Genomic DNA, 57,671 nt, shown 5'->3' on the forward strand with positions numbered 1-57,671 from the left:
GGGCTTGCCGCCTTCATCTGGACTCACGACATCAGCAGGGCCCTTCGGCCGGCCCATCGGATCGGGTCGGGGTGGGTTCAGGTCAACCAAGGGGTGGGCATCGTCCCTGGGCAGTCTTACGGTGGGTTCAAGCAGAGCGGTTTCGGGAGGGAGTACTCCCTTGAGGGGATGCTCGAAAGCTTCACCCAACGAAAGAGCATCACCGTCAATCTTCAGTTCTGAGGGGTTCTAACTTGCCCCTGATCCCCCTTTTAGGCCCAAAAACCTTTTGATCAAATCGAATTTCAAAAATTCAAAGAGGTCCCAAACACCCTTTAGCTAACCTCTGCTGGCAAAAAGCAGGCGTCTCAAAAGCCCACCGACATGCCTCCTTTGCCACCTCGGAACTTGACTGATTCTTCAAACAAGGCTTTCTCCGAAGAAGCTCCTGTCGGTACGATTCGATTCCGAAAAGGGCAAACTCTCACTTTGCTCGTAAACTCCTTGAAACGATAACAACTTTCCCTGAGTAACCAATAATCCTACAAGCCTTGAAGACGTTCCAAAACTCCTAGGCCAGTTTCAATAACCCAACCTTCCTCTTATTCACCTCTTCCTGAACCTTGATTTCCTTCTTTCTAAACCTAAGGCCCCTTTTAAAACACCTCAAGGAGGTATGTAAGATTAAGTTTTACCGCTTTCAAATAAATCGCCAATGGAATATTTAAAAGAGAAAGGTTAAATCCTCCTAAATGATGTTAGCGAAAATTGACCCTCAAACTGGAACTAAAAATGAAGGAATTTCCAACTCCTTGGCAAACCTCAATAACCCAACTTTAAGGAGGAATGTCAGATCAAGTCTTGACTTTTACAATAGATTCAATAGCTATCTCCTTAGCCATTTTAAGTTTCCGCTTTTTTTTAAATGGTTCCTGATCGGTTTTAAGATAACTTCTTACCTAGCAATCTATCCACGGGACAAAAGATTACCTTTGATTTTGGGAGCGTCGTGGTCATCTCTCATTCGGTAAGATTTGGAGAAGGCGGGAGCGGCAGGGGTGGCAGAAGTTGGGGCCTTTGCGGTCGGTGTCGGGGAGGCTGTTCGAGAAGGCCATCACGCATTTTGGGTGCGGGCAGTGCCCCAAACCGTAGGTGTGGCCAAGTTCGTGGACGGCCTCTGTCAATGCCCGTCTTTCGAAGAGGTGCTGGTCACCGGGAAGGCCGTAGAATTCCTGTCTCAAGCGGGTAAGGGAGAAGAGGGCCCCCTTCCTTCCGGCCAGACCGAAGACGAAATTTAATTCCGGGACGAAGAGGTCCCGATCCACCACCCCCAGCACCCTTTCGTAAGTCGAGCATTCTTCGAGATTTTCTAATTCCTTCAGGATAGAGGTGGAGAGATACTGTTTCCTCTTTTTATCGTAGGCATAAAAGGGTTCGGGAAGGCCCTTTCCTGAGTCTATCTTACGATAGAATCTCGCTTCCAGCCCTGGTTTCAGGTTATCGAGGACCTCTTGCGCAACCCCGCCGATCCTTACGAGGAGGATTCGCCTCATCGGGTCTTTGGGCCTCCGAATGCCTGGAGGATCTCCCCCAGGGCAGAATTTCTGTTTTTGGGGGTGATTTCGAAGATCCTCACGTCCTTTCTCGCCTTGATCCCTGCGATGAATCCTCCTCCCTTCATCGCGATTGTGGCGATGAGCCTCTTTTCGGAGTCGAGGAGTCTGCTCACGATCCTTTTGAACTTCTCGGAGAGGCACTCCATCTTTCCGATCTCGTCAATGAGGATCACTTGGAAGGAAGGGTCGTCCCAGGGGATCGAATCGAGGAAGTCTTCAAACCCCCTTAGGTCGACGCCGTATCTTCCCACCCTGAAGGGACCTTCTATGTCTATATGGGCCAAAAGCCTCCTTTTTCCATCGAGGCTTACGAGTTCGAAGCCCTTTCTCTCGCCCTCCTCCCGGATCTCCTCCGTGTAGAATCCGACCGGTTTTTCATCTCTCAAGGCTCTTCCCACTTCTCTGATCAAGGTGGTCTTTCCCACACCGGGGCGTCCTGTGATCAGGAGCTTTTCCATTCTGACCATCCTTCGGGGGCTTTTAGATTCTCTTCCCTCCCATTATAAACGAAGGGAACCCCGCCTACCATTTTAAATTACGAGGAGGGGTGGATGTGTTATAATGTTTCTATCTGGAGTGGACGGTGAGGTCAGGAGAGGATCTTGAACGCGATTACGAGCTCCTGGTCGGTTTCCTCAGGAGGGTTTCGAGAAGGCTTCGCCTTCGGTTCGTCCTCGAATCCGCTCTCCTTCTTGCCTCCGGAGCGATCCTGGTCCTCCTCGGATCCCTCTTCATCGTGAAGGCGGAGGGGATCTTTCCCTATCTTCCATTTGTCTTCATCCTGCTCTCCCACCTCTTGCTCCTCTTTCTCCTCTTTTTGGGCCTTTGGCGGATCTTCCACGGGCCAACCATGGTCCAGATCGCCAGGCGGCTGGAGGAACGGGCACCGGAGTTGAAGGACGATGTCATCAATTCCCTCCTCCTCTACGAAGAAAGGAAAGAAGGGCCCTCTCCCAGGATGATCTCGGAAGGGCTGATTCGGGCTCAATTGCGGAGGACGAAAGAGAGGGTCTACAGGATGTCGCCCTCGCAGTTTGTGGACTTAAAGGGGCTGCTCGATCACCTCAGGATCTTTCTCCCGCTCTTAATCACCCTTTCGATAGTGCTCCTTCTGGATCGAGGGTTCCTGAACCGCTCCCTCCTCCTTTTCGCTCATCCCTTTTCGACCCTTCCCCCGAAGGAGATCTTCCTTTCTGTTGAACCCAGGGGAGCGGTCGTATTGCGGGGGACCCCCATCGAAATCAAGGCCAAAGTGACTGGGGATGTCCCAGAGAAACTCATGCTTTTAATCTCCCAAGAGGGCCAGCCGGCCGCTTCTAAACCCATGGAGGCCGTGGGGAAGGGGACCTTCTCTTTTCGGATGGCATCGGTCCGTACCTCCTTCCTTTATCAGGCCTATGTCGATGGGACCTCCTCCCCGAAGTACAGGATCGAGGTCGTCGATCCTCCTGAGGTGGGCCGGGTGAGGCTCACTCTCACTCCGCCCGATTACACCGGTCTTCCAAAAGAGAGGGTGGAGGGGGGCCACATCGAAGCCCTCAAGGGAACGGTCGTCCACCTGGAGGCCCAGACGACGAAGAAGGTCTCTGAAGGGAGGCTGATCCTGAACAGGGAGAGCGAGGTCTCCTTACAGGTCAGGGGCGATCGGCTCACGGGGACCCTCGTCATCCTCTCTCCGGGGACCTATTCCATCAAAGTGAAGGATCCGTTCGGATTTGAGAACCCAAGCCCTATCCCTTATCGGGTGCGCCTCATCCCGGACCGTTACCCGGAGGCCGAGATCCTGAGCCCAGGACAGGACCTGGAGGTCACAGGGGAAGAGATCTTGCCGCTCCTCTTCTCTGCCAGGGACGATTTCGGGATCACGGCCATCCGCTTGAGCTATCAATTAGGCGGGATCGAGCGGTTCGTCCAGCTCGCCCTCCCTCAGAACCCTCGATTCATCGGTCCCGAAACTTACCGCTGGGATCTCTCCAGCCTCTCCCTGATGCCTGGAGACAGGGTGATTTACCGCCTCGAGGTCTCTGACAACGACTCCATCTCCGGTCCAAAATGGGGATATTCCAAAACCTTCACCTTGAAGGTCAGGGACGAGCGGGCCCGGATAGAGAGAGAGGGATGGGAGATGGAGGAGATCGCCAGCCGCCTTTTAGATCTCCTTGCGGATCAACTGGAGGAGGCGAGGGACAGGGAGGGGCTTAAGAGAGGGGTTGAGGAGATCCTCGACCGGGTGGAGAGGCAGCTCGAAGGGGTGCGAGAGAACCCCCAATCCTACGACCTCGAGGCCCTGAAAAGGAACCTCTCCTCTTTAAGGGAGAGGATCCTCGAGGAGTCGAAGGAGAAGGTGACGCAGGAGATGGAGCGGCTCGCCCTTCTCTCCGAAGAGATGGCGAGGAGGTCGAGGATGAGGGACCTCGAAGCCCTTGCCAAGGAGGTCCGCAATCGGCAGAGTCGCCTCCTCGACCTGCTTCAGAGCCTGAAAGAACGCTCTTCCAAGGAGGGGTTCGAAGCGGCCATGAGGGAGCTAAAGAGGATCGAGGAGCTTCTCCGCTCGGTGATGGAGACCCTGGGCAAGCTCGCCTCGGGCCTTCCTGACGAGTTCTTCAACCTCCGGGACCTCCAGGGGATCGACCTCCCCAATCTCTTTTCGGAGCTTGAGGAGTTGCGGAGAAGACTGGCCGGGGGAGATATCGAAGGGGCCCTGGAGGCGGCCCAGAGGCTCCTTCAGGGCCTCTCCGAGATGATGGCCTCGTTGGGAAGGATGAGGGCCCAGGCCGGGATGAACGCCTTCGATCGGTTCCAGGGAGAGATGGACCGTCAGAGCGGGGAGCTCGATCGGATCCTCACGGAGCAGATGGAGATCCTCAGCGAGACCGAGAAGCTGGACAGGGAGCTGAGAAGCAGGTCGGAATCGGAGATGGAGGAGAGGATCGCTCGAACCCGAACGAGGTTGAGGGAGATCCTTAATCGGCTCAAATCCATTTTACCGGAGGCACAGGGGGAACCGATCGAGGAGCTGGATCGTCTCCTCAAGGAGGGGAACCTCGAAGGATTTTTTCATCTGATGAGGGCCCTGGAGAAGGAGCTTTCAGAGAACGAAGAGGCAAGAAGACTTGGCCGGGAATCGTTGGAGCAGGCTAAGGAATGGAATGCCGGTCCGAAGCCCGGGCCTTCCTCTGAGATGCGGTCGAAGTTTTCCGGACTCTTTCCGAGACAGAGGGGGCTACGGGAGAGGACGGCCAGCGTCCTCGAAAAGTTGGAGGCCCTTTCCCAGCTCTTCCCGTCCTTCGATACGGATATTTTAAGGGACCTCAAGGCCGCAGAGGGTTCCATGGGAGAGGCAGCGGAGAGGCTCTTCCAAGAGGATGCCTCTGGCGCCCTGCCGCCGGAACAGGAGGCGATCCGGAGGCTCTCCAGATCTCAGCAGGCGATGAGGCAGATGGCTCAGCAGATGGCCCTCCGGATGCAGGCGCTCCGATGGGGATATCCCCTTCTTTACGATCCGAGGCCGGGCTGGTATTACGGTCCATGGATCCCTCAACCCACCCTCCCCCAGCCGGAGGTGAGGCGGCCAAAGGAGAGGGGGTTTACCGGGATCGACCGGGAGGAGTTCGAACCGCCCTCCAAAGAGGCGTATCGGGCTCCTCAGCTCTTCAGGGAGAAGGTGATGGAGTCGTTGAAGGAGGATGTCCCTTCCTCGTACCGGAGAGAGGTGGAGAGATATTTCAGGGGATTGACAGAATGAGACGGGTTGCCCTTCTCCTGATCGTCTTCTTTCTTCCTTCCCTCTCCCAGGCCGTCTCCAACGAGGCCCTACAGTCATTGGCTGCGAAGCTCGAACGGTGGGAGATCGAGGAGGCCTGGGAAGAGGTGAGGGTCCTTCTCGGCACCGAGCCCCGGGAGGCCAGGCTCCTCGAGCTTGCCTCCCAGATCGCCTTCCACAGGGGGGATTACGAGGAGGCCCGGAGGTTGGCGAGATCGGCCCTCGAAGCAGGGGGAGGAGAGGAGAGGCTTAAAGGCTTTTTAAGCCTTATCGAGGAGACCCTCGGCGCCGTATCGCCTTTGAAGAGGTACGAGACCAGCCACTTCGTCATCCACCTCGACGAGGCGAGGGACGGGATCTTGATCGGCTATCTCACCGAGACCCTCGAGAGGACGTGCGAGGCCATGGCGGCCATCTACGGCTTTCGGCCGAAAGAGAAGGTGAGGGTGGAGATCTTCCCCGATGCGAGGTCCTTCTTTTTCGCCTCCTCCTTGATGGCGGCGGATATCGAAAAAGGAGCGGTGGGCTTGACCCGGTTCAACAAGCTGATGCTCCTCTCCCCAGGCGCCCTGGTCCACGGTTATCGCTGGCTCGATGCCATTAGCCACGAGTACCTCCACTACCTCATCGTGAGGATGACGGCCAATAACGCGCCCGTCTGGTTCCATGAGGGCCTGGCCAAGTTCGAGGAGTCCCGATGGCGGGAAGGTCCTTCCTACCTCTCCCCCCTCCATCAGGGCCTCCTCCTCAGGGCCATCGCCGAAGGGAAGCTCATCCCCTTCGACAGGATGGAGCCCTCCGTCATCCGGCTCGAGACCCCCGAAGAGGTCCAGCTCGCCTATGCCCAGGCCGCATCGGCGATCGAATTCCTCCTCTCAAAGGCGGGATACCAGGGGCTTCGGGAGGCGATGAAGCGGATGGCTGGCCAGAGCCGGAGGGGCGCAAAGGAGGCGATCGAGGGGGTCCTCGGGATGGCCTTCGAGGAGTTCGTGAGGGAATGGAGGAGGTTTTTGGCCGCCAAGGACCTTAAGGGGCCAAAGGAAGGCGGTGTGCGGCGCCATAGGCTCAAGGAAGGGAAGTCGGAGGAGGAGCGCCTCGACCTCGAGGAGATCCGATCCATCGTCGCGAGGAACCGGGCCCATCTGGGAGATCTGCTTCGCTCCAGGGGACGGATGGAGGCGGCCGTTCTCCAGTACCGCCGGGGCCTCGAAGAGGCGCCCGATTCCACTCCGATCCTGAACCGTCTCTCCTCTGTGCTCATCCAGCTCAAGAGGGAGGAAGAGGCCCTTCCACTGCTCCAAAGGGCGAGGGAGCTCTCTCCGGACCATCCCGCACCCTACGCCAACTTGGGCAAGGCCTATCTAAGGCTTAGGGAGTTCGGGAGGGCGAGAGAGTCCTTCCTCGAATCGATCCATCTCAACCCCTTCGATCCCGAAGTCCATCTCGGCCTCGCGGAGGCCTATGAGAGATTGGGAGAGGAGGCCCCAGCCCTCAAAGAGAGGGAGATCGCAAGAAGGCTCGGTCAAAGGTGAGACGAGACATGGAAATGAACTCCGACAGATCGTTTTCCGATAGGGAGCTCTCCCTTGTCGAGGAGATGGGAAAGAAGAAGGAGGAGATCCTCCGGGAGGTCAAGAAGGTGATCGTGGGGCAGGAGAAGGTGATCGAGGAGATTCTGATCGCCCTCTTCTGCCGCGGCCATTGCCTCCTTGTGGGCGTTCCGGGGCTTGCCAAGACGCTCCTCGTCTCTACCCTGGCGGGGATCATGGAACTCCAGTTCAACCGGATCCAGTTCACCCCCGACCTGATGCCCTCAGACATCACCGGGACGGACGTCCTCGAAGAGGAGGCGGGAAGCAAGCGCCGCTCCTTCCGGTTCCTCAAGGGGCCCATCTTCACCAACATCCTCCTCGCCGACGAGATCAACCGGACCCCGCCCAAGACCCAGGCGGCCCTCCTCCAGGCGATGCAGGAATATAAGGTGACCGCGGGCGGGGTGACCTATCCCCTCGGCCTCCCTTTCTTCGTCCTGGCCACACAGAATCCGATCGAGCAGGAGGGGACCTATCCCTTGCCAGAGGCACAGCTGGATCGTTTCATGTTCAATATCGGGATCGACTATCCGCCCTTCGAGCAGGAGCGGGAGATCGTGGCCACCACCACGACCTCTTATCGCCCCGTCCTGAACAAGGTGATCAACGGAGAGAAGATCCTGGAGATGCAGGAGCTCGTCCGAAGGGTGCCCGCCTCTTCCTATGTGATCGATTATGCGGTGAGGCTGGTCCGATCCTCCAGGCCCCAGGGACCGGAGGGCCTCCCCTTCGTGAAGGAGTGGGTGGAATGGGGGGCCGGTCCGAGGGCCTCCCAATACCTGGTCCTTTCGGCCAAGGCGAGGGCCGTATTGAATGGTCGGTATACGGCCTCGATCGAGGACGTCAAGGCCCTGGCCACTCCGATCCTACGGCACAGGATCATCGTCAACTTCAAGGCCCAGGCCGAGGGGGTCACCTCCCTCGACATCATCGACCGGCTCCTCAGGGAGGTTCGACCTTGAACCCTTTCGACCCGAAGGTCCTGGCAAAGCTCAAGCCCCTCCACTTGAGGGCCCGCCTGGTGGTCGATGGCGTCATGACCGGGATCCATCCCTCCAGGGCCAGAGGCCTGAGCGCGGAGTTCGAGGAGCATCGGGAATATTCCCCTGGAGACGACCCCCGTCGCCTCGATTGGAAGGCCTATGGAAAGTTCGACCGCTACTTGATCAAAGAGTATCGCGAGACGACCAACCTGAGGGCCCACCTCCTTCTCGATGCCAGCGCCTCCATGGGGTACGCCTCAGATGGGTGGAGCAAGTTCGACTATGGAGCCACCCTCGCCGCCTCTCTGGCCTATCTGATGCTGAAACAGCAGGATGCGGTAGGCCTCACCCTCTTCTCCGATCGGATCGAAAGGTGGCTTCCTCCCAGGGCGAACCCGGGGTACCTCGTCGCTCTCCTGAAGGAGCTGGAGGAGAGGAGGCCGGAAGGTAGGACGCGGGCCGGCTCGATCCTCCAGGACATGGCAGGTTCGTTACAGAGGCGCGGGCTCGTCATCCTCATCTCCGACCTCATGGACGACGAGGCCGAGGTGCTCAAAGGTCTAAAACAGATTCGATCCAGGGGAAGCGAGGTGATCGTCTTTCACCTCCTCGACCGGGAGGAGCTCCAATTTCCCTTCGAGACGCCTGCCCTCTTCGAGGATATGGAAGAAGGCCTGAGGCTCCTCACCGATCCCCGTTCCATCCGCTCCGCATACCTGGAGACGATCCAGGGATGGATCGAAGGCTACAGGACCGCCTGTGCCTCGAACCTCATCGACTATCTCCAATTCGACACCTCCGCTGCTCTGGACCGGGGGCTGGTCCACTACCTGAGATGGAGGGAGAGGTTCGGGCCCCGCTCCTGAGCCAAAGGGATTGATCCATGGAGATCGCCTTCCTCAACCCGTGGTTCCTTCTCGGAGGCGGGGCTGTGGCCGTGCCCATCCTGATCCATCGCCTCACCCGGAGGAGGGCCATCGTGAGGAGGTTTTCGGCCGTGCGGCTCCTCATCCGCTCCCAGCAGGTGATGTCCAGACCCCAGCGGATCAAACACCTCCTCCTCCTCGGCCTGAGGGTTGCGGCCGTTTTGGCCCTCGCCCTGTTGATGGCGCGGCCCATGCTGGTCGGCCCAGGGTTGCTCGACCTGAGCGATCGGTCCGCTACGGTTTTGATCCTCGACAACTCCATGAGCATGGGATACGAGGAGACGAAGGGAAGCCGCTTCGGCCTCGCCAAGGAGGCCGCCCGGCAGATCATCGAGAGGGTTCGGGGCAAGGTCCTCCTTCTTTCCACGGCCTCGCCGGATCGGGAGGCCCGCTGGGCCACCCGATCGGAGGCCCTCCAGGAGCTTGAGAGGATCCCTCTCGTCCAAGGCAGAGGGGATCCGCTCGCCTCCTTAGGTTCGGGGTTTTCCCGGTTAAAAGAGGTGAGGAAAGAAGGGCAGGTCCTCATGTTGACCGACTTGGTCCGAGGGGACTGGGAGGGGTTCGATCTCGGAAAACTCGGGACGCCGCTCGGCGGGGAAAGGGTGAAGTTCCTCCGGATCGGTGGAAGGGACCGCGATCCCAATGTGGCCGTCCAAGGGTTGAGACTCAGCGGAGGAGATGCGGTTGCGGGATCCATGGCCCGGCTCGAGGTGATCCTTTCCAACTACTCGGACGGAGGCCTTAAGGTGCTCGCCGGCCTCTATCTCTCCGGAGAGAAGAGGGAGCAGAAGGCCCTGAGCCTCGATGCCAGGAGGGAGGGGAGGATCTCTTTCGATCTCCACCTCGAGCGACCAGGCCAGGTGGAGGGTGAGGTGAGGATCTCAAATGATCGGCTTCCCCTCGACGATCGCCTGAGGTTTTCAATGACCGTGAGGGAGAAGGTGAAGGTCCTCGTCGTGGACGGCGATCCTCGGACCTCCCTCAAGGGGGCAGAAAGTTATTTCGTGGCCCATGCCCTCCAACCGGGGGGCTCTGAGACTTCTCCATTCCAGGCGAGGGTGGTCACGGAGGAGGAGTTTTCCCGGATCGATCCAAGGCCCTACGAAGCCCTCTTCCTCTTGAATGTGGCCGAGCCGGCCTTTTCCAAGCTCTTGCCCTTCTTGGAGAAGGGCAGGCCCGTCTTCATCTTCCTCGGAGACCGCGTCCTTCCCGAGGCCTACCATGCCTTCCCCGTCTCCGGCTGGAAAATAAGGGAGGTCAGGGAGAAGAGAGGGCTCCGGATCAGAGGGATAAGCACGGAGCGGCCCATTTTAAGGTCGCTCTCCGCCTCCGGAGCCGAAAGCCTTAGGGCGGCCTCTTTCCAACGCTACTTCAAAATCGAGGGGGGTGGAAGGGAGCTCCTCACGTTCGAGAACGGCGATCCCTTTTTGGTCGAGGCAGATTTTGGCCAAGGGAAGGTCTTTCTCTTCGCCTCCACCGCCGATCTCGAATGGAACGACCTCCCCCTGAAGGCCGCCTTTCTTCCCTTGATCCAGGGGCTTCTCCGGGAGACCACAGGGCTTACGGAGGACCGGTTGAGCGTCAAACTCGATCGCGCCCTTGAGGAGTCGGATCTGAGCAAGTTGGGGGTGGAGGAGATGGCTCAGAGGTTCGGAGGGATGGAGCTCAACGTGTTGGAATATAACGAAGAGGTCCTGAAGGGACTCGATTTTAGCCGAAAGGAGCTCTGGCCCTATCTCCTCTCCTTCCTTCTTCTCGTTTTGGGCATCGAAACGATCGTGGCGGGAAGGATATGATTACGAGAAGGGCCTTTTTATCCTTCGGATTGGGCCTCGTTTCTGGCCTGATCATTCCAGGCCGAAAAGGCGCTTTTTCCGCTCCCCATCCCCAGTTCTTCCTTGCCCAGCTCAAATATCGGGGAGGCGATTGGGACCCCAACCCCGGATACGTGGAGCCCATCGTTCGAGAACTGGAGTTGAGGACGAGCGTGGACGGCCTCAAAGAGAGGAGGGTCCTCACCCTCTCAGACCCCGATCTCTTCTTCGTCCCATTTCTCTACATGGCCGGGAGATACGAGTTCGAGCCCTTCACCCCTCAGGAGAGGCAGATCCTCCGGAGGTTCCTCTCTTACGGAGGGTTTCTCTTCGCCGAGGATACGATGGGCGTCAAGGGATACGGGTTCGATCGGTCCTTCCGGTCGGAGATGAGAGAGGTCTTTCCCAGAGCGGAGTTGAAGAGGCTTCCCACCGATCACCCCGTCTACAGGAGCTTCTATCTGATCGATGCCCCCGGTGGCCGGCAGAGGATCCATCCCTATTTCGAGGGGATCACCCTCGATCAATGGACGCCAGTGATCTACAGCCAGAACGACCTCTCGGGCGCATGGGCCAAGGACCGCTTCGGGAGATGGGTCAACGAATGCGTGCCAGGGGGAGAGGCCCAGCGATCCCAGGCCTTCAAGGCGGGGATCAACCTGATCATCTACTGCCTCACCTCCGATTATAAGAGGGACGTGGTCCATCACCCCTTTATCAAGAGGCGACTCAATCTATGAGCCCTCGAGCGATCTTCGCAGACCCCCTGCTTCCGGTCTGGATCATACCTCTTCTCCTCCTGCTGGGAGGGGGCTGCGTCCTCCTCCATTACCGGTTCGTCCGAAAAAGGCTCTCCCCTTTCAGGGCGACGCTCCTAAGCCTTCTCCGATTCTTCACCTTCGCTTCGCTTATCGCCTTCTTCCTCAACCCTCTCTCGGTCGAAAAGAGGGAGAGGAAGGTCCTCCCCTCTTTGGCCATCCTCCTCGATACATCACCGACGATGGGCCTTCCAGAAGGCGAAGGAAAGGGAAGCAGGCTCGAGGAGGCGAAGGCGCTCTTGATGGAAGGATCTCATCCCCTCCTCCGATCCCTCTCCGAGAGTTACGTGGTAAACCTATATCGCCTCGGCCCGTCTTTGATGCCCCTGAAGGGGGAGGAGTTGGGTCCTTTGAAGCCGGGAGAAAAGAAGGGAGACCTCGGGGAGGCCTTGGGAAAGCTTGCGGGTAAGGTCTCCCTCGTCCTCCTTTTGAGCGATGGAAACCTAAGCTGGAAGGAGGGGGTCTCGGCGGACCTTCCCGTTCTCTGTCTGCCCTCAGGCGACCCCCGCACCTATAAAGACATCCTGGTAAAGGGGGTCAAGTCGCCCCATCTGGCCTTTCGGGGGAGGGAGATCGGGATCGATGTGACGATCGGCGTTTACGGATATCGGTGGCTTACGCTTCCCGTGGTCTTAAAAGAGGGGACAAAGGTGATCGCCGCAAAGGAGGTCCGGATCGAGGAGGGTCCTTCGGAGGTGAACCTCACCCTCTCCTTCACTCCAGAAAGGGTGGGGCCCCATCACCTCACCCTTTCGGTTCCGGTCCAATCCGACGAGGCCATCTCCTTCAACAACAGGATCGACTTCTCCCTCAAGGTTGCGAGGGATAAGATCCGGGTCCTCATGGTCTCGGGTTCCCCAAGCCTCAACTACCGGTTCATGAGGATGGCCCTTAAGAGCGATCCCTCCATCGACCTGCTCTCCTTCGTCATTCTGAGGACGCCTTCGGACATCCTCAACGTCCCGCTCCACGAACAGAGCCTGATCCCTTTTCCCGTGGAGACCCTCTTCTCGAAGGAACTGGATCATTTCGATCTCCTCGTCTTCGACAACCTTCCCGCCCACCTCTACATCACCCCCAATTATTACGGAAGGATCCGGGATTTTGTGAGAAATGGGGGCGGGTTTGCCCTGATCGGTGGGCCCCACCTCCTTGACGGTGGGCGGTATGCGGGAACCCCTCTCGAGGAGGTCCTCCCCCTCCGGCTCACCGGAAGGGAAGATTATCGAAGGACGGGGACGAAGAAAGTTCAGCTGACCCGTGCCGGAAGGTCCCATCCCGTCACCCAGCTCTCGACCGATGGGAAAGAGAACGAATCCCTCTGGAGGGAGATGCCCGGCCTCGACGGGTTCAACCTGCTCGAACCGAAAGCCTTTAAGGATGTCCTGCTCGAGGGTGGGGATGGAGAACCAAGGCCCATCCTCATCGCGGGCCAGTATGGAAGAGGAAGGACCCTCGTCCTGGGCACCGACTTCTCCTGGAAATGGTATATGGGAATGGTGGCTAAGGGGGATGGCCATTGGGCCTATGTTAAGTTCGTCGAAAGGATGGTGCGGTGGCTGACGAAGGAGGAGAGCCTTGGTCCCGGCCGGATCCATCTCCCCGAGAGGCCTGCGGAGGTTGGCCAGGAACTCGAATTGAGGATCAGGATGGGGGAGGGGAATCTCTCCCTCCCGAAAGAAGGCCCCATCCTCTCCATCTTCGGCCCCGATGGGGCGAAGGTGACGCCTCGTCTGAAGGCGGGCGAATCCACCGCTGAATCCATTGCCACCTTCGTCCCTTCGAAGGAGGGGGTCTATCGCATCAAACTGGAGTCAGGCGATGGAGTCAGGGAGGAGTTTCTGACCGTGGGAAGGGCCAAAGAAGATTGGGAAGGCAGGCCAGACCATGAAAGGCTTAAGGCCATCTCCCGGGCGACGGGTGGTATCCTGTTGAGAGATGTGGACCATCTCTTGAAGGAGTTGGAGGCTATGGGCAGGAGAGAGGAGCGGCGTCTTATAGAGGAGAGAAGGGTCCATCTTTGGAACTCGGCCTTTGTACTCGCAATCCTCCTCGGCCTCCTGAGCTTGGAGTGGTTTCTCCGCAGGAGATGGGGGTTGATCTGAAGCCGGTTCTCCTGGCCAGGCCGATCCTTTTGGAGAAGGAGAGAGAAGTCTCTTTTAAGCAATGGAGGTGGAAGATGAAAGGATGGTTTCGGATGGTCCTTTTGGGATCCCTTCTTACGATCCTCGTTTGGGGAAGGGGTGAAGGGGCCTGTCGCAATCCGAACCTGGCTGGGTGGGGATACCTCCTGACGCCGGCCTCGGTCTCGGGTTGGGTCGAGATCAAGTGGTTCGGCCACTCCTTCTTTCAGATCACCTCGAGCGAGGGGACGAGGATCATCACCGATCCTTTCGGCCCCATGGGATTCCCCATGCCCGAGGTCTGGCCCCACATCGTCACCGTCGGGAGGGAGCATGGCAATCACAACAATGTGAGCCTCGCCAAGGGGAACCCGATCGTCCTGAGGGGTTTGAAGGGAGGCGGGGAGGACTGGAACGAGATCCACTTCACCTTCCGGGACGTCCTCATCTACAACGTCCCCATCCATCAGAGGACGCCCCCTGGCTACGGCGCCAGCTTCAAGGGGTCGGCCTTCGTCTTCGAGGTGGACGGCCTCTGCATCCTCCATTCGGGCGATGTGAGCGAACCCTTCAACGAGGATCAGCTGGAGCTGATCGGACACGTGGACATCCTCCTCCAGGTCATCGGAGGGGTCTTCACCATCGGGCCGGAGGGGGCGAAGAAGATCGTCGAGAGGCTGAAGCCGAAGGTGGTGATCCCCATGCACTACTGGCATCAGTCGAACGTCCTCGAGAGATTCCTCGATGGGCCTTACCGCGTTCGGTTCCTCAACACGAACCAGGTGAGGTACAGCAAGGAGACGCTTCCGAAGGAGACCGAGATCATCGTCCTGAAGGTCTTGAGGGAGGGCGATCTGTAGGGTTCCCCTGCCGATTCGATCTCCGGAGGCGAAAGAAAGGGAGATTTCCATGGCCATGATCCACACTCTCTCGGTTTGGGCCCTTCTCCTGATGGCGGTCGGCTGGTCGTCTGCGCAGCCGATGGAGAGGACCCCTCTGGATCAGAGGGTCGATAGATTCTTGAAGGAAAACCGGAACCGGTGGCGCGACTGGAACGTGCCCTACGAGGACGGGAAGGTCTTGTACTCCCTGATCCTAAAACACGGCTACAGACGGGCCCTGGAGATCGGGACATCGACCGGCCATTCGGCCATCTGGATGGCCTGGGCCTTGAGCAAGACAGGAGGCAGGCTCTGGACCATCGAGATCAACGAGAGCCGCTACCGGATGGCCCTTCAAAACTTCAAGAAGGCAGGGGTGGAGGCCTTCATCAAGGCCCATTTGGCCGATGCCCACCAGCTCGTGAGGGAGCTGGAAGGGCCTTTCGATTCCATCTTTTCAGATGCGGACAAGGATTGGTATCTTCAATATTTCAAGGAGTTGGATCCAAAACTGGCCGTGGGCGGCTGTTTTACCGCCCATAACGTCCTTCAAGGCCACAAGGGGATCAAAGATTTCCTCGACTATGTCCGGAGCCTCCCGTATTATGAGACCACGATCGATCGTTCAAGCCGGGCGGGTCTCTCCATCAGCTACAAGGTCTCGAAATGATTCTTCATCCGATGGCCAAAAGGGTGGGACGCGGGTAGGGGTCAGGGCCTCGTTTCGACCATAAGGAGGACCTGGTCGGTGAGGGTGAGGCGTTCCGCTCCCGATGGGGTGATCAAATAATCGTCCTCCAATCCGACGATCCCCCTGTCCGGGAAGACGAACATCGGCTCGAGGGCGATGACCATGCCGGGCTCGAGGGTCTGGTTAAAGCGGGGGGAGAGGATGGGGTATTCATCGATCTCAAGGCCAAGCCCGTGTCCGATGAATCTCACCTTTCCCTCACCGTAGCCGTTGAAGTATCCTTCGAAGGCCGAACGTTTTACCCTCTCCAGGAGGAAGCGGTAGAGCTCCGAGCAGGGAATCCCGGGCCTTGCCTTTTCGACGAAGAGAGCGTGGATCTCGAGGGAGAGATCGTGAGCCATCCTCAAATCGTCCGGAAGCTCGCCTATGACAAATGTCCTGAATTGATCCGCGATGTAGCCGTTTACCCCGACCCCGTAATCGATCCCGATGGGTTCGTTCCGGCCGATCCTTCGAAAACTGGCCCCCTGGGCCATGGCTGGGGTATTGCCCATCCCGCCGTGAGGGCTATCGAGGAAGGAGACGGCCGCGCCGGTCTCTCCGGCGAGGACATGGGCATGGGTCATCTCCTGGTTCCAACCCCGCATCCTCATCACGCCCATGTGGCCTTCCCGTCGGGCGATCAGGGCCAGGTGTCCATCGACTTCGAGCTCGGTCATCCCTTCGCGGAGGATCCCTCCGATTTCCAGGTATCCCTTGTGCAGGATCGCAGCGGCCCTCCGGAGCTGTTCCACTTCGTAAGGGGACTTGATCATCCGGAGCCTTAAAATCGCCTCTGAGACATCGACCCATTCATATTCGGGATAGGTCTGCTGGTACCGGAAAAAGAGGTTGATCGGGAGGACATCCATCTCGAGACCGATCCTTTTCAGTCGGAGCCATCCCCTTTCTTTCAATCTCTTTTTGATCTGGCCCCTTCCCACGACGGGGAGGACGTCTTTCAGCGGGGATTCCCGGCGGGCCCTTTCGAACCCCTTTTGGACCATCAGGGCCGGTTCCCCTTCTCGAGGGATGAAGAGGACGGAGGTCTGGATGGTCCCCGAGAAGTAGTATCGATCCACGTTCTGGAGGACGAAGGCGCCGTCAAGTCCCTTCTCCGCAAGGGCCTTCTGAAACCTCAGGATGCGGGATTCGATTTCGCTTGGAGGGACGGTCTCCATGATTTTCTCCCCAGAGGCTTTCAGGCGGTTATTTTGCCCCTGCCTCCTCCCTCATCAGGAGGATCGTCAAGAAAGCGGCGATCAAGGCCAAGGAGGCGCCGAAGGTGAAGGCCCATTGGACTCCGAGGGCTTTCCAGATCAGGCCCATGAGGAGGCTTGCGGGAAGGGCGGCGATCCCGATGCAGAAGTGATAGGCGCCGTAAGCCGTCCCCCTTCGAGACTCCTCGACGAGGTCGGCTACCCACGCCTTCTCCGTCCCCTCGGAGAGGCCGTAGAAGAGGCCATAGGCGATGAAAAGGATCCAGATGTGGAAGGGTTTTGAGGAGAAGGCGAATCCGAGGTAGACCAATCCGTAGAGGGTCCAGGAGAGGATCATCACCCTTTTTCGTCCGATCCGATCCGAAAGGGAACCGCCGGGGATGGAGAAGACCGACTTCGAGAGGTGGAAGATGAACCAGAGGATCGGGATGGTGACGACGTTTAGCCCAAGCTCCTGGGCGCGGAGCAGAAGGAAGGCATCGCTCGAGTTGCCCAGGGTGAAAAGGGTGATGATGAGGAGGAAGTATTTATACCTTCTGTTCCAGCCGCTCCAGTGGAGTCTGGGAGGGGAGGAGGGGGAAGATCCTTTCTTCTGGACATCGGTGACCCCTCGCCAGAGGATCCAGAGGCAGAAGAGGGAAGGGACGAAGGCGAGGAGAAAGATGGTCCGGAGATCCTCGGTGAGGGTCGCCATCAGAAGGGAGGCGACGAGGGGGCCTGTCATGGCGCCGGCATGATCCATGGCCCTTTGAAAGCCGAAGGCCTTGCCCCTCTCTTCTTCTCCGCAAGATTGGGAGAGGAGGGCGTCCCTGGGCGAGGATCGGACCCCCTTTCCGATCCGGTCGAAGAAGCGGAGGAGGAGGACGTGGTAGGCCGAGGTGGCCAGCCCGATGAAGGGCCGGGTGAGGGAGGCCAGGGCATAGCCGAAGAAGATGAGCCCCTTCCTCTTTCGGAACCGATCGGAGATCCAGCCGGAGAAGAGCTTGAGAAAGCTCGAGACGCTTTCCGCGATCCCCTCGATCAGGCCGATGAAGACGACCCCGGCTCCGAGGACCGTGTTGAGGAAGAGCGGGAGCAGAGGATAGATCATCTCGCTGGCGATGTCGTTGAAGAGGCTGACCCAGCCAAGGCTTCTCACGTTCTTCGATAGGCCGAGAAAGGATTTTGCCATTCCTTCTTCCTTTCCTCAGAAGATCTTCAAAATCTCATCCCGGGAGACGGCCTCGAGTTCCCTTTTCTTCCCTCCTCCAAGGGCCAAGGCCCGGCCGGGGCCTCGCCTCACCTTCCCGATCACACGGATGGGGATGGAGGCCTTCTCGAAGGCCCGTTGAACTCCGGCGTAATCTTCCGGCGAAACCGTAAGGAGCAACGACCCGGAGGCGATCGTCCTTAAAGGGTCGATGCCGAAGGCCTGGCAAAGCGCCTGGGATTCGGGATAGACGAAGACCTCCTGGAGGTCGACCTCGAAGGTCTTTTCCGAAGCCATGGCCATCTCTACGATCCCGTTGATCAGCCCGCCCTCGGTGGGGTCGTGCATCGAATGGATCTCGGCAGAACGGCAGGCGATCTGGGCCGCCCGAAGGACGTCGATCCCGGGATCGAAGATGAAGTTTTTCGCCTTCCGGATCAGGGAGGAGCGGAACCCCTTGGCCATCAACTCCGCCCCCTTCTCCCTTGCGATGATCGATGTCCCTTCGATGCAGACGCCTTTGGCCATGAGGAGGAGGTCTCCGTGTTTTGCCCCGCTGGTTTGAACCAGTCTCTTCTTTGGGACCTCGCCGATCATGTGGCCGGAGAGAATGATCCGATCCAACCCCGGGGTGATCTCGGTGTGGCCTCCGATGAAGGAGAGACCAAAACGGCGGCAGGCCTGGGAGATTTGGCGGAAGACCTCCTGGACGACTTTAGGGTCCGTCCCCTTTTCCGGAAAGAGGAGGGTCGCCAGAAAGTATTTCGGAGTGGCCCCGCGGGTGGCGATGTCGTTGAGGTTGACGACGACGCCGTAGTAGCCGATCTCTTCCGTGGTGAAGGTGATGGGATCGGAGGTGAAGACCCAGTCATATTTCGATCCCGGTCCCGGATCGATCACCGCGGCATCTTCACCGATTTTGGGTCCTAAGACGACCGTGGGATCGAGGCGACAGTATCGCTTCAGAACCTTGTTGAGAAGAGTCAATGGAAGTTTGCCGGGCTCCAACATGGAGGCGGATTCCCACCTTAAGTTTGGGTAAAACATTAAAACAGATCGAGCGGGAACCGCAAGGGAGGGTTGGGCGGGAAGAAGTCAACAGGAGAGGGCCTGGCCGGTGGATAAGGCCCTCTCCTCGATTTTCAGCAGAAGACGTCAAAGGTTTATTTTTATAGTGGACAATGCCTTCTCCATCAGGAGCTCGTAGGCGCTCTTCTTTCCGAGCACCGGTTCTTTCTTCTTCTGGCTCCAGATCGTCTCCGGCCGGCTCTGAACCATATAAATGTTGAAAGGGAAGGGATTCTGGCGGTCGATGGCCCACTCGATGTCCTGGGCGCCTCCATAATAGTCTTCGATTCTCTTCGCATATCGTGCCAGCTCGAGGACCTCCTCGTCCGCGAGGCAGGGGATCTCTCTCCGATCGGGAGGGATGTCTCGGTGCATGACCCCTCCGCTTCGAGGGTCGAAGACGCATTCGGTCTCTTTTAAAGAGATCTCCTTCACCAGGTCCAGGGTCACCTTATCGACGACGAATTTGTCAGGATTGCAGAGACCTGCGACGACCGTCTCTCCCAATCCCCAGTTGCCTTCGATGACCACCTTGGAGGGATCTCCGTTGAGGGGATTAAGGGTGAACATCACCCCAGCACACCGGGCATCGACCATCTTCTGGACGCCCACGCTGATCAAAACCTTTTCGTGCGGAAAGCCCATCTTCACCCGGTAGGAGATGGCCCTTGGAGTGAAGAGGCTCGCCATGCATTGCTTGATCTTTTTGAGCACCTCGTCGATCCCACGGACCCAGAGAAAGGTGTCCTGCTGACCGGCGAAGCTCGCCCCGGGTAGGTCTTCTGCCGTGGCGCTCGAGCGAACGGCGACCGGAAGGTCGGGCGTGTTGAACACATTGGCCAGGGCCTCGTAATTGGAGGCGATCTCTTCGGTCATCCTTTGGGAGAAGGGGGTGTTGGCGATCAGCCCCTGGATGGCCTGGCTTGCCTCTTCCAAGGAGGCCACGTCTTGTAAATTGACGCGGGCAAGGATCTTTTCAATCTCTTCCTTGAGACTGCCGGTGATAAAATCGAGGTAGGCCTCTGTGGTCACCGAGAATCCAGGGGGGACCGGGATGTCGGCCCGGATCAGCTCGCCCAGGCTGGCATTTTTCCCTCCGACGAGGGCGATGGCCTCCTTCCCCGCCTTATCGAACCAAAGTGTGTAGGGCATGGCAAACTCCTGAATGATAGGGGTTTGGCCGGAGGTTGGGAGATGCCCAACCTCCGACCTCAACCCTCAAACCGAGGTTCGTTACGCTCGCTTCAGGATCTTTACGATCCCTGTGTTTCCATCCACCCTTACAGTGTCGCCTGTCTTGAGGACGGAAGTGGCGATTCCCGTGCCCGTCACCGATGGGACGCCATACTCCCTGCAAACGATCGCTGCGTGGCTGGTGATCCCTCCGATGTCCGTGATGGAGGCCTTGATCTTGGTGAAGACCGGGGCCCAGGCTGGGTTCGTCGTCGGGCAGACCAGGATCTCTCCCTGTTCCACCAGGGTGATCTCTTCGAGACGCTTGACGACCCGAACGGTCCCTTCGACCACCCCTGCCGAGGAGGCGAATCCTTTGAGTTCGGTCACCTCGGCCGGGACGACGGCCACCCCCTTCAGCCACTCCTGGACCTTTTCGGTCGTGATCCCCCAGAGCATGATGGTGAAAGGTTCGGCCACCTCCTCCGGTGGCTTTCCCAGGGCCGGAATCGGCGTCCATTTTTTGGCTGCCTCCAAGATCTTCTTCCTTTTTTCCACCTTGGCCTGCCAGTAGGCGCCTCCCGAGGGGACCCCTTCTCCCAGGGCCCACGTGGTGGCCAGATCTTCCATGAGATAAGGGACTTCGAACCGGTTGAACAGATAGATGTCATCGGGTTCTTTCAGGATCCCGTATTTGACGAGGACATTTCCGAATTCCCTCACCTTTTCGAACCAGATCGTATGGAGCCAGTGCTCCACCCAGAAGAGATGGTCTTCAGCGTATTTATAGATCGTCCGGACTGCCTTGTAGGTGTCGTCAAAGGATTTTCTGTCCTCATCCGTTTTGATCAATTTGCGGTACTGTTCGGCAAGCTCCGCCCTTTCTTTGTCGATCCCTGGAAGGTCTCGTTCGATCCTCTCTCCCCTCTCGATTCTCTCGATGTAACTTTTCAGGTATCCGAAGGGGATTTCGGGTTTGGAGATCCAACTCCCCTCATAGTGGAACCAACCGCTTCCACAGGAGACATAGAACCAGGGATCCTTCGCTTTTTCATATTCAACCAACCAGTCCCTGCCTTCGGCAGACTGGCGGAGGGCGGCGATCTTTTCTTCGACCGACAGATCGCTCTTTAGGATCTTGGACAGCTCGGGGATGGCCGCGGCGATGCGGGCCAGTCTGCCCAACTCTTCTTCGGGACGGAACATCTGGACGTAGGCTCCGGCGACCAGTTTCCCGATGGTGCTTTCGGCGATCCCGGGGAAGAGCTTCCGGCAGGTGTCTGCGAAGAGGAGATAGGCGAGATAGGCGAGGTTGAGATACTGGAAGTGGAACTGCCAGCCTTTAATCATCAGGTTGACCAGCCTGTCCCAGGCATCGATGAGTTCGTAGGAGGTATAGAAGCCCTTGGGTTCAGGAAAGACCGTATCATCGTCCTCGAACTTGGGGAACTCTTTGGGGACCTTGATGTTGGCCATCTCCTCACCCAAGGCCCTGAATTTTTTTAGCCATAACCCCCAGAGGGCATCATAATGGTCGAATACATAAAAGACCCTTTTCTGAAAGAGGGCTGCTTTTTCAGCAATGATCTCCTGTGGCGGGGGGGCGACAGGGGTGATGTACATATAGCAACCGACCATCCTCTGAGCGATGCCCTGAGCTGGCGGGATGCAGAAGACCCTTGTGGTGTATTGGGACAAGGCGATCTGCCAGGCTTCGTGGAAGATGAGATCAAGGGGATACATTGCCTCAGGGGCATGGATCTTGTCTTGGAACCAGAAATGGCTTTCCTCCCACTCTTTTCTCTCTTTGCTGAACAGATAGTAAGGGGGATACATCTCCTCCCAACCTTCCAGTTCCTTCGGCAGTTCCAGCTCCAATGGCATTGGGAAACTTTTGGTGTTTGCCATAATTGCCCCTCCTTATCGAATGGATTTGCAGACCATGAGTAGGGTGGTCTTGGGACTTGGGAACCTCTCTCTCCTCACCTCCTTTCTAAAAAGAGATTTCCCCCCTCAAAGGATGTTATCGTGAAAGGCCTATCCCCCTATTTACTGCCACCATCGCTCATCGAAGGGAACCTTGGGCAAAGGAAGGGAATAAGGGTTCTTGAGAGCGCTGTCATAGCATTATCTTCCTACTGACAAGATTTGTCAACAAAATTTTTGTTATAAGTGGATTACCTATGGTTTTGTAGAAGGCTCGATCGGGAGGGGCTTAAGGTTTCAAGACCAGCTCGATCTGGGGGGCGTTCTTATCGATCTTGGTCCCGACGGAGGAAGAACAGTAGGCACAGAGGTATTCGAATTCGTCGCCCTCGGGCAAGACCAGAAGGAGTCTCTTTCGCACCGGAACCGCCCTTTTGCACCTCGGGCAGTATAGAGAGGTCGCCTCGAACTCTTCGAAATTGGATGGTCTCATAGCAAAATTATAAAAAATTTGGGTTTGGTTGGCAATCTGTTCAAAATACGTTAAAGATGATTCAGAGGGGATTCTCCCCGATCGTTGGACGGGAGGAGACGAAGATGGAAAAGAGGGGTGGCTCGATGCGGAGGTCCGGTGAGAACGGGTGATCCGGAGGGCAAGCTTGAGCGGGTGGATCTTCCCATCGCAGGCATGAGCTGTGCCAGTTGTGCGGCGAGGATTGAAAAGGGACTGGCCAGCCTCGAAGGGGTATCCCAGGCCACGGTCAATTTTGCCTCAGAGAGGGCAACGGTCTTCTTCGATCCAGGCAAAATAGAGATCCCTGCCTTGATTCAGAAGGTGGCAGACCTTGGTTACAGCGCAAAGGTGGAGAAGATCACCCTACCCATCCAGGGCATGACCTGTGCCTCCTGTGTCAGCCGGGTGGAAAAGGGACTCCGTGCGGTCAAAGGGGTCCTCTCGGTCAACGTCAACCTCGCCACTCAGAGGGCGACCCTCGAATTCCTCCCCGGGACCGTTTCGATCCGGGATCTGAGAGATACCGTGGCTGCGCTCGGTTATCGGGTGGTGGAGACCGACCGGGAGGCCTCAGGTTTGGGAGAAGAAGACCTCCTCGAACGGGAGAGGCTTGAAAGGGAAGCCGAACTGGTCAGGCTGAAAAGGAAGTTTTGGGCGGGGGCCGCCCTCTTCGTTCCCATCCTGGCCCTCATGTATGGAGCGGGGATCCTTGAGAGAAGGCTGGGCCTCGAGAGGGAGATGAACTTCTTCCTCCAGTTCCTGTTTGCCACGCCTGTTCAGTTCTGGGCAGGGGCGCAGTTTTATGTCGGTTTCTTGAAGGCGATCCGGAACAAGACGAGCGATATGAACACCTTGATCGCGGTGGGAACCTCGGCCGCCTATCTCTACAGCCTTGTCGTCACCTTTGCCTCCCATTGGATCATGGTCGAAGGCCTGAGGCTTGAAGTCTACTTCGATACCTCGTCGGCCATCATCGTCCTCATCCTCCTCGGAAGATTCTTCGAGGCGAGGGCCAGGGGAAGGACCTCAGAGGCGATCAAAAGATTGATCGGCCTTCAGCCGAAGACCGCCCGTGTGGTCCGAAACGGGATGGAAAGAGACATTCCGGTCGGCGAGGTGATTGTGGGTGACAGGATCGTGGTCCGCCCCGGGGAGAAGATCCCGGTGGATGGGGTCGTCATCGAAGGCCACTCCTCCGTGGACGAGTCGATGGTGACAGGAGAGTCTCTGCCCGTCGAAAAGAAGATCGGGGACCGGGTGATCGGTGCGACGATCAACAAAACAGGGACCTTCGTCTTTGAAGCGACCCGGGTGGGGAAGGAGACGGTTTTGGCTCAGATCATCCGTCTGGTCCAGGAGGCCCAGGGGTCCAAGCCTCCGATCGCCCGGCTGGTCGACGTGATCGCCAGTTATTTCGTCCCGATCGTCATCGCCATCGCCCTCCTCACCTTCATCCTCTGGTCCCTTTTCGGCCCTCCTCCGGCCCTCACCTATGCCTTTCTCAACTCCATCGCCGTCTTGATCATCGCCTGCCCCTGCGCCCTCGGTCTGGCCACTCCCACCTCGATCATGGTCGGGACGGGAAAGGGGGCAGAATTTGGGATATTGATCCGTGGGGCAGAGGCCCTCGAATCAGCCCAGCGGCTCGACACCATCGTCCTGGACAAGACAGGGACGTTGACGCGAGGGGTTCCGACCGTCACCGACATCGTGGCCTCTCCACCCTTTTCGGAGAAAGAGATACTGACCCTGGCGGCCTCTGCCGAAAGGAGGTCAGAACATCCCCTTGGAGGGGCAATCCTGCAGAAGGCGAACGAGGCGGGATTGACCCTCCTCGATCCGGTGGACTTTCAGGCCATCGCAGGTCATGGCATCGAGGCGATGATCGACTCCAAGAAGGTGATCCTCGGCAATATGCGGTTGATGGAAGAGAGGGGGATCGGGCTCAACGGATGGAAGGAGCATTGGGAAACCCTCTCCGGACAGGGGAAGACGGTGATGTTTCTGGCCGTGGACGGTAAGGCGGCGGGCCTGATAGCGGTAGCCGACACCCTGAAAGAAGGCTCGAAGGAGGCTGTCTCTTCGTTACAGCGGATGGGTCTGGAGGTCGTGATGCTGACGGGCGATCATGAACGGACAGCCCTGGCCATCGCCCGTCAGGCGGGTATCGAACGGGTCCTTGCCGGAGTTCTTCCGGAGAAGAAGGCCGAAGAGGTGAGAAGGCTCCAGGCCGAGGGAAGGAAGGTCGGCATGGTGGGCGATGGAATCAACGATGCCCCTGCCCTGGCCCAAGCCGATGTGGGCATGGCCATCGGTACCGGAACGGATGTGGCGATCGAGGCCTCGGACATCACCCTCATCGGAGGGGATTTAAGGGGTGTGGCCACGGCCATTGCCCTCAGCAAGGCCACTGTCCGAAACATCAAGCAGAACCTCTTCTGGGCCTTTGCCTACAACACGGTCCTCATCCCAGTGGCTGCCGGTGCGCTCTTTCCCTTCTTCGGGATCCTCCTCGACCCCATCCTGGCCGCCGGGGCCATGGCCTTCTCCTCGGTGACGGTCGTCTCGAATGCCTTGAGATTGAGGAGGTTTAAGCCGCCCCTTCGTTGAAGAAGGAAAGGGATCGATCCTTAGGACAACCAATCGCTCTCATAGGAATCGAAAGGAGGATCTCAAATGGGTCTTGACAGGTCGAAGAAAACAATTCTCACCCTTTCCATCCTACTCCTCGCATTGCTCGCCCTCGGAAGGCCAGCCCTCTCCATCACCGAAGATGAGAAGAACAATATCGCGGTCTATGAGAAGGCGGCCGATGGCGTGGTCAATATCACCAGCATCGCCGTCCAGTTCGATTTCTTCTTCAACCCCTTTCCGGCACAGGGGTCGGGCTCCGGTACGATCATCGATACAAAGGGCCACATCTTGACGAATCATCATGTGGTGGCCAACGCCCAGAAACTGGAGGTCACCCTCGCCGATGGATCGAAGTGGCCTGCCAAATTGATCGGCTCCGACCCGGATAACGACCTCGCCGTGATCAAGATCGAGGCTCCCCGGGAGAGGTTGAAGGTGGTTCCCATGGGCGATTCGAAGAACTTGAGGATCGGGCAGAAGGTACTGGCCATCGGGAATCCCTTCGGATTCGAAAGGACCCTGACCACAGGGGTCATCAGCTCCCTGGGCCGGACGATCCGATCCGAGGTCGGGACGATGATCGAAGATGTGATCCAGACCGATGCGGCCATCAACCCTGGCAATTCCGGCGGTCCCCTGCTCAACTCCGATGGAGAGGTCATCGGGATCAACACGGCCATCATCAGCCCCTCCGGCGGAAGCGTGGGCATCGGATTTGCCATCCCGGTCAACACGGCCAAGAAGGTGATCCCGGAGTTGATCGCCAAAGGGTATGTCTCCTATCCCTGGATCGGGGCTACCATCCAGCCGCTCCTCCCCGAGGTGGCCAAATATTTGAAGTTAAACGTCGAACGGGGGGCGATGATCGCAGAGGTGGTCAAGGGGGGTCCTGCGGATAAAGCTGGATTAAAGGGAGGCACCCAGAGGGTCCAGGTGGGGAACATGATCGTCGTGATCGGGGGCGACGTGGTCGTCAAGGCCGATCAACAGGAAATCCGATCCCATGACGAACTGATCCGCTTCATCCGCGAGAAGAAACCGAACGAGACGGTCACCCTCAGGGTGCTACGGAAAGGAAGATTTGAAGATGTGAAGGTCACCCTCGGCGAGCGGCCGAGGAGGAGGTAAAGGAGCACGCCTCTCTCTTATTTGGGACATTTTCCGACCCATTTGCCTTTGAGGTTCTGGGTCATCTCCATGCCCCCCTGCTTCATCTTGATCAGGCCGTCGAAGGTCTCTCCTTTGTAAGTGACCTTGCCGTCAAAAGTGGCCGCTCCTTCCCTCGTTTTGCACTCCATCAGCCAGGTGACCGTGTCTCCTTTCACCTCATGTTTGATCAATTTACACTCCTGCCCGGGCTCAGCCTTCTGGGGGACCATGTCCTTTTTGGTCAGACAATGGGAAGAAGTCTGGGGAGGCATCTTCACGGGCATCCCCGGCATCTCCATCGTCATCGTGATCTCCCAGAGACCCTCCTTCATGTTCTGGGCGGAGGTCATACCCCCTAAGAACAGGACCGCTAACCCCATCACCAGCGCCAGACCGACCTTCTTCATCCCCTTTCCTCCTTTCGGAATGGATATGGAATCCGCCTTCTTCCTCAAGCGGAAAGACTCCCCTCTAAAAAGGAGGGTCTTTTCCTGCCCCGTGAACCCTCATCTCGTTTGGAGCGGGAATATCTCTTTTGGGACGGAGGGAAACAACCGGATCAGTTTTTTATGGTAGATCCGTTTCGCACAATAAGGATCCTCTTCACAATCGCCACAACAGGGTCTAATATCCTTTACCTGCCATTTCCCCCCTACCTTTTGGAGGAGGGCGTCGAGGGGTTCCAAAATCTTTTCTGAAACCCTCGGATCTGTCTCCACCCATGCCCATCCCTCTTTCACCTTGAGATACCGGACGATGAAATGCATCGATCCGGGGTGGTGGGCCTTTAGGCCCTCCCTCAAAGCGATAAGGATGGCTCTGCATTCCGGATGTTCCTCCGGAAAGATTTCGACCGGGGCGGAGGGGAATCTCTCCTTAAATTTTTTGTAGATGAACTGGCCAATATGATGACATTCCCCTAAATCGGGGCAGGGATAGATTCTGGGATCCACCATCCCCTGGATCGTCCATTTTTTCTCTTTTTTTAAAAGGAGGGCAAATAGGTCCGCATCGTAATCCTTCCCCCTCGCCTCGACCCATGCCCAATCCTCCTTGATCTTGATGTAATCCACAAGGAAGTTTACGGAGGCCTCTTGGGGAATTTTCCCATAAAGGAATAAAGACCCTTCTTTCTTGACCGGATCCCGCTTCAACCCTTCTCTCAAGGCCTCGAGGATCGCTTTTCGCTCGGGGTTTCCGGGAGGGGGGGCGTAGGATTTTTGGGCCAAGGCGGGATATTCCCAGATCCAAGGCCATAAGAAGAAGAGTATGGAGAGGGTGATCCCCTTTTTTACGTCCCAAATCCCCTTCGGGTAGCAAAGGTTACTTACAAGGGCCGATCCACCTTCCCGAGAACTTGGCCTTCGTGATCGATTCCCCATTCTCTCGGACCTCTTGATCCCCCTCGAAGGTGTTTCCTCGATAGGTAATCCTCCCAACGACGGTCATCACCCCTTCCCTGTCCCTGCACTCGACCTTCCAATGAAAGGTGTTGCCGGTGATCTCCCATAGCCCTTCCTTGAAACTCTGGGCAGTGGTGAGAGGAGGAAGAACGAGAGCCATCAGCACAACGAGGGGTAACCAAAAGATCTTCTTCACCGCCTTCTTCCCTTTTCTTCCTTTGAGTAAGGTCTGTTTCCCTTTTGGCCCCTTTCCCGGGGAGGTCACCCCAAAGGCCCTATATTTTTGGTTATCAAAGAATTATCAAAGGGACCAAGGATTGTCAAATGGGACGTTGCGATCCCCTTGCCGAAAAAGGCCGACCCTCTCCTCGGAACATGAACCGATAAACGGATCGAGTATTTGAGTTTTCTCCCTTCCTTCGAAAAACGGGGGACCGGGTTTTTTTAATTTTTCGTGGGCCTCCTGAGGGGGGATGTCTAACTTATTGAAAATTTAAACAAATTGTAACTTTAAACCTCCTAAAACAGATAAGGGGGTTTCTGTTTGGGCCCAAAACTATAAGTTTTTAATAAAAACTTGACAACCCAATCGGGTTAATGGTAGAAAACTGAAAAACCGAGACAGGTTTCCGTTTTTTATGGAATCGGAGAAGAGGGCCCAGATTTTAAATCTTGCGAAGAAGAGGTTTGAGCGTTTCGGGTTCAACAAGACGACCGTCGATGAAATTGCCAAGGACGCGGGAATCTCCAAAAGGACCCTTTACCAGGAGTTCGAGAACAAGGCCAAAATCCTCGAAGAACTCCTCATGTTCGAGGCCCTTTCGGTGAGGAAGGCCATCCTGAACCAGATCGGCAAGATTTCCAGCCCCGCCGAGAAACTTCAGACCTATATCCGGTTGTCCAATAAATATCTGGAACAGAACCCTTTCATCGTGAACGTCTTGAACGATGCCTCCGGGTTCTACGCGCCCTTTCTCAAAGATAAACCCCATATCATCGAAAAGGGGATCGAGGAGATTTTCACCTCCATCTTGAAGGAGGGGATCGAAAAGGGTGCCTTCCGAAGGATGGACGCAAGGGTCGTCGGCCACTTCCTCTTCCTGCTGTTTAAAGGATTTACCTACGGAAGGCCGAATATCGCCACTCCTGTCGGAACGAACCAGATCAACGAGTTCATCCAATTCATTTTGCAAGGGGTAGGGGCAAAGCATTCGGAGTCAGGGGGGAGCCCCTAAGGGGCCTTCTCCTCCAGCTTCGGGTCCCGAAGTCCTACGAGATCGCAGGAATTTTTCGACAATTTAAAAAAGGGGTGGAACGATGAGACAGAGAATCAGAAAGGCGGCGGTTTTGGGAGCAGGGGTGATGGGCAGTGCGATTGCGGCCCATTTGGCCAACGTGGGGATCCCTTCCTTCCTGCTCGATATCGTCCCATCGGAGCTCAGCGAAGCGGAGAAGAAAAAAGGGCTGACGACCGAAAGCCCCGAATTCAGAAACCGTTTTTCCATCCAGGGGAAGAAGAACATCCAGGAGATCAAACCCGCCCCTCTTTACCTCAAAGAGGATGCCGAGCTGATTACCGTGGGCAACTTCGAGGACCATCTCTCGTGGATCTCGGAGGCCGACTGGGTGATCGAGGCGATCGTCGAAAATCTCAACCTGAAGAGGGAGCTTTTCAGAAAGGCGCTCCCCTTCTTAAAGGAAAGGACCGTGATCAGCTCCAACACCTCCGGCATCTCCATCCAGAAGATGTGCGAGGGGTTTCCCTCCGATTTCGAGGAGCGGTTCTTGGGGACTCACTTCTTCAACCCTCCCCGTTACATGAAGCTTCTTGAGATCATCCCTGCCCGATCGACCTCCAAAGCGGTCCTCCAGCAGATGGCCGAGGTGGGGGAGAAGATGCTGGGCAAGGGCGTGGTTTTCGCAAAGGATACGCCCAATTTCATCGGCAATCGCATCGGCGCCTTTGCCGGTGCCGTGACGATGAGGATCGCGATGGAGGAAGGCTACCTCATCGAGGAGATCGATCAGGTCACCGGGCCGGCCATCGGGAGGACCAAGCTGGCGACCTACAAACTGGCCGACCTGGTCGGCCTCGATGTCATGTCCCATGTTTCCAAGAACCTCTATGAGAACCTCTCGGACGAGAAGGAGAAAGAGTTTTTCAAACCCTCCCCTCTCATCGAACAGATGATCAAAAACCAGTGGTTGGGTCAGAAGACCAAACAGGGTTTTTATAAGAGGATCAAGGAGAGAGGAAGAGAGGAGACCCTGGTGCTCGATTATGAAAAGATGGAGTACCGCCCTCAGAAGAAGGTCACTTTCCCATCCGTGGAGGCCTGCAAAAACATCGAGGACGTTCGGGAGCGGCTGAGGACGATGGTCAACAGCCCGGATCGCGGCGGACAGCTTGCCTGGAAGATCTTGAAGAAGACCTTCCTCTATGCGGCCGAGAAAGCTCCCGAGATCTCGGATGACATCGTCAGCATCGACCGGGCCATGCGATGGGGATATAACTGGGAACTGGGGCCCTTCGAACAGTGGGATGCCATCGGCTTGAAGCCATCGGTCGAACGAATGGCCAAGGAAGGGGAGGCCATCCCTCCGCTCGTCGAGAGGCTCCTCGGTAAGGGGTATTCCTCTTTTTACGAGAAGAAGGAGGGCCGTGTCTCTTATTTCGACTTCGGAAGGGGACAATATCAAATTCTCGAAGAGAAGCCCGAGATCATTCTCCTCTCCAGCCTGAAGGAGCGGCAGAGGACCGTCCTTTCCAACCCAGGGGCAAGCCTCATCGACCTGGGCGATGGCGTGGCCTGCCTCGAATTCCACTCGAAGATGAATACCATCGGCGCGGACACCATCCAGATGATCCGGGACGCTCTGAAGGAGGTCGAGGAGAAGTTCGAGGGCCTGGTCATCGGCAATCAGGCCGAAAACTTTTCGGTCGGGGCCAACCTGATGCTCCTCCTCTTTGAGATTCAGGATGAGAACTGGGACGACATCGACCTGATGGTCAAGGCCTTCCAGGACGCCCTGATGGCGGTGAAGTATTTTGAAAAGCCCGTGGTGGCAGCCCCCCTCGGGATGACCCTGGCCGGCGGATGCGAGATCTGCCTGGCCTGTTGCGCCATTCGGGCGGCTGCGGAGACCTATATGGGTCTCGTCGAGGTGGGGGTGGGGTTGATCCCGGCCGGCGGAGGGACGAAGGAGATGCTCCTCAGGTCGATCGAGCACATCCCTCCAGAGGTGGATGCGGATCACCTTCCCTTTGTGAGGCGGGCCTTTGAAACCGTGGCCATGGCCAAGGTGTCGACGAGCGCCAAGGAGGCCCAGAAACTGGGCTATATGAGGCCCACCGATCGGATCTCCATCAACCGGGATTATTTGATCCACGACGCCAAACAGACCGTGCTCCAGTTGGTTAAGGAGAATTACCGCCCCCCGCGGCCAAAGAAGATCAAGGTGATGGGCGAGAGGGGCCTGGCCTTGATGAAGATGGGCCTCTTCTACATGAGGGAAGGAGGTTATATCAGCGAATACGACGAGCACATTGCCAAGAAGGTAGCCTACATCATGTCGGGAGGCAATCTCCCGGATGGAACCGAAGTGACCGAACAGTATCTCCTCGATCTGGAACGGGAGGCCTTTCTGAGCCTCTGCGGCGAGGCCAAGACGCAGGAGCGGATCGAATACATGTTGAAGACAGGAAAACCGCTCCGGAATTGAACAGGAAATTCTCTTTTGAAGGGGAGGGTTTTATGAGGGAAGCGGTGGTGGTTTCGGCGGTCAGGACGGCGGTAGGGAAAGCCCCCAGGGGGACCCTCAAAGATACGCGACCGGACGATGTGGGCGCCCTCGTCATCCGCGAGGCGGTCAATCGCGTCCCTGGGCTGAAATTGGAAGACGTGGACGATATCGTCATCGGCTGCGCCTTTCCGGAATCGGATCAAGGGCTCAATCTCGCCCGGGTGCTGGCCATGCGGGCTGGGTTTCCCTATACCGTGCCCGGGCAGACGGTGAACCGGTTCTGCTCCTCTGGCCTTCAGGCCATTGCCACGGCAGCCTACGAGATCATGGTCGGGGCGACCGATGTGATGCTTGCCGGCGGCGTGGAGTTTATGAGCCAGGTGCCCATCATGGGGTTAACCCCCTCTCCCAATCCCTATCTCGTGGATCATTATCCTCAGGTCTATACCTCGATGGGACTGACCGCGGAGAACGTGGCGGAGCGGTTCGGCATCACCCGGGAAGAGCAGGATCGTTTTGCCCTCCTGAGCCACCAGAAGGCGGCCAAGGCCATCCAAGAAGGCAAGTTCAAGGAGGAGATCCTCCCCGTCCCGGCAAAGGTGAAGGAGGTCAAAGAGGACGGCACGGTCATCGTCAAAGAGGTGATCTTCGATACGGACGAAGGGGTTCGATTCGATGCCTCCTTGGAGGCCATGGCCGCCTTGAAACCCGTCTTCAAGGCCAAAGGGACGGTGACGGCGGGAAACTCCTCCCAGACGAGCGACGGGGCCGCGGCCCTGGTCCTGATGTCGAAGGAGAGGGCAGAGGCCCTTGGCGTCAAACCAATGGCCGTCTTTCGGGCCTTTGCCGTTGCCGGGGTTCCTCCGGAGGTGATGGGCATCGGTCCGGCCTATGCCATTCCAAAGGTGCTGAAAAAGGCCGGTCTAAAATTGGAGGATATCGGCCTGATCGAGCTGAACGAGGCCTTTGCCTCACAGGCCTATTATGTGGTGAGGGAGCTGGGTCTCAATCTCGATATCGTCAATGTGAATGGCGGGGCGATCGCCATGGGCCATCCCCTCGGATGCACGGGGGCCAAACTCACCACCACCCTCCTCTACGAGATGCGGCGGAGGAAGGTGCGCTACGGTCTGGTCTCCATGTGCATCGGTGGAGGGATGGGAGCGGCCGGGATCTTCGAGAGAACGGAGTGAGGACAGGGGACCGAGGTTTCGGAATTCGACTTTGGAATTTTTTTGAAGGAGGGACTTATGGACGACTTCATAAAGGGAGGGTCATTTTTGCTCGAATCCATTTCTCCTCAGGACGTTTTTACCCCGGAGGAGTTCAGCGAGGAGCAACGGTTGATCGGCAAGGCGGCCATGGAGTTCGTCACCGGAGAGCTGGAGCCCGTAAAGGAGGAGGTCGAGACCCAAAAGGAGGGATTGCTTCCGGGGCTTCTCAAGAAAGCCGGGGAGTTGGGATTCCTCTCCGGGGACATTCCAGAAGAGTACGGAGGGCAGGCCCTCGATAAGGTGAGCATCATCCTCCTAATGGAGAAGCTGGCCCAGGGAGGAGGCTCTTTCATGACCGCCTATGCGGTTCACACGGGGATCGGTTCTCTTCCCATCATCTTCTTCGGAAACAAAGACCAGAAGCGACGTTATCTTCCGAAGATCGCCACGGGGGAGATCCTCACCGCCTATGCCCTTACCGAACCGGAGGCAGGCTCCGATGCCCTAAATGCCAAGACCACCGCGGTGCTCAGCCCCGATGGGAAATATTATATCCTGAACGGACAGAAACAGTTCATCTCCAACGCTGGATTCGCCGATCTCTTCGTCACCTACGCCAAGGTGGACGGGACGAAGTTCACCTCCTTCATCGTCGAAAGGAAGTTCGAGGGCGTCTCCCTCGACGAGGAAGAGAACAAGATGGGGATGAAAGGGTCCTCCACCCGGAGCGTCATCTTCACCGATGCCAAGGTGCCGGTGGAGAATGTGCTGGGAGAGATCGGGAGGGGGCACGTGGTGGCCTTCAACACGCTCAACATCGGCCGGTTCAAGTTAGGCGGAGGATGTCTGGGGGCCTCCAAGTATGCCCTCCAAGGCGCGGTCACCTATGCCAAGCAGAGGGTCCAGTTCGGCAGGCCGATCGCCGAGTTCGGGATGATCAAGCATAAGATCGCGGAGATGGCCATCCGGACCTTCACGACGGAGAGCATGGTCTACCGGACCGCAGCCCTGATCGACCGGATCCTTCAGAAGATCGATCACAACGCCGAGGATGCCGGCATCCAGATGGCCAACGGGATCGAAGAGTATGCCATCGAGGATTCGATCAACAAGGTCTATTCCTCCGAGATGGCCGACTATATCGTGGACGAGGCCCTTCAGATCCACGGCGGATATGGTTATATCCACGATTATGAAATCGAAAGGGGCTACCGGGACAACCGGATCAACCGGATCTGGGAAGGGACGAACGAGATCAACCGGCTCCTCATCGTCGATATGCTGACCAAACGGGCGATGAAGAACCGGCTCCCCGTGCTGGCCGCGGCCCAGAAAGTGGCAGGCGAGTTACTCACCCTTCGGCCCAAGATCGATACGGACGACGGAAAACTCACCATGCAGAAGGAGATGGTGGAGATGGCCAAGAAGATCGGCCTGCTCGTGGCAGGGGCCGCCGTTCAGAAATACATGGCAAAGTTGGCGGAGGAGCAGGAGATCCTGGGGCTGATCAGCGACATCGTCATCGAGGTCTTTGCGATGGAGAGCGCCTTGCTGAGGGCCCTCAAGACGATGGAGAGGGGGGATGAGGAAAGGGCCAAGATCCAGAAGGCCATGGTCCAGGTCTACGTGAATGACGGGTTCAACCGGGTCGAAGATTATGCGCGACAGGCCCTTTCTGCCATTGCGGAAGGAGATACGCTCCGGACCCAGCTTTCGGCCCTGAAGAAGCTCACCCGGTTCACCCCCGTGAATACCATCGCCTTGAGAAGGGCGATCGCGGATTACACGGTGAAGGTGGGAAGATATCCCTTTTGATGAACCATGGGCCCCGGAGTCGCAGGCCCGGTTACATTCAGGGGGAGGGATGCTCCCCCTCCCTAATCTTGACTATATTTCTTCAGGTGTTTGACGAGGACGAGGAGCATCAGAGGAATCAGCGTCCCTACCAACAGGACGGCCCCGCCCACGATGTAGATACTGGGGCCGATTTCATCCACTGTCCGGATCACCTGCATCACCGCAATAGAGACCATCGCGGTCAGGATGCACATCAGAATGATGATACTGACAATATTGGCTGCGCTCAATTTGATATTCATGACCCCCTCCTTTCACTCCAAAACTGGCCTTTCAGAATCCACCTGAACCACCTTCGAGGAAGCGGGTCTATTTTTGATGGAAGGCCCTCAGTCCTTACTTTTTCACCGCAACGGGCTCAAGCCCCGGGACCGTCACCTCTTCCTCAGACGCCTTTTTCTTGAAGGCCATGGTGGCGGTCGTTCCGATGAAGCTGAAGAAGAGGATGGCTGCTGGGATCAGCTGCATGAGGACGATCACCGCGCCGATCGCTACGAAGATCCAGAGGGTTGGCCCCGCCTCTTTCAATTCGATGGTTCTTGCAAAGGCCGGGGTTGTTAGAAGGGTCATCGCCGCTCCGACCATCCCTGCTTTTAACATCTCTTTCGCTCTCATCTTCATCTCCTCCTTTGAATTGGTTTTGTCACTTCGCCCTCAATATAGCATTAAGAATGCCAACGTTAATATTTTCGGCTGTTTTAATATAACTTATGGATTTTTAAAGATTATCCAGACAGTCCCCAGGACCTTTAAAAGGGGCTTTCGAAAAATAAATAAAAAAAATATACAGGAAGAGGGCCTGACGATTTCCTAAATTTTTGTAACCATTCGATATAATTATAAAAAATTTGAATAAAAAAATTATGCACCTGAAAATTTTTCTTATACACATAGCTCATCCTTAAGGAGTGTCGATTTCTGGGAAGGCATCGGGCATTGGCCGGGGAGGTTCGAGGTCTTTTGGGGATCGGGCCTTAAGCCCTTCGAAGGAGGGTTTTTGGAAGGGTTGACGATCTAACGGGATTGAACTTATAATGGTTAATCGAGAGGGGGATCTTTTATGTGGGACTACACGGATAAGGTTAAGGATCATTTTCTCAATCCGAGAAACGTGGGCGAGGTGGAAGATCCGGACGGCGTGGGTGAGGTAGGCTCTCTTGCTTGCGGCGATGCCTTGAGACTCACCTTCAAACTGGACGAGAACAAAAGGATTAAAGAGGTAAAATTCAAGACCTTCGGCTGTGCCAGCGCCATCGCCTCCTCCTCAGCCCTTACGGAGATGATCAAGGGGATGACCCTTGAAGAGGCTGAGAAGGTGACCAACCAGGACATTGCCAATTACCTCGGGGGGCTTCCGGAAGAGAAGATGCACTGTTCGGTCATGGGCCGGGAAGCCCTTGAACTGGCCATCGCCAATTATCGGGGGCAGAAGATCGCCAAGGAAGACTTCGAGATCGTCTGCCGATGTTTCGGTGTGACCGACCGGGAGATTACAAGGGCGATTCGGGAGAATGACCTCAGGACCGTCGAACAGGTCACCTATTACACGAAGGCAGGGGGCGGATGTGCCCAGTGCCACCCGAAGATCGAGGCCCTCATCCAAAAGGTGCGGAAAGAGATGGAGAAGGAAGGGGTGGGCCCGAAGCCCGAAAGGAAGAAACTGACCAATATCCAGAAGATCAAATTGATTGAGGAGACCCTGGGGAGGGAGATCATTCCCGCCCTGAAGGCCGATGGGGGAGATCTGGAGTTGATCGATGTGGACGGGAACAGGGTCTTTGTCGCCTTGAGGGGGAAATGCTCCTTCTGCCCCAGCTCTGAGGTCACCTTGAAGCAGTACGTCGAATCGAAACTTCGGGAGTTCGTCAGCGACGAGATCGTGGTGGAGGAGGTCAGGCCGTGAAGACTGTTTATGTGGATAACAATGCGACAACCCGGGTCGCCCCCGAAGTGGTGGAGGCGATGCTTCCCTATTTTACCGAATTATACGGGAACCCTTCGAGCATGCACTTCTTCGGGGGCCAGGTCCAGAAGAAGGTGAACGAGGCGAGGGAGCAGGTGGCCGATTTTTTGGGGGCCGATCCCTCAGAGATCGTCTTCACGAGTTGCGGAACCGAAAGCGACAACGCGGCCATCTTCGGGACCCTCGATTCCTATCCGGAGAAGCGCCACTTCGTCACCTCCCGGGTGGAACATCCTGCGGTTAAGAACGTTGCCACCTCGCTCAGCCGGAAGGGCTATCGAACGACCGAGGTTCGGGTCGATCGAGAGGGACGGCTCGACCTCGATGAGCTGAAGGAGTCCCTGACAGACGATACCGCCCTGGTCTCTATCATGTACGCGAACAACGAAACGGGGGTGATCTTTCCGATCGAAGAGATCGGCCAGATCGTCAAGGCCAAAGGCATTCCCTTTCACACCGATGCGGTCCAGGCCGCGGGCAAGATCCCCCTCAACATGAAGAAGTCCACCGTCGACATGCTCTCCATCTCCGGCCATAAACTCCATGCGCCGAAGGGGATCGGCGTGCTCTACATTCGTAAAGGAACGAAATTCTCTCCCTACATCATCGGCGGACATCAGGAGAAGGGGCGACGCGGGGGCACGGAGAACGTCCCCTACATCATTGGCCTCGGCAAGGCCTGCGAATTGGCCAAGAAGCACCTCGAGGAGGAGAATACGAGGGTGAGGGCATTAAGGGATTATCTCGAGGCCAAGATCCTCGAGAAGATCCCCAACACCTTGGTCAACGGTGACCGCACCAACCGCCTTCCCAATACCTTGAGCGTCAGCTTTGAATATGTAGAGGGAGAGTCGATCCTCCTTCTCCTTTCGGATCTGGGCATCTGTGCCTCTTCGGGATCGGCCTGCACTTCGGGCTCCCTCGAACCTTCCCATGTCCTGCGAGCCATGGGCGTTCCGTTTACGGCCGCTCACGGCTCCATCCGGTTCAGCCTCTCCATCTATAACACGAAAGAGGAGATGGACTACATCATTGAGCACCTGCCTCCCATCATCCAAAGACTTCGGGACATCTCTCCCTTCTGGAAGGACTATCTGAAGTCCCAGGGCAGACCTGCATGATCCCGTAAGGCAGGGGAATCTGATGGAACTCCGGGGAATGACTGCGCTGGTCACCGGTGCCACCGGCTTCATCGGAGGTCGTCTATCGGAGCGGCTGGCCGCAGAAGAGGGCGTTCGTGTCCGTGCCATGGTTCGAAACCCCACCAAGGCAGACCGGCTGAGACCATTTCCTTTAGAGATCGTCCAGGCCGATCTGAACGACTTGGGTTCATTGAGGGAGGCGGTCAGGGGATGCGATCTCGTCTTCCATTGTGCGGCCATGGTCCGGGAGACCGGGGACCGGCAGGTATTCTATCGAACGAATGTGGAAGGGACGAAGAATCTCCTGAAGGTTTCAAAGGAAGCGGGCGTGAAGAGGTTCGTCCACTTCAGCAGCGTGGCGGTCTACGGGATGAACCCTCCGAGCCGGGTCGATGAACAGACCCCCTTTCAACCCTGCGGAAATCCCTATTGCGATACGAAGATCGAGGCCGAAAAGGCGGTCTGGGAGGCCTATCGAGAAAAGGGGCTTCCTGTCGTCGTGATCCAACCCGCCAATGTCTATGGACCCCATTCCAACGCGTGGACGCTCCGGCCTATCAAACTGATTCAATCGGGCCAGATGATCCTCATCGACGGGGGAAGGGGCCTTTGCAATTATGTCTATATCGATAACCTCATCGATGCGGTGCTTGCCGCAACGAAGAACGATCGCTCCGTGGGTCAGGCCTACCTGATCAGCGATGGAAACCCGGTCACCTGGAAGGAATTCTTTGGTTTTTACGGCCGGATGGCCGGAAAGCCGAACCTCCGATCGGTCCCCGGGTGGCTCGGCAAGGCCATTGCCTTCGGGATGGAGATCAGAGCCAAATTTTCTGGCAGGCCTCCCAAAATCTCACGGGAGGCCATTCGGTATCTCACTCGTCAGTCCTGCTTCAGCATCGAAAAGGCAAGACGGGAGCTGGGTTATGAACCTCGCCTCTCCCTCGAGGAAGGGATGAAGCGAACCGAAGAGTGGTTGAGAGAGGCGGGTTATCTCCCATCATCCAAAAGGATCTCGCCTGCTTAAAGACCCTATCGGATCTCGGCGTGGTAGCTCTGGAGGGATCGGACCCCCCCTTTGCCCTGCCTGGCCGCGGCGATGCCTTTGGCCGCAGCGATGGCGGCGGCCAGGGTGGTGATGTAGGGGATCTTATACCGAATCGCCGTCTTCCGGATGTAGGAATCGTCCTCCTTGCTCAGTTTTCCGCTTGGCGTATTGATGACGAGCTGGATCTCGCCGTTTTTGATCGCATCGACGATATTGGGCCGGCCCTCGTGCATCTTCAGGATCTTCTCCGATTCGATCCCGTAGTCCGCCAGAAACCGGTGGGTTCCCTCGGTGGCCTTAATTTTAAAGCCGAGCCTGACCATCTCCTGGGCGACCTCGAGCACCGCCGGTCGGTCCCTCTCGGAAACGGTGATGAGGACCGTCCCCTCGAAGGGAAGGAATTGCTGGGCCGCCTCCTGGGCCTTGAAGAACGCCAGGCCGAAGGTGTTTGCCAGACCCAAGACCTCGCCGGTGGAACGCATCTCCGGGCCCAGCACGGGGTCGACCTCGGGGAACATATTGAAGGGAAAGACCGACTCCTTGACCCCGAAGTGGCGGATGAATTTGGGCTTGAGGTTGAAGGCGCTCAGTTTCTTCCCCATCATGATCTGGGTGGCCAGACGGGCCATCGGGAGGTTGCAGACCTTCGAGACGAGGGGCACGGTGCGGGAGGCGCGGGGATTGGCCTCCAAGACGTAGACCCGATCCCCGGCGATGGCATACTGGATGTTCATCAAACCGACGACCTTCAGCTCGATGGCGATCCGTTTCGTATATTCGTAGAGGGTGTCGAGATGTCTGGGCGGGATGCTGATGGGGGGGATGACGCATGCGGAATCGCCGGAGTGGACCCCCGCCAGTTCGATGTGCTCCATGACGGCGGGGACAAAGGCGTCAACCCCGTCGGAGAGGGCGTCGGCCTCGGTCTCGATCGCATTCTCCAAAAACTTGTCGATCAGGATGGGCCGCTCCGGCGTCACCCCGACGGCGGCCTCCACGTACTCCTGGAGCATCTCCTCGTCGTGGATCACCTCCATCCCCCTGCCGCCGAGGACATAGGAGGGCCTTACCATCAGGGGGTAGCCGATCTTCTCAGCGACCTTGAGGGCCTCTTTCAAGTTGCTTGCCACCCCCGATTCGGGCATCGGGATCTTCAACTTCGCCATCATCCTCCGGAAGCGACCCCGGTCCTCAGCGAGGTCGATCGTCTTGGGCGAGGTGCCGAGGATGTTGACCCCGGCCTGGGCCAGTTCGTTGGCGATGTTGAGCGGGGTCTGCCCTCCGAACTGGACGATGACCCCTAAGGGCTTCTCCTTTTCATAGATGGCTAAAACGTCCTCCACCGTAAGCGGTTCGAAATAGAGCTTGTCCGAGGTGTCGTAATCGGTGGAGACCGTCTCGGGGTTGCAGTTGACCATGATCGTCTCGTACCCTTCATCCCTCAGGGAGTAGGCGGCATGGACGCAACAGTAGTCGAACTCGATCCCCTGTCCGATCCGATTCGGCCCTCCTCCCAGCACCATGACCTTCGGCCGGGAGCTGACCGGCACCTGATCGGGCCCGTTGTAGGTGGAGTAGTAGTAGGCCGCATTTTCGACCCCGCTCACCGGCACGGCCTGCCAGCCCTGGACCACGCCGAGGGCGATCCTTCTTTCCCGGATCTTCCTTTCCGGGATCCCGAGGAGCTGGGAGAGGTAGCGATCCGCAAAGCCGTCCTTCTTTGCCCTGATCAGCAGCTCATCGGGCAGGGTCTTTTCCCTGTATTTGAGGATCTCCTCTTCGAGCTCAACCAGCTCCTTCATCTGTTCGATGAACCAGGGTTTGATGTAGGTCTTCCTGTAGAGGTCTTCGACCGTCGCCCCCTTCCGCAGGGCCTCATACATGATGAACTGGCGTTCGCTCGAGGGCTCGGTGAGGAGGTCCATCAGCTCCTCGAGCGTCTTCTGATGAAAATCTTTGGCAAAGCCCAGCCCGTAGCGGCCGATCTCGAGGGAGCGGATCGCCTTCTGGAAGGCCTCCTTAAAGGTCTTTCCGATGCTCATCACCTCGCCCACGGCCCGCATCTGGGTGCCCAATCTGTCCTGGGCGTTCTTGAACTTTTCGAAGGCCCAACGGGCGAATTTCACGACCACATAATCTCCGGAGGGGGTATATTTTTCCAGGGTCCCCTCCCTCCAGTACGGGATCTCGTCGAGGGTCAGGCCCGCAGCCAGTTTGGCCGACACCAGGGCGATGGGAAATCCCGTCGCCTTCGAGGCGAGGGCGGAGGAGCGCGAGGTCCTCGGGTTGATCTCGATGACGACGACCCGTCCGGTGACCGGGTCGTGGGCAAACTGAATATTGGTGCCCCCGATCACCTGGATGGCCTCCACGATGTCGTAGGCATATTTCTGGAGTCGTTTCTGTAATTCGGGGGAGATGGTAAGCATGGGCGCGGTACAGAAAGAGTCTCCGGTATGGACGCCCATCGCATCCACGTTCTCGATGAAGCAGACCGTGACCCTCTGATTTTTGGAGTCCCGGACCACCTCGAGCTCCAGTTCCTCCCATCCCAGGACCGACTCCTCGACGAGGATCTGCCCCACCAGGCTCGCCGAAATTCCGCGGCTGGCCACGACCCTTAGTTCCTCGATGTTATAGACCAGGCCGCCGCCCGTCCCACCGAGAGTATAGGCGGGCCGGATCACCACCGGATATCCCAGCTCGGCAGCGATCGCCTCGGCCTCCTCCACGCTGTAGGCGATCTTGCTCCTCGGCATCTCGATCCCGAGCTTGCTCATCGTCTCCTTGAAGGCGAGACGGTCCTCGCCCCGTTTGATCGCATCGATGTCCACGCCGATCACCTTCACCCCGTACTGGTCGAGGACGCCTTCTCGCTTCAACTCGGAGGCGAGGTTCAACCCGGTCTGTCCACCGAGGTTGGGAAGCAGGGCATCGGGCCTCTCCTTCTCGATGATCTCCTTCATCCTCTGGAGATTGAGGGGCTCGATGTAGGTGACATCGGCCATTCCCGGATCGGTCATGATCGTCGCCGGGTTGGAGTTGACCAGGACGATCTCGTAGCCCAGTGCCCGAAGGGCCTTACACGCCTGGGTTCCGGAATAGTCAAATTCGCAGGCCTGGCCGAGGACGATGGGACCTGAACCGATGATCATCACCTTTTTGATATCGTCCCGTTTAGGCATAAAGGATCTCCTCGTAAAAATTTGGGAAGAGGATCATATCCACTTAATTTTTTGGCCAATTTTATAGTTTACCTCCACCCTGATGTCAAGGAAAAAAGGCCATGGCGAGGAAAGGAGAAGAGAACCTTTCGGTCCATTTAAAGCGCGGGTTTGGCCAGAAGGGGAGTCCTAAAGATCGAGTGTCCCTCGTCTTTTTGAGAAAGATGGCGAAAAGAGACATCGGAAGGGCGGGAAGGTCACAAGAGGTCTTCTCCCTCCCGGGTTGGAGTGGATCTTCAGGGACCGCAAGCGTCGATACACGACGTCTTCCGACTCAGGATTTAAGCTTCAATCCTCGTCTCATCTGGTCTGGCGTCAATGAAGAGAGGGCATCGAAAAAAGCGGGTTTAAACGAGCCCGGTCCCAGGGAATGGAGACCTGCCAGTTCACCGGCCAGCCCGAAGAATCCCACCGCGCTGACCGTGGCCACCATGGGATCGTCGGCCACCGCATTAAAAGCGGCGATGACGGCCGTCAACATACATCCCATCCCCGTGATCTGACCCATCATCGGGTGACCATTCTCAACGATCCTTCTCTTATGGAGAGAAAGGATTAAATCCCAGGGGCCGGTGGCTACCACAATGGCTTTCGTCTCGAGGGCCAGATTGTAGCCGAGTTGTTCGAGGTCGTCGGGGCCTGAAATGGCATCGACCCCGCCCCAGCGACCCTCCCTGCCTTCGAGGACCCCGATTTCGGCTTGATTCCCCCGGATGACCGTGATCCGGAGCTCGGAGAGGATCCTCTTTGAAGATTCCGTCCTGAACTTTGATCCACCCGCTCCAACGGGATCGAAGACAACGGGGCGGCCTTCCTGATTGGCTCGTTTCCCGGCCAGGATCATGGCCTCGATCCGTTCGGCAGACGGGGTCCCTAAATTCAGGACCAGGGCATCCGATTTGGCTGTGATCTCCTCCACCTCTTCGAGGGCCCAGGCCAGGATGGGTCTGGCTCCGATCGCATGGAGGCAATTGGCCACCTCGTTGGCCGTGACCCAGTTGGTGATGGCATGGATGAGAGGCCTTTGTCTCCGAACCCTCAATGGGACGTCGATCAAATGATCGGTATCGAAGACCATCGCCTCACCTCCCTGGAGGTAAGAAAAAAGCCGCCCCCGAAGGGACGGCCCATATCCTCGCCTCTTTCTGTCGATCCCTCCGCTGGCATTACCCAGTTCAGGTTCGGCGGGTCGGCAACTGACCGGTCACCCTCTCAGCCGGGCCCATCCCAACTCCCCGCGACAAGGCTCAATATTTTGGAACTATTTATAGAATAGCCTCCTTCCAAAATCAAGGCGAGAGAAAAGCAGGAAAGGAATTCTTAGCCGATCACGACCACGTTGGTGGCCTGAAGCCCTTTGGGGCCCTGGGAGACGTCGAACTCGACCTCATCGCCTTCATAGAGAGACTTAAAGCCATCCCTCTTGATTGCGGAGAAGTGAACGAAGACATCCTTTCCGTCGTCCCTGGAAATGAACCCGAAACCCTTTTTCTCATTGAACCATTTGACACGACCTTTGGCCATTACAACTCACCTCCTTTCGGCCTTTGATTGAAGTAAGTTGTAATAGCCTCTGACCTTCGAACAAAAAAGGTCACAAAAGTTTAAGAAGCACTTTTGTGACCTTTTTGCAGACCCAAACAGATACTTCTTACAACCTACGGCTTCATCATGGCATACGATGGGGTAAAAGTCAAGGGCATGAGCGAAAAATTTTCAGATCCCGCCTCACCTGTCGGGAGAGAGGAGAAGGGAGTGTTTTAACGTTCCTTCTGCCCGCTCGATTTCGAAGGTGACCGCATGGAGTCTTTTCGAAATGAACTGCCCCGGATTGATCGAGATCGTTTGTCCGATCCGATCCACATACCTCCCTGAAAGCTGCGGCGATTCGTGGATGTGGCCGTGGAGGGTCAGGTAGGGCTGGCGCCTCTCGATGAAGCGCCGGATGGAGTGACTTCCCGCCCATCCTCCTCCCTGAATCCGATCGAGGTGGGTTCCATAAGGAGGGGAATGCATCAGGTAGATGGCCCTTTTTTGGACGTAGGGCTCGGGGAGGTGCTCCAGGTCTTGTTCGATCGCCTCCCGGCCCTCCAGGTAGAGATGGGGATCGACGGGTTCCAAAACATCGGTCTGCGGCGAGGATCGAACGTAGGAGGGATGTTTCTGAGGGGGCCAGGGCGATTGGTCGTCGTCCCTCTTTTCATAATCTTTGGGCCGAAAGGGGGTTGGAGGGACGAAGGGATATCCGATGAATTCGTAGTCGTTTTTAAACCGGTAGATCTTTCGATCCAGATCGATCAATCCATCCAAGGGATCCTGGACGAGGTGGGGAAATGCCAGATCCCAGTTTCCCGGGATGAGGAGAAACCACCTCGCCTCGCTTTCCTGCCTCATCTTTTTAAAGAACGGGATCAGGAAGCGGTCGATAAAGGTTTTCTGATTGGGAATAAGGTCCTCGTAGCGTCTCGTCGGAGGAAAGGAAGGGAATAGGTCTCCTCCTAAAGCCACCACTTCCGAAGAGGAGGCTCGGGCTAAGTCGAGCAGTTCCTGATAGAGGTGGATCTCCCCGTGGAGATCGGAGGCATATAAGAGGTTCACCCTATCCTTCGTCCTCCTCCTCGAGCAGCCATCTATCTATCTTTTTGACGAGCTTGAAGGTCACTTTGCAGTAGGAGCAGAGGACCAGATCCCCTGTCTTCTCATCCCCCTCCAGAGGGATATCTGCGCTGCAGATGGGACATTCCAATTCGGTGGCCATCCGTTCCCTCCTTTGATTAAACAGTATGGGACGCTTGAAGAAAAATCAAGCCCCAAGTCTTCTTTCCACCTCCTACGAGGCAGACGCCGCCGATCCTTGAATATTCTCCTTGCATCGGCGTCTAAAAAGATATAAAAAAGAAAGGGGGATGGCGATGAAACAGGCTCTTTCGATTCTTCTGGTCCTTGGATTTCTCACCGGGATGGCTATCTCCTTGTGGGGTTGTCCTCCTCGACCCGTCTATGTGAGACCGCCTGAACCGAGGGTGGAGATTTACGGGCCCCCGCCCTTTCCTGAAGCGGTGTGGTGTCCAGGACACTGGGAGTACCGAAGAGGAGAATGGGTTTGGGTTCCGGGTCACTGGAAGAAACGACCGAGGCCCCATGCGGTCTGGGTGCCAGGCCGTTGGGAGCCGAGAGGACGTGGTTGGGTCTGGATCCCTGGACACTGGGAATATCGGTAAAAGATAGTTCGAAGCGATGGTTTCGTAATTCCTGACGTATGGAGTGTAGATGATTTTCGGCCTCGGATTACCGGAGATCTTGATCATCCTCGTCATCCTGCTCCTCCTTTTCGGTGCCAAGAGGCTTCCAGAGATCGGAGAGGGACTCGGGAAGACGGTCAAAGAGCTGAGAAAGATCAAGGGGGAGAAGAAGGCAGAAAAGGGAAAGGAGACGGAGGATCCGAAAGGCGACCTCGTCACCGATCTGAAGAAGGAGATCGAGGAGATTCCGGGGGTCAAGGAAGCGAAGGAGATCAAAGACACGGCAGAGAAGGTCAAAAGGGTGACGAAGCTTCTGAGATGAACCGGCCCGCCGATGGCCGATTCCCTCCCTCAAGGGATTTTATAGCCCTTTTTCGCAAGCCGGTAGGCCAGATCGAGGACCATCTCTTCTGCATCCTCCCCATCGACGATGCCCCTGACCACGAGGCCCGCCACCCAGTTGGCGCTTGCCCTGCGCCAGAGGTCGTGGCGTGCCGGAATGGAAGGAAACGCCCGGGTGTCGTCATTGAAGCCCACCGTGTTCTGGAGCCCAGCAGTCTCCATCACCCGATCGAAATAGCGCCTCATCCCGTTGAGGCTGTCGTGAAACCACCAGGGCGGACCCAGTTTTAACGCGGGGTAATGGCCTGCCAGAGGGGCCAGTTCCCTCGAATAGGTCGATTCGTCCAAGGTAAAGAGGATCAAGTTCAGCCTTGAATCGTTCCCATATTTATTCAGCAGGGGACGGAGGTTTTTCGTAAACTCGGACTGGGCCGGGATGTCCGCTCCCATGTTGGGCCCGAAACGGCGAAAGAGGAGGTCGTTGTGGTCGCGAACGGAGCCGATGTGGAGCTGCATCACCAGGCCATCCTCGATGCTCATCCGGGCAAACTCCATGATCATGTGACCTTGAAATCGCCTCGCATCCTCCGCGTCCACCTGTCCTCGGAGGGCCCGTTGGAAGATCGCCTCCGCGGCGGAAAGGGTCAACTCCTCAGTCCAGGCGGTCTCCGAGGCATGATCGGTCGAAAGGGCTCCCATGGATTTAAAGAAGGCCCTGCGCTCTTCAAGGGCCCGAATAAAGGTTTGGTAAGAGTGGATCGAGAGATGGGTCACCTGGCTCAGGGCGTTCAGGTGACCGGCCCAACCCTCGGCCAAGAGGTTGATGAGGCTGTCGGGTCGAAAGGTCGGTCGGACCCTCCCGCCCCATCCGGATTCGCGGAGGGTTTGATGAGGGGTCAGCGGATCGGTGGCCGCATCGGTGGTACAGAGGACCTCGATGTTAAATCGTTTAAATAACGCCCGGGGACGAAATTCCGGGAGATTCAGCTTGGCCTCGAGCTGATCATAGATGGATTGGGCATTTTTCCCCGTCAATTTCTCCTCGATGCCGAAGACATCCCTCAGCTCATGGGCCAGCCAGAGGCCTGTGGGCGTCCCGCGGAAGAGGAAGAAGTGGTCGGCGAAGAGCTGCCAGATCTTTCGATGGTCCGTTTCAGTGGGGGCTCCGTCCCTTCTCGGGATACCCAGGGCCTCGAGGGGGATTCCCTGGGAGTAGAGCATCCGGAAGACGTAGTGGTCCGGGAGGATCAAAAGATCGACAGGGGTGCCAAAAGAGGCCTTTTCGTCGCCGAGGAGCTTCGGATCGACATGGCCATGGGGGCTGAGGATGGGCAGATGGGCTATCCGCCGGTATAACTCCATGGCGATTTGGCGTTGGGCCGGGTCCGGGTCGAAGCATCGATCTTCAGGAAGGTTCCATTTCCCACCGTTTTCCATCATCCGCCTCACATCCCCTTCAGGGAGGCCCTCGTCCTCCCGCTCACCTCAGGATTGACGACCGACCCAGGCCATCGTCCTTGAAGGACGGAGGCCACGTTCTCGGCCGTCCTCCGTTTCAACTCACGAATGGAGTCCTCCGAATAGAACCCCACGTGAGGAGAGAGGACGACGTTCTCCATCCGGAGCAGAGGGGAGTCCGGATCCGGGGGCTCCTTTTCGAGGACATCGAGGCCTGCTCCGGAAAGCAAACCCTCGTTGAGGGCCCGGATCAGAGCCTTTTCATCGACGATCGGCCCCCTGGAGGTATTGATCAGCAAGGGCCTCCTCTCCATCTTCTTGAACTCCTCTTCTCCGATCAGGTGCCGGGTCGATTCGTTCAAGGGACAGTGGATCGAGAGGATGTCCGATTCCCTGAGGACTTCATCGAAGGTTTTGAGCCGGACGCCTTCCGGAGCCGCTTTCAGATAAGGGTCGTAGGCGATGGTAGCGACCCCGAAGGCCGACATCATCCTCGCCGTCTGCAGGCCGATCTTCCCCGAGCCGATGAGACCCAGGGTCTTTCCCCTCAGACGAGGGATGGGGATCCCCTGACGGAAATCCCACTGATTCGATTTGACCCTTCGGTCGAAGAAGGCCGTCTTTCGCAGGAGCGTGAGGATCAGGGCGACGGTGTGGGTGGCCACCTCCTCGATGCAGTAGTCGGGGACATTGGCCACCACGATCCCGAGGTCGGTGGCGGCCCGAAGGTCGATCGAGTCGACCCCGACGCCGTAGCGGGCGATGACCTTGCAATTCGGAAGTTGTTCCAGGACCCTTCGGGTGAGCAGGGCATATTGATTGATCAGGCCGTCCGCATCATGGCAGACCCGGATCAGGTCTTCTTCCTCCCGGACCTGGGCCAGGGTGAGTTGGGCGCCGGTCGGAGCGAAGACCTCCCTTTCCTCCTCGATGGAGCCGTGGTCGCAATCGGTAATGACGATCTTGTAAGGGGCCATAATCCTGTTCACCTCATTTCTATGGGATCAGGATGACCTTGGCGGCCTGGAGGCTCTCCAGGAGACGGAAGGCCTCTTCCCATTGATCGAGAGGGAGCCTGTGGGTGATGATCTTTTCGATGGGCAAGATCCCTTTCGAGATGAGGCCGATTGTCGTCTCCCAGGCGGTCCAGCTGCTGGAAAAGCAGAAGTCATACCGGAGGGCCTTGAAGATCCCCCGATCGTAGGGGATGGGGACCTCCTCCCTTCCGGAAATCCCGATGGCACATACCCGGCCCAGCCTCCTCACCATCTCGAAGGCCTGAGAGATGGCCCTTCCATTTCCTGAGGTCTCGATGAGCAGGTCGACTCCCAGGCCATCGGTCATCTCCAAGACCTTTTGAACCGGGTCCTCCCTGTCCACGACGATCGTGGCCTCTATCCCAAGCTCCTTGGCCTTTTGGAAACGGACGCCCTCATCGGCGCTCGTGCCCGTGATGGCCATCACCCGAGCTCCTGCGGATCTGGCCACGGCGAGAGAGATCAGGCCGATGGGGCCTGGCCCGGTGATGACGACCGTCTCTCCGGCCCGGAGCTGTGAACGTTCGAGGATGGAGGTGACGCAGATGGCGGTGGGCTCGATGACCGCGCCCGCTTCAAAGGAGACATTATCAGGAAGGCGATGGAGAAGCCGGGCCGGGCCGGCCACATATTTGGCATAGGCGCCATCCATTCCAATCCCATAAGGCCTCTTCTGTTCGCAGACCTGCGGAAACCCGCTCTGACAGATATAGCACATGCCGCAAGAACCGGTCCTCGTCTCGCTGACCACCCGGTCTCCCACCTTCCATCCCCTCACTTCCTTTCCGACCTCCGCGATGACCCCTGAAAATTCGTGGCCCAAGATGACGGGTGGCCAGTAGGGATGGGCATCGTGGTAGATGTGGAGGTCGCTTCCGCAGACCGAGACCGCCTTGACCTCGATCAGGACCTCGTCTTCCTTGATTTTAGGCTCTGGGACGTCCCGGAGCTCGATCATCCCTTTTCCTTTTCCATATTTCACGACGGCTTTCACAGAGGGACTCCTTTCGATGGATTATGGGCTTTCCTGGCTGACCGGCAGGACTTCGCCTCCCCGTTGAAGGACGGCCACTTTGGCCTTTCGACCCAAAAGGGAGAAGGCCATTTCGAGGGCCTCCTGCGGGGTCTCGGCGTGGAGAAAGCCGAGCCGCTCTTTCTCCGCCTTTGAGATTCCCTTCGCAACGAAGATGGCCCTTGCCCTCTCCTTGATGACCCGGCCCACGTGGACGAGGTGGGCGGCTGCGGTCAATTTCCGGATTTTGCCCTGATGATATAACCGTTCTGCCTCTTCATACGTCTGATATCCAAACTCCAAAACTTCGGGGTGACTGGGAGAGACCCCTTCCGGGCAGGGCGAGACGAGGACGACCACCCCTCCCTGTTTGACGGCCAGCTCCGAGGCATAGATGCCCTTTGCAGCGAGCCAGAGTTCGGAATCGTAAGGATGGGAATCGACTACGACGATATCCGCATCCGCGGGAAGCTCCGCCTTGTAAACCTCCAGGGAACGTTTTCCGCCCTGTCGATAGGCGAGGACCGGATCTCCTGCGACCGCATCGACCGTTCTGCCCGTGCCGTCCTGGATGGTGTTGACGATCCACCTCAAGCCGGCCTTAAGGGCGACCTCCTCGATCTCCTCCTTGACAGGGTTTTCGACCTTTCCGAGGATCTCCCGTCCCCTGAAGCGGGCGCTCAACCAGTGGGTCTTCCCAGTGGTCTCTTCACCGCAGATCCCAGGCTGGATGATGTTTCCACCTCCGCTGAACCCCGAAACCCGGTGGGGCACGATCTGGCCCACGCCGATGATGAAGTCGACTTCCTGGACGATCCGGTTGACCACGACCGGGGTCCCCCTTCTCGTCTCTCCGAGATGGACGAGCTGGGAGGGATTCCACCATTCGTGGTTGAGGAGGGTGAATCGTTGGCAGAACTCCTTCCCGAATTTCTGGACCATCTCCTGCGGGCTCATGGGGCGGTGCGTGCCCAAAGCGATGAGGATCCGGATATTGGCCTGTGGGATTCCTGCCTCCTCGAGTCTCCTGATCAGGGCGGGAAGGATCTTCTGAACGGGCGTGCTTCGTGTATAATCATCCACCGCCAAAAGGATCCTCTCCCTGCCCGTCAGGATACGGGCGAGGGGATCGGATCCAACCGGATGTGAGAGGGCCTCTTCGATGATCGCCTCCTCGGCCTTTTCGACATCGAGGATCGAGGGTGAGAAGACTCCCATGAGGTTCTCCTCCGGGATCTCCATCGGGCCGAAGTCTCGATAGGGGAAGAGATGCCTCATCATCCGCCCCTGGCATCCCGAACGGCCTTGAGGAAGGCTCGGGCATTTTCCGTGATGACCTCGAACTTTCCTGCCTGAACGGCCTTCTTGTCCACCAGCTCTCCTCCGACGCCGATGGCCGAGGCACCCGCCTTGATGAAGGCGCCCGCATTTTGAAGATTGACGCCTCCTGTGGGGACGAGGAGGATCTGGGGAAGGGGACCTTTGATGGCTTTCAGATATTCTGGGCCTCCCAACTGGGCCGCAGGGAAGACCTTCACCATGTCGGCGCCCGCGTTCCACGCAGTCAAGATCTCGGTCGGGGTCATGGCCCCAGGGACGACGACCGCGCTGTAACGGTGGGCCAGCTGGATCACCTCGAGATTGAGGGTCGGGGTGACGATGAACTGGGCTCCTGCGAGCAGGGCGGCACGTGCGGTTTCAGGATCGAGGATGGTGCCCGCGCCCAGGATAATTTCGTCCTTGTATTTCTGGGACAATTCCTTGATGACGTCGATCGCACCCTGGACGCTCATCGTGATCTCGATGAGGCTGATGCCCCCCTCCTTGATGGCATCGGAGACCTCGATGGCCTCCTTGGCCGAGGCGACACGAACGACAGGGATCACCCCTTCTTCCAACATTCGATTAAAAATCTCCCGTTTCTCCATCGTAACCTCCCTTCCGAATACGCTCGATCCCCCCTCCCTCATGATGGATCTATACGGATCCTCCAAGGCCAGAGGGTCTAATTGGGTGGGGTCTGGTCCCTTGGAGATGGACGGTGACCGTCGGTTGCTTGGGGTGGGGGATTTTTTCTTTAACTACCTCGAAATCCTCAAGCCTGCGCCCTTGAGCTGGGCCTCGACCTCTTCAAGGGTGCACCAGTTAAGGTCACCCGGGACCGTGTGTTTCAAGGCCGAAAAGGCATTTCCATACTGGAGACCTTTTTCAACGTCCTTCAGTTTGACCCACCCGTAGAGGAAGCCGGCCGTGAAGGAGTCGCCCGCACCCACCCGGTCCACGATCTCCACCTCATACTTTCGGTCCCTGAAGATCTTCCCGTCGTAATAGGCGATGGCGGTCCAGTTGTTTCTCCAGACCGAAAGATCCTCCCGGAGGGTGATGGCCACGACCTTGAAGTTGAAGGTCCGGGCAAGCTTCTCTGCCACCGTCTCGTAATCCTTCTCTTTGATTCCGAAGACGACGTTGGTGTCCTCCTCGGTCGTAATGAGAATGTCCACCTGCTCCATCATCGGTTCCTGAATCTTTTTGGCATCGGCCGGCGTCCAGAGTTTCTTCCGGTAATTGAGGTCGTAAGAGACCGTGCACCCCGCCTTCTTGGCCGATCGTAGCGCCTCGGCTGTCACCTCAGCCGCCGAGGGGCTCAGGGCCGGCGTGATCCCGCTCGTGTGGAAATGTTTCGCTCCATCAAAGACCTTTGCCCAGTCGATCTCTCCCGGCTGGATCATGCTGATCGCGGAGTGGGCCCGGTCATAGAGGACGCTCGAGGCGCGGGGAGAGGCGCCGAACTCGACGAAGTAGAGGCCTGCCCTTCCCTTGTCCGACCAGACCACATGGGAGCAATCCACGCCGAATTGCTGGGCCCGGTTCCGGATGAGATAGCCCAATCCATTCCTGGGGAGCTTGGAGACCCAGGCGCTCTTCAGGCCCAATCGAGTCACGCCCACGGCCACGTTGAGTTCCGCTCCTCCAGGGTGGACATCAAAAATCTGGGCCTGTTCCAACCTCTGAAAATTGGGAGGCGAAAGCCTCACCATGGCTTCACCAAAAGTCACGATGTCGTACATCTGCGATTCCCCCTTCCGTCTTTGAGTTTTATGGCAAATAATTTTATGGCCTCTCCCTCAGGTTCCTTTTTTGACCTTCCGCAACACCTCCTTGTAATATTCTTGGTAAACCGGGCATCCGACTTCGACCTGAGATCTCAGCAGGATACTGCATCCGCCGCAGGCCGTACAGTAGTTGATCTGGTCAAGATGGCCCGAAAGGATTTTCCTGGCAAAATGGGGGTCGGCGAGGGTCTGCCTGCCGATGCCCACCAGATCGACCGCCCCCTTTTTCAGGTTTCTCTCAGCCCAGTAGAGGAAGCTCTTTTTTGAGGGATCGGGTTCTTTGAGGTCGTTCTTTCCATCCCTCAAGTAGCTGTACCCGGATCCGATCACCGGGATCGTCACCGCCTTTTTGACAGCCCCTGCCCAGCCAAAATGTCTGTAAACCCCCTCTGGATAATTCTTCGTTGGTCTGACGATTTCGGGCGTGAGGGCCGGTATCCCTGCCGAGACATTGAGGAAGTCCATCCCGCAGTCTTCGGCCATCTTTGAAAATCGGAGGGGTTCGGAGAAGTCTTCGACCACCTCCTCGGGACCAGCGGTTCCAAAACCTCCAGGGATCCCTTCATAAAAAGAGAATCTCATCCCGAGGAGAAACCCATCCCGGCCGACCTTCGCCTTGATCTTTTCCATGGTCTCTCTGAAGAACCTCGTCCGGTTTTCGAAGCTACCGCCGTAGGGCCCAGGCCTCGTGTTGGCAGGCCGGATCATCTCCCCGCAGAGGTACCCATGGCAGTGTTTGAAGTCGACCCCGTCCGCTCCCACCTGTTTGGAGAGGAGGGTGGCCTTGACAAAGGCTTCCCCGATCTCCTCAATTTCCCGATCCGTCAAGAGATGGACCGAGGGATCTCCGGTGGGATAGAGGGAGACGACCTTTGAGAAGGCCGCTCCGCTCACGCGACCCGAATGGTTGAGCTGGAAGACGATGAGCGTTTCAGGATGGATGGCCCTCATCTCGAGGACAAGTTTTTCCAACCCTTTGGCCGTCTCCTCGGAGATTTTCAACTGATTCTTTCGGGCCCGACTCTCATAGGTAAAGGTAAGGGATTCCACCATGAGGATCCCAGGGCCTCCCTCTGCGAGGGTTCGATAACGTTGAAACGTCCGCTCGGTGGGATTTCCTTCGTCGTCCCCATCGTTACATTCCATGGGTTGATAGACGATCCGGTTGGGGGCCATTCGGTTACCCACCCTCAAGGGTTTAGAAAGCATCTCTGACATCCTTATTCCTCCGGCGGAAACCTGAGGTCCACGGGTTTCGCCCTTCTCCATCCCATTTTCCCTGACTGTTTCTGAAGGATGATATATCGCCGCCCTTCCGGATCCCGGGAGGGCAGGGGGTTTAGGTCCTCAAAGCAACGGAAGAAGAGATGGGGGCCCCTGGATTCCCTTCGGAGGAGACAGGCCCTAAGGATGATCTCTGCCACATCGAGAAGGTTTCTTGTTTCAAGGGCGAAGACCCATCCTCTCTCGTCCCTTTTGATCCCCATCTGTCTCAGCGATCGGAGGCTTCGCAGCCCCTCCCTCAATCCCGCCTCGGTTCTCACAACGCTGGCATAACGAGAGGCGATCGATTGGATCTCCTTCCGGACCTCCGAGGCCTTTTCCCCCCGGTCAAGGCCTCTCCATTCCCTGAGGAGGCGGTCGATCTGGGCAGGGTGGATAGGAGGGCGGGTTTGCCTCAAGGCCTCCAGGGAAGCCTCCCGTCCTGCGATCTTTCCGAAGACCTGGCCGTCGAGGAGGGCATTCCCTCCCGGCCGATTGGCCCCGTGCTGGCCGCCCGCACATTCTCCCGCGGCGAAAAGCCCCTTTAGCGAGGTCTGCGCCTTTTCTCGGATTTTGACCCCTCCTTGGAAATGTTGAACACAGGGGCCGATTTCGAGGAGCTCTCCGGAGCCGAGATCGACGCCATGCTCCCTGAGCCAGTCGATCGATTCGGGATTGATTTCGAGGAGGCGATCGAAAGGCGATCGGTCCCTTGCCAGATCCGACAGGGGCCTCTTCACCTCCCTCCGGTACCTCTCCTGCCACTTCGGGTCGAGGTTTCCAAAGGAGAACCCTTCGGGATTCGTTCGGTAGTCGAGGAAGATGCAGTGTCCTTTCTCCCTCTCTTTGAACATGGCCACATCGATGATGTGGGTGGGCTTCTCAAGAGAGAGGGGCCAACTGGAGCCCTTTTCAAAGATGAGGTTATGAAGGGAAGGCCGATCCATTGAACCGGGAAGGTACTTCCACAGAAACTCCTCTCCCCTCTCGTTGACGAACCTGGGAACGGCACGCATCAGACTTCCAGAGCAGTTGAGCCGGGTCTTGAGGGAGGCCGGGCCGATCTGGATGAACTCCATGTTGACCAACTCGGCCCCTGCACGATAGGCCAGGCCGTAGCCATCTCCGGTCATCCCATCGGGATAAACGTGGATTTGGAAGACTTCGCCCGCTCCTCCTGTGGCGAGGACGGTCGCCTTGCTCGAGATGATCCAGATCCGGTCCTCAAGCCTCTCTCCCTTTATCTCCTCGTCTATCCCCACGGCCCCGATCACCCTTCCCCGGTATTGGAGGAGTTCCGCGATCATACATCGCTCGATGATCCGGATGTCGGTTGTCGAGATTTTTCTCACCAGGGCCTCTTCGATGTGATTGGCCGTCCTCGGGCCGGTGTAGCAGGCGCGGGCATAGTCCGAACCGTCGGTGACGAACTGATCGACCCGACCATCCTCCCGCCTGACGAAGGGAACCCCCAGACGATCCAGATATTCGAAGGCCGACCGGGACTCACGGGCCAAGATCAGGGCAAGATCCCCGTCCGAGACATATCCTCCCATCCGATAGATGTCTTCGGCATGGTATCGCCAGTTTTCCGGGCCAACGGGTTCGGTATAAGGAAGGGTGGCATGAAAGGCCATGCGGTCCGAGCAGGCGGTCGCCGTGACCCCCGACTTCCCTAACCTTCCCTTGGTGGCCAGCACGATCCTTCCTCGCTTCAAGGTCTCCTTGGCTTCAAGGGCCGCCCTGAGGCCTGCGCCTCCTGCACCGATGATGAGGACATCGCATTGGATCTTTTTCAATCCTGGCTCCTTGGTTGAGAACGTCTCACCCCTAAGGTGACAAGACCACCTTGACCGCCTGCCTCTCCTTCATGGCGTAGAGGGCTTCGTTGGCCCGGGCCAGGGGATAGACGTGGGTGATGAGATTTTTAAACTCCTCCTTTCGGTTCAGGATGAGCTGGATGGCCATGTGGGTGTGTCGGACATCGCTCGTCCAGATCCCCTGCAACCGGAGGTTCTTCCGGTTGAGATCGTGAAAGCAATCGAGCTCGATGGTCCCGTGGGGTTCGCCGAAGCCCGCGGAGACACAGGTCCCTCCGTTCCGGACCAGAGTGATGCACTCCCTGACCGCCCCGGGCTCGCCCGCCATCTCGAAGGCGACATCCACCCCCCGGCCATGGGTGAGCTCCAGGATGGCCTCCTTTCGTTCGGCCGGGTTGATTTGAAAACGGTTGAGGGTGTGGGTTGCCCCGAACCGTCGGGCCATTTTTAATCGTTCTTCTGTGCCTCCGATGACGACGATCGGAGAGGCCCCGGAGGATTTCGAAAAGGCGACCATGAAGATCCCCAGGGGGCCCGCCCCTTGGACGAGGACCGAATCGCCGGATTCCAAACCTGAGAGATCAAGGGCATGGGCGGCCGTGGCCCCAGAGCATGAGGCGGGGACCAGGGTGGCAGGTTCGATCTCCATTTCGATCTTAAAAAAGTCCGTCTCCTTGACGAGGAGGAGGTACTCGGCATAATTTCCGGTCAAAAAGGGAGGCTCCGAGCAGGTGGTGTGGATGCCGTAGACCCACCGATGGGGGCAGAGGGAAGGCATCCGTTTCACCCGGCAGAAATAGCAGTGGCCGCAGGTGACCCCTCGGTTCCAGAGGACCTTGTCTCCCTTCTTCAGGGGGATCCCATGGACGTCTCTCTTCTCTCCCTTGAGGTCGACAATCTCCCCCGCCCCTTCGTGGCCGAGGATGATCGGAAGTCGGGTCCGGGGGTCTCTCCCTTCCCACATATGGACATCGGAACCGCACACACCCGCCGCCTCGACCTTGACCAAGACCTCCCCCTCCTTCAAGGCGGGGATGGGAAAGCTTCGGAGCTCCAAGGGGTGGTTGAATTGGGTTAATACCGCAGCCCGGGATTCCATCTATTTCAATCTCCCCGACAGTTCTTCGGACCAGTGATCCATGATCCCCGCAGGAGCATAGATGAAGACCAGATGGATCTCTTCCTTTCCGGTGTTCTGGAGGAGGTGTTCGGTATGGGGCTCGATGTAGAGGGCATTGAAGGCTCTCACCTCTTCCTCCCGATCTCCCATCTTCAGCCGGCCGGTGCCTTTCAAGATGAGGTAACACTCTTCGTTCGCATGGGTGTGAAGCGGAATCCTTCCTTCCGGTTCGATGACCACGTAACCCAGCGTAAAATTCTTCGTGGGCAATCGATCTTCCCCCGTCAGGACCTTCGTCGTTCTGCCAGCAGGGAATCGGACCCCCTCGATCTCGTTCATTCGGAGGAGCTTCAATCAACCCTCCTCTTTCCCTACCAAATCGACTCGCCTCCCGGTTTCGGCGGAGAGGTAGGCGGCATAGATCACCTCGACGGTCTCGTAGGCCAAGTCCAGGCCTGAAATCGGCTCGCGATCTTCCAGAATGGCGTAGACGAAATCTTCCATCTCCTGGGGATAGCCCCTCATCCAGTCCTCATCGGGCGAGGGAAACTGCCATCCGGCCTTCGTCTCCACCTTCTCGGTGATGTATTCGGAACCGAAGATATTTCCATCCGGGGCATAGACGACCAGGCTGTTATTCGGATTGATGTTGATCTGGGCCACGGCATTGGAGAGGTAGACCGCCATCAGATTCTTCACCCCCCCGAGGCTCACATCGGTCGAAAGGATGGTCGCCTTGGAGCCGTCCTCGAAGGTGAGGATCGCGCTGGCCCAATCCTCTACATCGATCCAGGAATCGACCATCCATTTTTTGGGCTCCTTCTTGAAGGCCTCCATTCGGGTCAGGTAACCGACATCGCCCAGGACGGACTTGACCCGGATGGGCTTTCCCCCTTTCAGGAGGCCTTCGTAATGTTTGAGGTGGAGGACCGCCCCGATGGGATGGGAACCTAACCGCATGAGGGATCCGCCGCCGGAGGTGATCCATTGGCGGGAATAGACCGCATGCGAACCGGAATGGCTCTCCTCTGCCCGGATATCGAGAACCGTCCCTCCGCAGGCCTTCATCAGGCTTTTGAGCTTCGCCACCGGAGGGGCGTAGACGAAGTTCTCGGCATAACCGAATTTGACCTTATTTCGCCTGACCGCCTCGACCACCGCGGAGGCATTCTTCAGGGCTTCTTCCATCATCGTCTTTTTGGGAATCGATCCCTCTCCAAAGTATCCGGTCAAGGGCTTTTCGCAGAGGATATGCTTGCCCGCCTGGGCAGCCTCGATGGCGATGGTGTGATGGAGATTGGTCGTCACGCAGAGATCGACGGCCTGGATCTCCTTCCGTTCGAGCATCCGACGGTAGTCCGTGAAGACCTGCGGAATATGGAAGCGTTTTGCAAAGGCCTCGGCGTTTTCGAGGCTTTTGGAGCAGACCGCCAGGATGTCCACCTTCAGCCCTCTCAGCTTTTCAAGGGCCCGCACGTGAAGATCGGCCGCAAATTTAGAGCCCACGATTCCGATTCCAACCCTTTCCATGAAAAACCTCCTTCGGTCGTTTCTCCTCTCTATTTCTCCCT

General features: G+C 57.4%; 51 protein-coding genes and 1 riboswitch (1 of these 52 running past the window's edge). Of the genes, 21 read left to right on the forward strand and 30 right to left on the reverse strand.

Annotation, left to right across the window (positions count from 1 at the left end; translation table 11 throughout):
* Positions 1–222, forward strand: a 222-nt coding sequence (locus tag N3G78_01510) for an aldehyde dehydrogenase family protein (protein ID MCX8116593.1), incomplete at its 5' end; no start/stop codon positions are given.
* Positions 223–992: 770 nt separating this feature from the next.
* On the opposite strand, the gene N3G78_01515 is transcribed toward N3G78_01510, so the two are convergent.
* Both N3G78_01515 and N3G78_01520 read right to left on the reverse strand, forming a co-directional pair.
* On the reverse strand, positions 993–1,532 hold the full coding sequence (locus tag N3G78_01515; GenBank protein ID MCX8116594.1) for an archaemetzincin family Zn-dependent metalloprotease: 540 nt from the start codon (positions 1,530–1,532) through the stop codon (positions 993–995).
* The gene (locus N3G78_01520; GenBank protein ID MCX8116595.1) at positions 1,529–2,062 is read right to left on the reverse strand and encodes an NTPase; all 534 of its coding nucleotides are present in this window, start codon (positions 2,060–2,062) and stop codon (positions 1,529–1,531) included. The genes N3G78_01515 and N3G78_01520 overlap by 4 nt, the downstream gene beginning before the upstream one ends.
* Positions 2,063–2,178: 116 nt before the next feature.
* Here N3G78_01520 and N3G78_01525 point away from each other — a divergent pair, with 116 nt between their 5' ends.
* From N3G78_01525 to N3G78_01565, 9 genes are all read left to right on the forward strand, one after another.
* A complete protein-coding gene (locus N3G78_01525; GenBank protein ID MCX8116596.1) occupies positions 2,179–5,340 on the forward strand; it encodes a DUF4175 domain-containing protein in 3,162 nt (1,053 codons plus the stop codon).
* On the forward strand, positions 5,337–6,890 hold the full coding sequence (locus N3G78_01530; GenBank protein MCX8116597.1) for a tetratricopeptide repeat protein: 1,554 nt from the start codon (positions 5,337–5,339) through the stop codon (positions 6,888–6,890). Before N3G78_01525 ends, N3G78_01530 begins: the two co-directional genes overlap by 4 nt.
* A 65-nt stretch (positions 6,891–6,955) precedes the next feature.
* Positions 6,956–7,912, forward strand: a complete 957-nt coding sequence (locus N3G78_01535; protein MCX8116598.1) for a MoxR family ATPase — start codon at positions 6,956–6,958, stop codon at positions 7,910–7,912.
* Positions 7,909–8,799: a DUF58 domain-containing protein gene (locus N3G78_01540; protein MCX8116599.1), complete on the forward strand. Its 891-nt coding sequence runs from the start codon at positions 7,909–7,911 to the stop codon at positions 8,797–8,799. The genes N3G78_01535 and N3G78_01540 overlap by 4 nt, the downstream gene beginning before the upstream one ends.
* Before the next feature lie 17 nt (positions 8,800–8,816).
* Positions 8,817–10,655: a BatA and WFA domain-containing protein gene (locus N3G78_01545; protein ID MCX8116600.1), complete on the forward strand. Its 1,839-nt coding sequence runs from the start codon at positions 8,817–8,819 to the stop codon at positions 10,653–10,655.
* Positions 10,652–11,413: a DUF4159 domain-containing protein gene (locus tag N3G78_01550; GenBank protein MCX8116601.1), complete on the forward strand. Its 762-nt coding sequence runs from the start codon at positions 10,652–10,654 to the stop codon at positions 11,411–11,413. Before N3G78_01545 ends, N3G78_01550 begins: the two co-directional genes overlap by 4 nt.
* Positions 11,410–13,596, forward strand: a complete 2,187-nt coding sequence (locus N3G78_01555; GenBank protein MCX8116602.1) for a glutamine amidotransferase — start codon at positions 11,410–11,412, stop codon at positions 13,594–13,596. Before N3G78_01550 ends, N3G78_01555 begins: the two co-directional genes overlap by 4 nt.
* A gap of 74 nt (positions 13,597–13,670) precedes the next feature.
* Complete coding sequence (locus tag N3G78_01560) at positions 13,671–14,474, forward strand: MBL fold metallo-hydrolase (GenBank protein ID MCX8116603.1); 804 nt, start codon at positions 13,671–13,673, stop codon at positions 14,472–14,474.
* A gap of 49 nt (positions 14,475–14,523) precedes the next feature.
* Positions 14,524–15,165, forward strand: a complete 642-nt coding sequence (locus N3G78_01565; GenBank protein ID MCX8116604.1) for an O-methyltransferase — start codon at positions 14,524–14,526, stop codon at positions 15,163–15,165.
* A gap of 41 nt (positions 15,166–15,206) precedes the next feature.
* On the opposite strand, the gene N3G78_01570 is transcribed toward N3G78_01565, so the two are convergent.
* The 6 genes from N3G78_01570 to N3G78_01595 all read right to left on the reverse strand — a co-directional run bounded on the left by N3G78_01570 (position 15,207) and on the right by N3G78_01595 (position 22,294).
* On the reverse strand, positions 15,207–16,406 hold the full coding sequence (locus tag N3G78_01570) for a Xaa-Pro peptidase family protein (protein ID MCX8116605.1): 1,200 nt from the start codon (positions 16,404–16,406) through the stop codon (positions 15,207–15,209).
* 28 nt (positions 16,407–16,434) lie between these two features.
* Entirely contained in the window at positions 16,435–17,616 is a 1,182-nt protein-coding gene (locus N3G78_01575; protein ID MCX8116606.1) for an MFS transporter, read from the reverse strand.
* 15 nt (positions 17,617–17,631) lie between these two features.
* A complete protein-coding gene (locus N3G78_01580; GenBank protein ID MCX8116607.1) occupies positions 17,632–18,645 on the reverse strand; it encodes an AIR synthase family protein in 1,014 nt (337 codons plus the stop codon).
* Between the two features lie 144 nt (positions 18,646–18,789).
* Entirely contained in the window at positions 18,790–19,854 is a 1,065-nt protein-coding gene (locus N3G78_01585; protein MCX8116608.1) for a phenylphosphate synthase subunit beta, read from the reverse strand.
* A gap of 81 nt (positions 19,855–19,935) precedes the next feature.
* Complete coding sequence (locus N3G78_01590) at positions 19,936–21,783, reverse strand: PEP-utilizing enzyme (protein ID MCX8116609.1); 1,848 nt, start codon at positions 21,781–21,783, stop codon at positions 19,936–19,938.
* Between the two features lie 307 nt (positions 21,784–22,090).
* The gene (locus N3G78_01595; GenBank protein ID MCX8116610.1) at positions 22,091–22,294 is read right to left on the reverse strand and encodes a cytoplasmic protein; all 204 of its coding nucleotides are present in this window, start codon (positions 22,292–22,294) and stop codon (positions 22,091–22,093) included.
* A gap of 138 nt (positions 22,295–22,432) precedes the next feature.
* On the opposite strand from N3G78_01595, the gene N3G78_01600 reads away from it, so the two are divergent.
* Positions 22,433–24,925, forward strand: coding sequence for a heavy metal translocating P-type ATPase (locus N3G78_01600; protein MCX8116611.1), 2,493 nt, complete (start codon positions 22,433–22,435; stop codon positions 24,923–24,925).
* Positions 24,926–24,991: 66 nt separating this feature from the next.
* A complete protein-coding gene (locus N3G78_01605; protein MCX8116612.1) occupies positions 24,992–26,077 on the forward strand; it encodes a trypsin-like peptidase domain-containing protein in 1,086 nt (361 codons plus the stop codon).
* Positions 26,078–26,094: 17 nt separating this feature from the next.
* Here N3G78_01605 and N3G78_01610 read toward each other — a convergent pair whose 3' ends face one another.
* The 3 genes from N3G78_01610 to N3G78_01620 form a co-directional block, all read right to left on the reverse strand.
* On the reverse strand, positions 26,095–26,505 hold the full coding sequence (locus N3G78_01610; protein MCX8116613.1) for a DUF3617 domain-containing protein: 411 nt from the start codon (positions 26,503–26,505) through the stop codon (positions 26,095–26,097).
* A 99-nt stretch (positions 26,506–26,604) separates the two neighbouring features.
* Positions 26,605–27,171, reverse strand: a complete 567-nt coding sequence (locus N3G78_01615; protein ID MCX8116614.1) for a hypothetical protein — start codon at positions 27,169–27,171, stop codon at positions 26,605–26,607.
* A 250-nt stretch (positions 27,172–27,421) separates the two neighbouring features.
* The gene (locus N3G78_01620) at positions 27,422–27,697 is read right to left on the reverse strand and encodes a hypothetical protein (GenBank protein ID MCX8116615.1); all 276 of its coding nucleotides are present in this window, start codon (positions 27,695–27,697) and stop codon (positions 27,422–27,424) included.
* 442 nt (positions 27,698–28,139) lie between these two features.
* Here N3G78_01620 and N3G78_01625 point away from each other — a divergent pair, with 442 nt between their 5' ends.
* The 4 genes from N3G78_01625 to N3G78_01640 all read left to right on the forward strand — a co-directional run bounded on the left by N3G78_01625 (position 28,140) and on the right by N3G78_01640 (position 34,274).
* Positions 28,140–28,736: a TetR/AcrR family transcriptional regulator gene (locus tag N3G78_01625; GenBank protein MCX8116616.1), complete on the forward strand. Its 597-nt coding sequence runs from the start codon at positions 28,140–28,142 to the stop codon at positions 28,734–28,736.
* 82 nt (positions 28,737–28,818) lie between these two features.
* Entirely contained in the window at positions 28,819–31,224 is a 2,406-nt protein-coding gene (locus N3G78_01630; protein ID MCX8116617.1) for a 3-hydroxyacyl-CoA dehydrogenase/enoyl-CoA hydratase family protein, read from the forward strand.
* 32 nt (positions 31,225–31,256) lie between these two features.
* On the forward strand, positions 31,257–32,438 hold the full coding sequence (locus N3G78_01635) for an acetyl-CoA C-acyltransferase (GenBank protein MCX8116618.1): 1,182 nt from the start codon (positions 31,257–31,259) through the stop codon (positions 32,436–32,438).
* Between the two features lie 57 nt (positions 32,439–32,495).
* The gene (locus N3G78_01640; GenBank protein ID MCX8116619.1) at positions 32,496–34,274 is read left to right on the forward strand and encodes an acyl-CoA dehydrogenase family protein; all 1,779 of its coding nucleotides are present in this window, start codon (positions 32,496–32,498) and stop codon (positions 34,272–34,274) included.
* 62 nt (positions 34,275–34,336) lie between these two features.
* On the opposite strand, the gene N3G78_01645 is transcribed toward N3G78_01640, so the two are convergent.
* Together N3G78_01645 and N3G78_01650 are read right to left on the reverse strand one after the other, a co-directional pair.
* Complete coding sequence (locus tag N3G78_01645; GenBank protein MCX8116620.1) at positions 34,337–34,558, reverse strand: hypothetical protein; 222 nt, start codon at positions 34,556–34,558, stop codon at positions 34,337–34,339.
* 94 nt (positions 34,559–34,652) lie between these two features.
* Positions 34,653–34,931, reverse strand: a complete 279-nt coding sequence (locus N3G78_01650; GenBank protein ID MCX8116621.1) for a hypothetical protein — start codon at positions 34,929–34,931, stop codon at positions 34,653–34,655.
* A 445-nt stretch (positions 34,932–35,376) separates the two neighbouring features.
* Between N3G78_01650 and nifU the strand changes: the two genes are divergently transcribed.
* The 3 genes from nifU to N3G78_01665 are packed head-to-tail and all read left to right on the forward strand — an operon-like array spanning position 35,377 to position 38,448.
* Positions 35,377–36,219, forward strand: a complete 843-nt coding sequence (gene nifU, locus N3G78_01655; protein MCX8116622.1) for a Fe-S cluster assembly protein NifU — start codon at positions 35,377–35,379, stop codon at positions 36,217–36,219.
* On the forward strand, positions 36,216–37,400 hold the full coding sequence (gene nifS / locus N3G78_01660) for a cysteine desulfurase NifS (protein ID MCX8116623.1): 1,185 nt from the start codon (positions 36,216–36,218) through the stop codon (positions 37,398–37,400). The genes nifU and nifS overlap by 4 nt, the downstream gene beginning before the upstream one ends.
* A gap of 22 nt (positions 37,401–37,422) precedes the next feature.
* On the forward strand, positions 37,423–38,448 hold the full coding sequence (locus tag N3G78_01665) for an NAD-dependent epimerase/dehydratase family protein (GenBank protein MCX8116624.1): 1,026 nt from the start codon (positions 37,423–37,425) through the stop codon (positions 38,446–38,448).
* A 5-nt stretch (positions 38,449–38,453) separates the two neighbouring features.
* On the opposite strand, the gene carB is transcribed toward N3G78_01665, so the two are convergent.
* The 5 genes from carB to N3G78_01690 all read right to left on the reverse strand — a co-directional run bounded on the left by carB (position 38,454) and on the right by N3G78_01690 (position 44,451).
* Positions 38,454–41,654, reverse strand: coding sequence for a carbamoyl-phosphate synthase large subunit (gene carB, locus N3G78_01670; GenBank protein ID MCX8116625.1), 3,201 nt, complete (start codon positions 41,652–41,654; stop codon positions 38,454–38,456).
* A gap of 313 nt (positions 41,655–41,967) precedes the next feature.
* The gene (gene thiM, locus N3G78_01675) at positions 41,968–42,771 is read right to left on the reverse strand and encodes a hydroxyethylthiazole kinase (protein MCX8116626.1); all 804 of its coding nucleotides are present in this window, start codon (positions 42,769–42,771) and stop codon (positions 41,968–41,970) included.
* A 57-nt stretch (positions 42,772–42,828) separates the two neighbouring features.
* Positions 42,829–42,941, reverse strand: a riboswitch (TPP riboswitch).
* A 72-nt stretch (positions 42,942–43,013) separates the two neighbouring features.
* On the reverse strand, positions 43,014–43,217 hold the full coding sequence (locus N3G78_01680; protein ID MCX8116627.1) for a cold-shock protein: 204 nt from the start codon (positions 43,215–43,217) through the stop codon (positions 43,014–43,016).
* A gap of 204 nt (positions 43,218–43,421) precedes the next feature.
* Positions 43,422–44,291, reverse strand: coding sequence for a metallophosphoesterase (locus N3G78_01685; protein ID MCX8116628.1), 870 nt, complete (start codon positions 44,289–44,291; stop codon positions 43,422–43,424).
* A gap of 1 nt (position 44,292) precedes the next feature.
* Positions 44,293–44,451, reverse strand: a complete 159-nt coding sequence (locus N3G78_01690; protein MCX8116629.1) for a hypothetical protein — start codon at positions 44,449–44,451, stop codon at positions 44,293–44,295.
* Between the two features lie 154 nt (positions 44,452–44,605).
* Between N3G78_01690 and N3G78_01695 the strand changes: the two genes are divergently transcribed.
* The gene (locus N3G78_01695) at positions 44,606–44,914 is read left to right on the forward strand and encodes a hypothetical protein (protein MCX8116630.1); all 309 of its coding nucleotides are present in this window, start codon (positions 44,606–44,608) and stop codon (positions 44,912–44,914) included.
* A gap of 49 nt (positions 44,915–44,963) precedes the next feature.
* On the forward strand, positions 44,964–45,257 hold the full coding sequence (locus N3G78_01700) for a twin-arginine translocase TatA/TatE family subunit (GenBank protein MCX8116631.1): 294 nt from the start codon (positions 44,964–44,966) through the stop codon (positions 45,255–45,257).
* A gap of 29 nt (positions 45,258–45,286) precedes the next feature.
* Here the strand turns inward: N3G78_01700 and uxaC are convergent, their stop codons facing one another.
* The 12 genes from uxaC to N3G78_01760 form a co-directional block, all read right to left on the reverse strand.
* Entirely contained in the window at positions 45,287–46,714 is a 1,428-nt protein-coding gene (gene uxaC / locus N3G78_01705) for a glucuronate isomerase (GenBank protein ID MCX8116632.1), read from the reverse strand.
* Between the two features lie 8 nt (positions 46,715–46,722).
* Positions 46,723–47,712 (reverse strand): C-terminal binding protein, encoded by a 990-nt coding sequence (locus N3G78_01710; GenBank protein ID MCX8116633.1) that lies wholly within the window; start codon positions 47,710–47,712, stop codon positions 46,723–46,725.
* Positions 47,713–47,731: 19 nt separating this feature from the next.
* A complete protein-coding gene (locus N3G78_01715) occupies positions 47,732–48,766 on the reverse strand; it encodes a zinc-binding dehydrogenase (GenBank protein MCX8116634.1) in 1,035 nt (344 codons plus the stop codon).
* Positions 48,767–48,787: 21 nt separating this feature from the next.
* Positions 48,788–50,062, reverse strand: a complete 1,275-nt coding sequence (gene larA, locus N3G78_01720; protein MCX8116635.1) for a nickel-dependent lactate racemase — start codon at positions 50,060–50,062, stop codon at positions 48,788–48,790.
* Positions 50,062–50,712 carry a bifunctional 2-keto-4-hydroxyglutarate aldolase/2-keto-3-deoxy-6-phosphogluconate aldolase gene (locus tag N3G78_01725; GenBank protein MCX8116636.1) on the reverse strand — a complete coding sequence of 217 codons (651 nt, stop codon included), beginning with the start codon at positions 50,710–50,712 and terminating at the stop codon, positions 50,062–50,064. Before N3G78_01725 ends, larA begins: the two co-directional genes overlap by 1 nt.
* Before the next feature lie 153 nt (positions 50,713–50,865).
* On the reverse strand, positions 50,866–51,852 hold the full coding sequence (locus N3G78_01730; protein ID MCX8116637.1) for a sugar kinase: 987 nt from the start codon (positions 51,850–51,852) through the stop codon (positions 50,866–50,868).
* Positions 51,853–51,909: 57 nt separating this feature from the next.
* Entirely contained in the window at positions 51,910–53,115 is a 1,206-nt protein-coding gene (locus N3G78_01735; GenBank protein ID MCX8116638.1) for an NADH:flavin oxidoreductase, read from the reverse strand.
* A 2-nt stretch (positions 53,116–53,117) separates the two neighbouring features.
* Positions 53,118–54,959, reverse strand: coding sequence for an FAD-binding protein (locus N3G78_01740; GenBank protein ID MCX8116639.1), 1,842 nt, complete (start codon positions 54,957–54,959; stop codon positions 53,118–53,120).
* A gap of 31 nt (positions 54,960–54,990) precedes the next feature.
* Complete coding sequence (locus N3G78_01745; protein ID MCX8116640.1) at positions 54,991–56,079, reverse strand: zinc-binding dehydrogenase; 1,089 nt, start codon at positions 56,077–56,079, stop codon at positions 54,991–54,993.
* Positions 56,080–56,454 (reverse strand): dimethylsulfonioproprionate lyase family protein, encoded by a 375-nt coding sequence (locus tag N3G78_01750; GenBank protein ID MCX8116641.1) that lies wholly within the window; start codon positions 56,452–56,454, stop codon positions 56,080–56,082.
* On the reverse strand, positions 56,455–57,630 hold the full coding sequence (locus tag N3G78_01755) for a Gfo/Idh/MocA family oxidoreductase (GenBank protein ID MCX8116642.1): 1,176 nt from the start codon (positions 57,628–57,630) through the stop codon (positions 56,455–56,457).
* 29 nt (positions 57,631–57,659) lie between these two features.
* Positions 57,660–57,671 carry the 3' portion of a tripartite tricarboxylate transporter permease gene (locus tag N3G78_01760; protein ID MCX8116643.1) on the reverse strand. Its footprint extends 1,545 nt past the window's final position, so the window shows 12 of its 1,557 coding nt (coding positions 1,546–1,557); its start codon lies off the right edge, out of view; its stop codon occupies positions 57,660–57,662.

This window comes from Thermodesulfobacteriota bacterium (genome assembly GCA_026415035.1).
Classification (GTDB): Bacteria; Desulfobacterota; BSN033; order BSN033; family UBA1163; genus RBG-16-49-23.

Coding starts and splice junctions, on each gene's coding strand:
- N3G78_01515 (MCX8116594.1), bottom strand. CDS start 1,532: ATGAGGCGAATCCTCCTCGTAAGGATCGGCGGGGTTGCGCAAGAGGTC.
- N3G78_01520 (MCX8116595.1), bottom strand. CDS start 2,062: ATGGTCAGAATGGAAAAGCTCCTGATCACAGGACGCCCCGGTGTGGGA.
- N3G78_01530 (MCX8116597.1), top strand. CDS start 5,337: ATGAGACGGGTTGCCCTTCTCCTGATCGTCTTCTTTCTTCCTTCCCTC.
- N3G78_01535 (MCX8116598.1), top strand. CDS start 6,956: ATGGGAAAGAAGAAGGAGGAGATCCTCCGGGAGGTCAAGAAGGTGATC.
- N3G78_01545 (MCX8116600.1), top strand. CDS start 8,817: ATGGAGATCGCCTTCCTCAACCCGTGGTTCCTTCTCGGAGGCGGGGCT.
- N3G78_01550 (MCX8116601.1), top strand. CDS start 10,652: ATGATTACGAGAAGGGCCTTTTTATCCTTCGGATTGGGCCTCGTTTCT.
- N3G78_01555 (MCX8116602.1), top strand. CDS start 11,410: ATGAGCCCTCGAGCGATCTTCGCAGACCCCCTGCTTCCGGTCTGGATC.
- N3G78_01560 (MCX8116603.1), top strand. CDS start 13,671: ATGAAAGGATGGTTTCGGATGGTCCTTTTGGGATCCCTTCTTACGATC.
- N3G78_01565 (MCX8116604.1), top strand. CDS start 14,524: ATGGCCATGATCCACACTCTCTCGGTTTGGGCCCTTCTCCTGATGGCG.
- N3G78_01570 (MCX8116605.1), bottom strand. CDS start 16,406: ATGGAGACCGTCCCTCCAAGCGAAATCGAATCCCGCATCCTGAGGTTT.
- N3G78_01575 (MCX8116606.1), bottom strand. CDS start 17,616: ATGGCAAAATCCTTTCTCGGCCTATCGAAGAACGTGAGAAGCCTTGGC.
- N3G78_01580 (MCX8116607.1), bottom strand. CDS start 18,645: ATGTTGGAGCCCGGCAAACTTCCATTGACTCTTCTCAACAAGGTTCTG.
- N3G78_01585 (MCX8116608.1), bottom strand. CDS start 19,854: ATGCCCTACACACTTTGGTTCGATAAGGCGGGGAAGGAGGCCATCGCC.
- N3G78_01590 (MCX8116609.1), bottom strand. CDS start 21,783: ATGGCAAACACCAAAAGTTTCCCAATGCCATTGGAGCTGGAACTGCCG.
- N3G78_01595 (MCX8116610.1), bottom strand. CDS start 22,294: ATGAGACCATCCAATTTCGAAGAGTTCGAGGCGACCTCTCTATACTGC.
- N3G78_01605 (MCX8116612.1), top strand. CDS start 24,992: ATGGGTCTTGACAGGTCGAAGAAAACAATTCTCACCCTTTCCATCCTA.
- N3G78_01610 (MCX8116613.1), bottom strand. CDS start 26,505: ATGAAGAAGGTCGGTCTGGCGCTGGTGATGGGGTTAGCGGTCCTGTTC.
- N3G78_01625 (MCX8116616.1), top strand. CDS start 28,140: ATGGAATCGGAGAAGAGGGCCCAGATTTTAAATCTTGCGAAGAAGAGG.
- N3G78_01630 (MCX8116617.1), top strand. CDS start 28,819: ATGAGACAGAGAATCAGAAAGGCGGCGGTTTTGGGAGCAGGGGTGATG.
- N3G78_01635 (MCX8116618.1), top strand. CDS start 31,257: ATGAGGGAAGCGGTGGTGGTTTCGGCGGTCAGGACGGCGGTAGGGAAA.
- N3G78_01640 (MCX8116619.1), top strand. CDS start 32,496: ATGGACGACTTCATAAAGGGAGGGTCATTTTTGCTCGAATCCATTTCT.
- N3G78_01645 (MCX8116620.1), bottom strand. CDS start 34,558: ATGAATATCAAATTGAGCGCAGCCAATATTGTCAGTATCATCATTCTG.
- N3G78_01650 (MCX8116621.1), bottom strand. CDS start 34,931: ATGAGAGCGAAAGAGATGTTAAAAGCAGGGATGGTCGGAGCGGCGATG.
- nifU (MCX8116622.1), top strand. CDS start 35,377: ATGTGGGACTACACGGATAAGGTTAAGGATCATTTTCTCAATCCGAGA.
- N3G78_01665 (MCX8116624.1), top strand. CDS start 37,423: ATGGAACTCCGGGGAATGACTGCGCTGGTCACCGGTGCCACCGGCTTC.
- carB (MCX8116625.1), bottom strand. CDS start 41,654: ATGCCTAAACGGGACGATATCAAAAAGGTGATGATCATCGGTTCAGGT.
- thiM (MCX8116626.1), bottom strand. CDS start 42,771: ATGGTCTTCGATACCGATCATTTGATCGACGTCCCATTGAGGGTTCGG.
- N3G78_01680 (MCX8116627.1), bottom strand. CDS start 43,217: ATGGCCAAAGGTCGTGTCAAATGGTTCAATGAGAAAAAGGGTTTCGGG.
- N3G78_01690 (MCX8116629.1), bottom strand. CDS start 44,451: ATGGCCACCGAATTGGAATGTCCCATCTGCAGCGCAGATATCCCTCTG.
- N3G78_01695 (MCX8116630.1), top strand. CDS start 44,606: ATGAAACAGGCTCTTTCGATTCTTCTGGTCCTTGGATTTCTCACCGGG.
- N3G78_01700 (MCX8116631.1), top strand. CDS start 44,964: ATGATTTTCGGCCTCGGATTACCGGAGATCTTGATCATCCTCGTCATC.
- uxaC (MCX8116632.1), bottom strand. CDS start 46,714: ATGGAAAACGGTGGGAAATGGAACCTTCCTGAAGATCGATGCTTCGAC.
- N3G78_01710 (MCX8116633.1), bottom strand. CDS start 47,712: ATGGCCCCTTACAAGATCGTCATTACCGATTGCGACCACGGCTCCATC.
- larA (MCX8116635.1), bottom strand. CDS start 50,062: ATGAGGCATCTCTTCCCCTATCGAGACTTCGGCCCGATGGAGATCCCG.
- N3G78_01725 (MCX8116636.1), bottom strand. CDS start 50,712: ATGGAGAAACGGGAGATTTTTAATCGAATGTTGGAAGAAGGGGTGATC.
- N3G78_01730 (MCX8116637.1), bottom strand. CDS start 51,852: ATGTACGACATCGTGACTTTTGGTGAAGCCATGGTGAGGCTTTCGCCT.
- N3G78_01735 (MCX8116638.1), bottom strand. CDS start 53,115: ATGTCAGAGATGCTTTCTAAACCCTTGAGGGTGGGTAACCGAATGGCC.
- N3G78_01745 (MCX8116640.1), bottom strand. CDS start 56,079: ATGGAATCCCGGGCTGCGGTATTAACCCAATTCAACCACCCCTTGGAG.
- N3G78_01755 (MCX8116642.1), bottom strand. CDS start 57,630: ATGGAAAGGGTTGGAATCGGAATCGTGGGCTCTAAATTTGCGGCCGAT.